Origin of the sequence: Solitalea agri (genome assembly GCF_023914155.1) — a bacterium.
Lineage (GTDB): Bacteria > Bacteroidota > Bacteroidia > Sphingobacteriales > Sphingobacteriaceae > Solitalea > Solitalea agri.
The window spans coordinates 1-57,671 of record NZ_JAMWYS010000061.1; the positions used below are offsets into that span (position 1 = coordinate 1).

The window sequence follows — 57,671 nt, forward strand, 5'->3', positions numbered from 1 at the left end:
TGCGCTATTCTCATCTCTTCAAAGAACTTTTTGACTAACCCGTTGGTTAATCCTTCGTGGATACTTCAGGAGTCGAACCTGTTTGCCTTTCGGCGTCCTCTTTATCCGGCTTTCTTTTTTCGATTTAGACCTTCCGTCTCAGCGGGGCTGCAAAGGTAAGCTTCTTTTTTGTTTTCGCAAGAATTATTTTTTATTTTTTTCTCGCCTTTCTGCTTTCTCCTTATCGCTATGCCAGTTTTTCAATCTCTTCGTCTCGATGACTTACTCATCCAAACCCCGTCGTTTCGGGAGTGCAAAGGTGAAAACTTTTTTCGCTTTTGCCAAATTTATTTTAAAATAAATTTCAGCTCCGTTTCAACCTTTTCTTTACCGGCTGCTGCTGCTCTTTTCCCCTGCTCCTGCCTGTAAACCACCCTTTCAAACCTTTCCGCCCTCCTTCCGATTGCGGAGTGCAAAGGTAGAAACTTTCCATCCCCCGCCAAACTCTTTTTACTTTTTTATGCAATACGATCCTTAAACAGCTGATGGTCTGGGAGAAAAAGTTTAAAGAAGTGTAATAATATGTAATAACACTATATCTATCAGATAGGAAAACCGCCTCATCGTATATATTTATAGTAAATTCTAAAAGAAGGATATGGATCTATTAACAGACTATTGATAGTTGAAAGCCTTTTCCTTGTTTATCATCATACATAAACGGCCAGTACTATATAGATAAGGGCAGATACAGTTTTACTGAGCAGTACCTCCGCCTATTAAAAGGATTACAGGTTTATCATCACAATTAAGAAAGAGACAATACTATTATATATAAGGTATAAGCAAGCACCTGTGTATATCAACTTTGAGAATCAAATAGGCTCGTATATATTATAATAAATAAATTAGCTGGAGGATATAAGAAAGCAATACTCTATTCGTTTATGTAATGCTATCTAAACACTAAATAATTACCATTAGTAACTTACTTTAATCAATTGATATAAATAAAATTAAATCTATCTTTGCAGGATGTTTAAAACTGAGTCAATAAAGCGCATTTATATATTTGGAGCTATCTCTATTGCTGTTCTTTCGGGTTGTAAGAGTGGTTACGAAAAGTTAAAGGAGAGCGGCGACAATTTACAGAAGTACGAAAAGGCTGTTGAATACTTTAATAAAGGTCGTGATGCTATAAAAAATAAAAAAGGCGGAAGCTTTTCAAATTTTCAGAAAGCCCATGATTTATATGAGTCGTTATTAATACCTTATAAAGGAACTGCTAAGGCAGAAGATGTTTCTTATGGAATGGCTTACAGTACCTATTACTTAGGTGCCGATCTTATGGAAGCTCGATTTCAGTTTAAAACATTAGCCGATGAATACCCAAATGGAAAGTATGCTGAAGAGGCCCGCTTCATGGCTGCTAAATGTCTATATGAAGAATCACCTACAACCTATTCATTAGATCAGGCTAATACCTACAAAGCATTAGAAGCAATTCAATTATTTGTTGAGTTATATCCTGAAAGCAAGAAACTTTCGGAATGTAACCGAATGATTGACGCACTGAGAAATAAGCTTGAAAACAAATCATTTCAAAATGCTAAATTATATTTAACCATCGGTGAATATAAATCGGCGGTGATTGCATTCAGAAACTCATTAAGAGATTTCCCTGATACTCCTTATCGCGAAGAGATTGAGTTCTTAATTATAAAGAGTAACTATCTGTATGCAAAAAACAGTATTGAAGTTCGCCAGGAAGAGCGCTATACCATTACTGTAGACTCATATAATTCATTTGCAGAAACATTTCCTGAGAGCAAGTTCTTAAAAGAAGCAAAACAATATTATAATGCTGCCTCAAAAGAGTTAGAAGCCATCAATAAAGTGCAGCAGGCTTCAGAGAATAAACAAGTAAATAATCAATAATTCAGAATATACGCATATGTCAAATTTAAAGAGCAATGTTCCAAATTCGACCGTTACACGTGACGTGAGAATGCTTGATAAAGACACTGAAAACATTTATGAAAGTGTAGTTGTCATTTCGAAAAGAGCCAACCAGATTGCTTCTTCACTAAAGGAAGAACTTGGCAGTAAACTGTCGGAATTTGCAACATCAAGCGACAATTTGGAAGAAGTGTTTGAAAACAGAGAGCAAATAGAAATCTCTAAATACTACGAACGTCTTCCAAAGCCTACTTTGATTGCAACACAAGAGTTTTTGGAAGACAAGGTTTACTTCCGAAATCCAACTAAAGAATAATGATTTAGAGGCAATATTAACTATTGCCTCTTTTCATTTCTCCCTATCCTATCTTCCTGCAAATATTCTTATTTCTATTCCTTTGTATTAATGCATTTTTCACGCATTTTTGATAAATGCTAACATCGAAAAAAATAGCAATCGGTATTTGTGGAAGTATTGCATCTTATAAATCGGCTGAGCTTGTTCGTTTATTTATTAAAGCCGGAGCCGAGGTTAAGGTAATCATGTCCCAAAGCGCTACCGATTTTATAACTCCACTAACACTATCAACCCTTTCAAAAAATCCGGTTAATATCGACTTTGTTAAGAACAACATGGGCGAATGGACCAACCACGTTGAACTTGGTTTATGGGCAGATGCTTTTATTATAGCACCTGCTAGTGCAAATACGATTGCAAAGTTTGCTAATGGTATTTGCGACAATCTGTTAACTGCTGTTTATTTATCAGCAAAATGTCCGGTTTATTTTGCACCTGCCATGGACTTGGACATGTGGAGACACCCTGCTACCCAGAAGAACATCGGTAAATTAACTGCTTACGGAAACACGCTGATTAAACCTGCACATGGAGAATTGGCAAGTGGATTAATTGGAGAAGGCAGGATGGCTGAACCGCAAGATATATTCGACTTTATTCAATCTGAACTTTCAACTGATAAACCACTGCACCAGAAAAAAGTGTTGGTAAGCGCGGGCCCTACTTTTGAAGCAATTGACCCTGTCCGGTTTATCGGTAACCATTCGAGTGGAAAGATGGGTTATGCTATTGCTGAAGAACTAGCCATGCAAGGTGCTAATGTCACCTTGGTAAGCGGGCCTACTCATTTGCAAACTCAGCATAAAAACATTAGAACAATAAGGGTAACCTCAGCGAAAGAAATGCTTGACGAATGTTCAAGTATTTTCCCCGTAATTGACATCGCCGTAATGAGCGCTGCTGTAGCCGACTATACCCCTATTGAAGTTGCCAGTCAGAAAATAAAAAAGACTGAAAGCGAATTCTCTATTGCACTCACTAAAACCAAAGATGTTTTAGGAGAATTAGGTAAACAGAAGAAACCTAATCAGCTCTTAGTGGGTTTCGCCCTAGAAACAAATAACGAATTAGATAATGCCAAAGCTAAACTTGAGAAAAAGAACCTTGACTTCATCGTACTAAATTCGTTAAATGACAAGGGAGCCGGTTTTCAGAAGGACACCAATAAAATCAGCATCTTAGATAAAAAGGGAGCCATTGAATCATTTGATTTGAAGCCCAAAACGGAAGTAGCAAAAGATATTGTTAATAAAATTGTTTCTTTACTGCATGCTTAAACAAATTCTCATACCATTTTTAGGAGCTGTATTATTATCGGTAAACAGTTTTGCACAAGACTTGAATTGCAGAGTTTCTGTAGTTTTTGCCAAAGTTTCCACACAAGACACGCGAATTTTCCAAACATTGGAAACCCAGATAACCAATTTTATAAACGGTAAGAAATGGGCGAATGATAATATTCAGCCGCAAGAGAAAATTGAAGCAAGCATTATTATTACTGTGAATAATTGGGACGGTAGTTCTCAGTTCGATGCCAGTGCACAAATTCAATCATCGCGCCCTGTTTTTGGGACCTCTTATAATACCCCTGTTTTAAACATTCAGGATCGCGACTGGAAATTTACCTACTCGGAGCTTGAAGCATTGGAATACAATGAAAACTCGCCTAACAACAGCAACCTTGCCATGCTGCTTGCATTTTATGCAAATATAATTGTGGGTATGGATTATGATACATTTTCGTTAGACGGTGGAACTCCCTATTTTGCAAAGGCACAAAATGTAATTAACCAAGCTCAGAACTCTCCATATGCTGGGTGGAAAGCATTTGAAAATAACACAAACAGATATTGGCTTTCTGAAAACCTATTAAACAGTATTTTCAAACCGGTTAGAGATGCGAGCTATTTTTATCACCGTAAAGGACTGGATATTTTCAACGGGAATATTGATAAAGGTAGAGTTGATCTGTTGAATTCCCTTTTGCTTTTGGAACGGCCTTACAGAGATAAACCTACGGCCTTTATATTTCTGGTTTTCTTTACTGCCAAAAATGAAGAGATAGCCCAAATACTCCAAAAAGCCGATCAAACGCAAAAAAACAAGATACTCGCACTGCTAAAAACAGTCGATCCATCAAATTATAGCAAATACGAGCAAGGCACTAAAAATTAAACGTTCAATTTTTATACCTTAGCGGGTCAAATTTTAGTGCTGCTTTTATTGTGATAAACCGGATTTCCATACGTAATTACGCCATTATTGATCAACTCGATATCGAGTTTTCAAATCACCTTTCCATTATCACCGGTGAAACCGGCGCCGGAAAATCAATAATTCTGGGTGCATTAGGATTAATTTTGGGTGAACGGGCCGATTCAAAGTCCTTATTTAAAGATGACACCAAGTGTGTTATCGAAGGTGCATTTAATATAGAAAAATACAACCTACACGAATTTTTTGCTGAAAATGATATTGATTACGAATCGAACACTATCATCCGCAGAGAGATAACGGCCGATGGACGTTCAAGAGCCTTTGTTAATGATACGCCGGTAAACCTTTCCCAACTTAGGGATCTTGGAGAGCAGTTGATCGATATTCACTCGCAACATCAAACATTGCAAATTAACTCATCAGCTTTTCAGCTGCAGGTGGTTGATGGCTTTGCCCAACACAAACCCGAAGTTGAGGCCTTTAAAAGCTGCTTTAAAGCATACAAAAAGAATCAACAGAAACTAGAAGCTTTAATAAATCAAAGTACTGATGGAAAAGCCGAGATCGACTATTTACAGTTTCAGTTTAATGAACTAGAAGCCGTTAAGCTTGTTGAGGGAGAACAGGAGCAACTTGAACAAGAGCAACAATTGCTTTCCCACGCTTCAGAAATAAAAACCAATCTGTCTAATACCTTCTACTTACTTGACGAAAGTGAGACTCCAATAATTGGCCAGGTAAAAGAAGCGATTCATCATATTTCATCACTTGAAAAATACAATCCTCATATTGCCGACTTAACTGAGCGTTTGCGAGGTGTTCAAATTGAATTAAAAGATATCAGTACCGAAGTTGAAGCACTTTCTGAACGAACTTTAATAGATCCGGAGCGTCTGGATTTTGTAAACGAGCGTTTAGACCTTATTTATAGATTACAACAAAAGCATCGTTTATCATCTGTAAAAGATCTACTAGACTTGCAGCATACGCTAAATGAGAAGATAAACAGCTTTAATAATGCTGATGAAGAAATTGAAAAACTAAAAAAACAACTGGAGCAAGAGTTTGATAAACTAATTGTTCAGGCAAAGAAAATAGCCAGCCAACGTAGCCTGGCAATGAAAGATGTAGAGACGCAAGTATCGGCTTTACTAAAAGAGCTTGGCTTGGTAAATGCAGTTTTCAGAATTGAGAATACATTAGTTGAAGACCATCAGTTATCAGTTAATGGGCTTGATCAAATCAAATTCTTATTCTCGGCTAACCAAGGTTTTCAACCCCAAGAATTAAATAAAGTTGCATCAGGCGGTGAGCTTTCACGATTAATGTTAGCTATTAAAGGACTATCAGCAAAATACAATGCCTTGCCTACTATTGTTTTCGATGAAATTGACACAGGGGTTTCTGGCGAGGTTGCAAAAAAAGTGGGAAATGTGATGCATAAGTATGCCGAAAACATGCAGGTAATAACCATTACCCATTTACCACAAATTGCAAGCAAGGGTCAAACTCATTTCTTTGTTTATAAAGAAAGTAAGAATGGACTAACCTCAACCGGAATACGCAAACTCAACCAGGATGAACGCATAAAAGAAATTGCCGTAATGCTTAGTGGAGAAAATCCGGGAGAAAACGCATTATTAAACGCGAAGGAATTATTAACTCAAACCAATTAATTTGGAATGCACCATTGCTTTCCTCTAACTAATAAAACATACACAAAACATGATAATTGAACCTAAAATGCGTGGATTTATTTGTTTGACTGCACATCCAAAAGGTTGTGAGCAAAACATAATAAACCAGATTAACTATGTAAAATCAAAAGGCCAGATTGAAGGCGCAAAAAAAGTATTAGTAATTGGCGCTTCAACCGGATTTGGATTAGCGTCGAGAATTACCGCTGCCTTTGGTTCTGGGGCTGCTACTATTGGTGTATATTTCGAAAAACCACCACAAGAAGGAAAAACAGCTTCACCAGGCTGGTACAATACTGCAGCATTTGAAGAGCAGGCTCACAATGCTGGGTTATATGCGAAAAGCATTAACGGCGATGCCTTTTCAAACGAGATAAAACAAAAAACAATCGATTTAATTAAAGCTGATTTAGGACAAGTAGACTTAATTATTTACAGTCTGGCGTCACCTGTTCGTACTAATCCAAAAACAGGTGTTACTCATCGCTCAGTATTAAAACCAATTGGGCAGCCTTACAGCAATAAAACTGTTGATTTTCATACAGGAATTGTAACTGAAATTACGATTCAGCCTTGTTCTGATGAGGACATCGAAAATACTGTAGCAGTAATGGGAGGTGAAGATTGGGAAATGTGGATCGATGACTTAAAAGCAGCCGGCGCACTTGCACCAGGTGCTACGACTGTTGCCTATTCGTACATTGGCCCATCATTAACAGAGCCTGTATACCGCAAAGGTACTATCGGCCGTGCAAAAGATCATTTGGAAGCAACTGCATTCGGCATTTCTGATAAATTGAAAGACCTGAACGGTAAGGCATATGTATCGGTTAACAAAGCATTAGTAACGCAGGCAAGTTCTGCAATCCCTGTTATTCCGTTGTACATTTCATTGCTTTATAAAGTAATGAAAGAAAAGAACATCCACGAAGGTTGTATTGAGCAGATCCAGCGTTTGTTTGAGCAGCGTTTATTCAACGGCAGTGCTGTTCCAACTGACGAAAAAGGAAGAATCCGTATTGATGACTGGGAAATGCGCGATGATGTACAGGCACAGGTTGCTGCGCTGTGGGAACAAGCTACAACAGAAAACCTTCCTGCAATTGGCGACTTACCAGGTTATAAAACTGATTTCTTAAACCTATTCGGGTTTGATGTACCTAAGGTTGACTACTTAGCGGATGTTAACGAAGTGGTTGAAATTTCGGGATTAGTTTAAAGCTATTAACATAATCAAAAACGGCTCGTGTTTATATACTCGAGCCGTTTTTGATTTAAAAAAATTAAATATTATCAAACTACATTCCTTCGATCTTAATCGCCATAGTACCTTTTGCAACTACAGTAGCAACAATGGCATTTTGCGTCAGATAAGTTTTATCAGGACTCAAATCCGATATTTTGCCTTTCACAAATACACCTTTTGAGATCTGATAATTATTAAGGTACGATTGGGCTTTATTCATCGACTCTTTCACCTGTTCGGCTATTGAAAATTTAGCCTGATTTTCTATCATTTTGGTGAATGTTCCGTGTGCGAGCCAATTTGCAGTCTTAATCAGCTTACTCTTAGTATCCAGTTCAAAATCTACCTGCTGTAAACTTATCTGCTGTGTTTTCGGATCATAAAACGGAACTCCTGTTAAATAAACAGTAGCATTATATGAACCCGAAAGCGTTAAAGCTGTAATCAGCTTACCATTATTACCCCACAGGTCGATCTGATCTATTTTCACCTTTTTCTTTCCATCCTCAAACTCGAAAACTTTTCCTCCCATCGATTGCTGTAGCAAACGGGCTGCATTATCGTACCTTACAAATGAAACTATGTTAATATTAAAATCATCATTGATCTTTGGAACGTTCAACATTTCAGGTTCAAACTTAGTGGTAGTAACTACAGGTTTCTGACCAATAGCTGTTTCAATATAAGTCTTTAAGCCCAAACCCAATTTCAATTGCTTATTTACCACGGTAGGCTGAGTGGCATAAAACGATTGTGGTTCGAAATTGATCCAGGTGTTATATTCTTTCGAAACCTCCATTGGTGTGGTAAGTTTCTTAAGTGCATCAACAATTTGCGGTTTAAAATCGATGTTTTTTTCTACCTGCTCATCAACCATTTTAGCAATACGGGTTTTAAACATGCTAATGGCCGAATTTGCAAGATAAGTTACCGGAATATTCTTACCCAACACTTTAACTGTAGGAGACTCCAACCAATCAATTGAATTGATGGTAGTTGCACTATTCATCTTCCAGTTATTCACACTTAATTTAGAAGTCAGGTTAATTTTAGCGGCAAACTGTACTTCCCTGAAATCAGAAAGCTTAACTCCAAACTTTTCTACTTCCCAACCAACATTGGCCCAAATCTTAATAGGCAAAACAATATTAAATTCATTCCCGGTTCCATCAACCACAATATCGCCCACTTTCCATACCTTAAGCATCACATTGTCCTTGTTGTTGTTCTCAAAAGAATTATCCTCATACAGTAAGCCCGTTAACTGTTTATTTATTTGAGTTTGAATTTCATTGAGTGACATTTCAACCGGCAGTTGAATCGTTGAAAGTTCCTTGGTATAAATAACCTTGGTTTTGGAATAGTCAGCGGCCGGCTTTACCGGTTTTACCGCAGTAGCACATGAGTTTAAAATAAAGGCAGCCGAAAAAAGAATGATGCTGCAACGAAAGTGACGAATCATAGACGATTTATTAAATTTTGAGCGATTATTTAACAGGTGTTAAAACTTGGCGCAAACTTAAAACAAATCGATTGGCTAATAAAATAAATAGTGAATTCCATTAACAATGTTAGCTCAGTAAGCCTTTACGAATATGATTTGTTATGGAAATAGATTAAATTAAAAACGCTCTTCTTAACCTTATCAATAAACTAAATGTCATTAATGACAAAAAGCATTATGAATAAAATCTTTATTGCATTGCTGGCTATATCGACCTGTATCGCCTGTAAGCAATCGGCACAAACTAAAAGCACAAACCTAACAGAGAGTGATACCGTCGCCTCCAATACTCTTTCTGATGAGAATATTGCGGATGCATGGACCTATTTATACGGTCGCTACCTGGTGATTCAACAAGAGAGTATTGATATCAATAAAGAGAAAGTTGGCTACAATAGAATAAAATACACCCCGCTTGGTTCGACTACTTTTGCAATTCCTAACCTCGATGTAGCCAATTTAGAAGCATGGATAGCCGTAGATTCATCGCACGCCGTAATACTAAATGTACCACAGGTGAAAGGACGTTACTATACGGTGCAGCTGCTGAATGGTTGGGGCGAGGTAATTACCAACATCAACGAGCATAATTACCCAAAACATCCTTATGGCAAATTTGCCTTGACCATTATAGGGACAAATCCAACCATTCCTTCTGATGCAGTACGTATTTATCTGCCGGCAGCTAAAATAAAAATGTTGGCCAATGTTGAATTAAAAAACAGTCCAGCAGAAGCGGTAAATCTTCAAAGGCGATTTACCCTTACTGTGCCGGAAGGCATACAGATAGATCCACCGCTTGCAATTCCTATTTTCACACATGCCAACCCCATTGGTGGAGAAATATTTGATAAGGCGGAAGCAATAATCGCTTCCTACCCTGATGCAATGCTTAACGCTTCACAAATGCAGGAAATAGTAAAAAAAGTCACGACTTATAGAAAATCCAGCCTGAAAGCCAGTAAACATATCGATTCGGTGGTGTTGGCTAAAGCCATTCCCGTTTTTCTTTCAAGTACAAAAGGTTTTGACATACCAAATGGTGGATGGTCGGTTTCATACGCTGCCGGTCATTTTGGTAATAATGTAATAGCCAGAGCTATTACTAATTATAGTGACTTATGGGCAAACCAGATTAAGGAGCTAATTTATTTTGTGGGACTAACCGACAGTAATAACGACCCACTAAATGGAAGCAATACCTATGAGCTAAAATTTCAGTCAACACAGTTACCAGATTCGATGGTAAATGCGTTTTGGTCGGTTACATTATACAACCTGCCTGATTATCGCGTAATGGAAAATTCGTTAAAGCGATATGGGCGAAGCAATGTTTCAGGCATGAAAATGAATACCGACGGTTCATTATCTATTGTCTTAGCCCCTACTATGCCCAAGAATGTTCCTGAAGTCAACTGGCTGCCAACACCCAAAGGAAAGGGTTTTGCATTAATCTTTCGTCTGTATGCTGCTAAACCAGATGTACTGAGCGGTAATTGGTTTCCGGCCCCAATAGAAAAGAAGTAAGCTTATTCGATGAGAAAATAGCTATTCACTTAGATAACCTATACAAATACGCTTTATACTCCTTTCAGATAATGCAAAACTCCTTTATAACCGTAAATTGAATAATAAAGTTACTTTTGCGCCTCAAACTATATCTAATTTATACTAATGGCTTACAATTTATTAAAAGGTAAACGAGGTATTATTACCGGTGCTTTAGATCAAAATTCTATTGCTTGGAAAGTTGCAGAAAAGGCCCATGAAGAAGGAGCTACTTTTGTTTTAACTAATGCCCCAATTGCTATGCGCATGGGTGAAATAAACGCTTTGGCCGAAAAAACCAATTCAAAAGTTATTCCTGCCGATGCCACCAATGTTGATGAACTAACTAATCTTTTTACTCAATCACAGGAAGTTTTGGGTGGAAAGATTGACTTTGTGTTACACTCTATAGGCATGAGTGTGAACATTCGCAAAAACATACCTTATACCGAATCGAATTACGACTTCTATATGAAAGGCATTGATGTATCGGCAATGTCGTTACATAAAATGTTGAGCGTGGCGAAAAAACTAGATGCAATTAATGAATGGGGAAGTGTGGTTGCATTAACCTATATGGCTGCACAACGTACTTATCCGTTTTACACTGACATGGCTGATATTAAGGCTATGCTTGAGTCAATTGCACGAAGCTTTGGCTACCATTATGGAATTGAAAAGAAAGTCAGAATCAATACTGTTTCGCAATCACCGACTAAAACAACTGCAGGTTCAGGTATTAAAGGTTTTGGCGATTTCTATGACTTTGCCGATTCAATTGCTCCTTTAGGTAACGCTGATGCTGAATCATGTGCTGACTATTGTATAACCTTATTCTCTGATTTAACACGCATGGTAACCATGCAAAATTTATTTCACGACGGTGGCTATTCATCAACTGGAGTGAGTACAGAAATTATGACCAAATTAGGGATTCAATAATAATTCTTATTCTTATAAAATAAAACGAGGCTGCCTAAAAAGGGTAGCCTCGCTTTTTTTGTATTATCTGATATCACAAGTCAAAATCTGAAGACAATCAGAAATAAAGGATTGCTGCGCCAACCGCGTTTAACCTTTCATCACTTACAAACCCTTAAAAATTGAATTGTTTAGATACACCCGATAATCTTTAACCATACCGTTTTTGCTTTTATCCGAACGAGGTAAATATCTGAAACCAGATATTTCCACAGCTCCTCCTAAATCTATTACTATTTGGTGCGGTTGTTTAGCGGTTTGTGAACCTCCTATGTATTGAGTATGCCAAAAAGTTGATTCCTGATTATCAAAGACTTTATCTGCAGAATTATTGGCAGCCGTTACTTCCTCACTATCAGCATAAATCACTTTCCATTTTTGGGTTGAAATAGGTTTTCCATCTTTTCCTAGCAATTGAAGCTCTGCTATAGAAGTATTATTATCATTAGTACCTTGGGCGCTTAATGCCTCAAAGCAGAAGTATCTGCCATTCGCTCTATTGGTAAAGTGAACTTCTTTCCATCCTTCAGCTGCGTCAAAACTTCCTTCATACACTGGCTTCTCATTCTCCAAAACCAGGTTTTGCCCTTCTCTCCTATTTAACAATGAAGCGTCGGGTTTGATCTTATCCAAGATGGGCTCAGTTAAGCCTTGAATAGCCGCTTCCTTCGGCCCCTCCAAATCAAGAATAATAATTTCGTTCTCCCCCTTTTTCAGCCATGCACCCGGCATAAATAAAGTTTGTTGCGGACCAATTTTCCAGAAGCGGCCGATATTATAGCCATTTATCCAAATCATCCCTTTTCCCCAGGTACTCAAATCGATATAGGTATCGCCCGTTTGATCAAGAGTAAACTTAGTTCTGTACCATGCGGGACCATTCCCTTTTTGCTTTGAAAACTTCATATTGGACTGGAACCGGTACTCAACCGGAAAATTATAAACTGTCCAATCTTTCAGTTCTTTAGTAGTACTTCCATCCGAAATTTCAACCTTTTCGGTAATACCTTTTCTATCAATAACCGCTTCGCCAAAGTTCACACGGCCTGTTGCTTCGACTAAAATATCAAGAACTGCATTGGCGCGTGTTTTAGGAATTTCTATAATACTATCTGCTCTTCTACGATCAAGTTTGCCAATAAGTCTTCCATCTATAAATACCTGGGCCCAATCGTGCGCTTCGGTAATGATTAATTTTCTTGGAATTGAAGACTCCGTTAGTTTTGTTCGGTAATTGATTCTGCCCCAGCCCTGATCAAACATTTCCATTGGCTTAATGCTTTCAGAATTTTTCCCATGTGGCAAATTATCAAACAAAGAAGCCCTTTCTTCAAAGGTTATTTTAGGTATTGAAATTAACGGAATTGGAGCAGGAATTTCACCTAATTGCTCACCGGGATTTAAGTAGTTTTTGAGCAAATCACGAACGGCAAAAAACTTATCGGTTGTTGTTCCTTGTTCTCCAATTGGAGCGTTATAATCATAAGAAGTAACCATTGCCGAATATGGAGGTGAATTAGCGCCACCCCACTGCCCAAAACTTGTTCCTCCATGAGCCATATACAAGCTGAAAGATATTTTCCTGTCCATCATATCTTTCAAACTCCCTATAAAACTACTGATGGAACGGGTCTCATGTGGCCGCCCCCAATGATCGAACCACCCAGTCCAATACTCACTACACATTAACGGCGCATTGGGATATGCATCCTGAAACCGTTTAAATTGTTTATCTACATCTGAGCCCGCACCAAAATTGAGCGTAATAGCAACCTCTGGGTCGGTTTTGTAGGAGTCAAAGGTAGAGGACCAATCGCAGCGCATTAGTTGAACTTTATCAAACCCTGCAGCTCTAAGATTTTTTCGAGTTGCCTCCATATATTCAGAGCTATTACCAAATCCACTATACTCATTTTCAACTTGTACCATTATAATATTACCTCCATTTTGGATTTGTAACGGAGCCAATTGCTTTCCAACTTCCCTTAAGAACTTGGCTGAGCGCTCCACAAAATAACGATCATCCAAGGTCCTTACCTTTAAATCAGCTTTTTTCAGTAACCACCATGGCAATCCACCCATATCCCACTCAGCACATACGTATGGACCAGGTCGCACAATACAGTACATGCCATTTGCCTGCACAAGCTTAACAAATGCAGCTACATCCTTTTGCCCGTTAAAATCAAACTGATCAGGATTTTGCTCATGAAAATTCCAAAAAAGGTAAATACAAATGGTATTCATTCCCATTGCTTTACACAACTTAATACGATGATCCCAGTATTCACGGGGTATCCGAGGAAAATGAAGTTCTCCTGCTCTTATTAAAAATGGTTTTCCATTTAGTAAAAACTCCTTTTGCCCTAAAGTAAGCGCACCACTGGTTTTGGGAAGTAAATCATCAGTCTGTTTAGTTGCATTTTGGGCAAACACAAGTTGCCCGTATGCCAATAAGCACACCAACAGTATTCTTTTCATAAAGTGATTTAAGTTGATATAAAAAAGATTTCACACCTAAAATAAACTATTAAGATCGGTGTTTCTATTTGTTACATACGTCCTACAGGATGATAATTACCAATCTAGCTAAGCAATAATACCAGTGAATAGTTACCAAATAGTTGACAAACCCTTTGGAGACTAATGCCATCCATCGTAAACAAAATTAATCAGTTAACAATGTCAGATCTCTATCAGGTTTAGCAAGTTGTAAATCACTAATGGCCTTATAGGCTTCGTCAGTTAGAGTTTGAGAAGAAAGCCTTAATCCCCATTTTTTGAAGAAATCACTTAAATCTCTATCCGTTATTTTACAAGCCCTGGTCATAAAATACTTCATCTTGTCGTCATCGTTGTTAATTACCGGAGGGTATGAACGAGTGTATTTATGCAATGAAATATAAAACTGATCGCCAAAAGCAATTTGCAATTGCTGAAACATGCACAAGCGAACAAATACATCGGTTACTGGAGACTTATATCGATAAATATCATGACCGGCAGCGTCCTTCCCATCAGTAGATCCATTAAAATCCTTATCCTCATCAGGTAATTTTAAATAAGTTACTGCAGCATCCCAACTCTTTTCATCTCTTAGTCGATTAGCCGTTGGAGTAAAAGAGCGTTGAACAGCTAAACTATATATATTAACAGTCACTTCTCCCAATGCACCCCAGGTCCAGGCGCTTTGCTGATGCATGTGTCCGAACTCATGCCATGGTCCCCATCCGTTAGTTCCAATTCCTTTAAGTGTTAATATTTTATCCATCTCACTTTTGGTGTATGCTGTTCTAAAGTACCAGGCATACATAAAAGCGTTGGGATCATCATGCTCTGTCATCATTATACGCAACGAACTTTCCTGATGCTCATAAGAGGAATTATCAAGCCCGGAAATCACATTCTCCTGATGTGCCATTTCATCAATTTTATTCAGCACAGCATCCTGATCTTCATCTTTATATTGCAATGCCTTAGTAAACGATGAAACGATAAACACTTTGTCGCCAACTAACTGAACATCGGGCACATCATTAAGCTGTGCCAACATACTTAACCATTCCGATTTTTTCGTTTTCCCTTTTACATAGAATGGGACAGGCTTAAAACCGCTAATGAATGAAACCTTTGCTTTGGCACTAGGGCTGTAGTTAGCATACCTGAAATACAGTAAACCACCCTGACCTTTCGTGTCTTTAATCGTATTCTCTCCAGCAACCAGCTGAATCTCTGGAACTCCCGTAGTTGCACCTGTATTTAGAGACAAATACCTTGAGTAGGTACCAATCATTAATTTAGGTAAGCGATTTCCTGCAACCTGTTCAACCTTTATCTTTAATGTTCCATTAGCAGGAAGGTAAAAACCTGTAGGTTCAAAATCTGTATGTGGGAAGGTAATGCCCAAGCGAACGCGCTCTTTTTCAGCTGAAACTATTTCGGAGACTGTTAAAACCGAGTCGACCTTAAAACCTACAAAGGTTACGTTTGACCCTGGATCAGGATTGGGTTTAACCGTGGGATCATTAGGCTTTATCTCATTGTCAGAACAAGACGAAACTGATAATATTAAAAGAAAGGCTAAATAGCCAAAAGTATGTTTAAAAGACATGTTGATTTCCAACTTAAGTTGTTTTAATAAATAAAGGAGAGGGGATACTATTGTATCCCTCCCTCCTTTTCATTTTATAATTTTAAAAACAATTGACTTAAAATTGATAAACAATAAACTCCGACAAATTGGTTGCGCCCATTTTGCCTTCGAGCATTGTAAGTTTTAAGAAGCGTATTTCTGTAGGCGTAATAGGATACTCTTGGGCAGCATCCCCATCTTCATTCTTAGTAGGATCAAATGTTAGATTATTTCCTAATGTAATCCATGTTGCTCCATCTAAACTGCCTTCAATCTTAAATTTGGTGAATCCTCTTTCATCCCACATACGTGGAAACATTGCGATTTTGGTCACAGTTCTTACTGTTTTCATATCAAACTGTAACCAGTGAGGAAACTCCGGCGACTCTGGAGCCCACTGTGAATGCCAATACGTTTCCGGATCCCCGTCTAATACTGCCGAGGCTAAACCTGTATTTTCCCAATAAGTTTGTTCACTTGAGGCCGTTGCAATCCAACCTGCAGTATTGGCTCGCTTTTCAGCTATCCTTGCTACAACAAAAGCAGTACTTTTCTCCCGAGTTACAGCATATCCTCCTGCTTGCTGAAGTGTGATTGGCATTAAGTATTGTTTCTTAGGATCAAATTTACTCGCAATATATTTCAGAGTTAACATGTTTGAAGTGAGCTCGCCCGCAGGAATAGTGGCTTCAGTACCTGAAAGGGTATAGGCATCAGCAGGAAATTTCTCATACAAAGGAAATCCCTCTGCCTGGCGAACTGTATTAACACTATCAAATGCTCTGTCATTAATTATAAACTTAACAGGTATATCATTTTTGGGATAGCCTAATGAGCCAAAAGTTGCACTGAACGTAAACGTACGTTCTTCATTAGTAAACGGAAGTAGCGTTAACTCGTTAACTGACGATTTTACCTGGCCTATATACACGAAAGCACCTTCTTTAGAATTTGTTAGTTCATTATAGGGCTCCGAAGCTTGCTCACAAGCACTTAGTGCTATACTTGCAAGTAAAAATGCCGGAGCTAATATTTTTGCTATGTTCATTATAAATCATTTAGAATTAGTGAATGAATTACTTTAAGATCATTTTTAGATTAATAAATCATGAAAGGCATTATGCCAAGATTTAATAACCAGGAAACTGTACCAATTGCTTATTACGGTCCATTTCATTTTGTCCCATCGGCATGAAATAGAATTTACGTTGCCATGGTGCTCTAGTGTATGCAACAGTACGAGTGTGGAAAGCAGGATCACTCAAATAGGTTCCTTTTTCCATGCTCATTCCATAGAATTCACCACCTTGGTTAGAACCCGGTTTATCTGCAATTTTCCAACGGCGAACATCGAAATAACGATGCCCGGCTTCAAAGCATAGTTCAATACGTCTTTCTAAGCGAATCTCTTTACGCAGTTGATCCTGACTTAACCCTGCTGTTAAAGCAGGTAAACCTGCACGAGTGCGAACCTTATTAAGGTATTTTAGGATATCTGAACTACTTGGATTTGCTTCGTTCAATGCTTCCGCATAGTTTAGATATAACTCAGCCAAGCGAATTATCATGGCAGGACGATACGTCGACGTGAACGAAAGCATACTAAATGCAGGATTAAGATTTTTGCGAATAGTATAGCCTGTTTTAGGAAAATCTCTTGGAGCGCCGGCCTTACCAGAATTACCTGTATTGAAAAACTCTACGCGTGAGTTGTTAGTTGAACCAGTACTAGCCTTCGCAACGCAAGGATTTACAGCACCATTAAAGGTAACGTAAGCGTAAAAACGAGGTTCACGGTTAGTATACATGGTATTTGTTCCGGTAGCGTAATATTGGTTTCCCGCAGCTGCATACGTATTTTCATTATATGAAGAATTGCCTGCTATTGATGAACCATCCTTCATTCTGAAATCATCAACCAAACTTTGAACAACAGAAAGGCCATTCCATCCGGTACCTTCGGTTGAACGAGGAGCTACGTGTGCTTCGTACAAATCCATACTAGTTTGTGGTCTCAACCAAATTCCTTCTGTTTTAACTCCATCCCAATACAGGTCACGACATGATAAAAAGGCTGCTCTAAATGGATCTGAATCAGCTTTTTGGTATAAGCTTTTGCCAGCAGCCTCAGCTGCATCAATTGCAGCTTTAGCAGCTTCGGCTGCCTGCGCCCAACGTGAAGCATCATACGTTTGATTAAATAATTGCTTTCCGTCCAGGTTTTTAAAATCAGCTAGTTCCGTATTTCCGTTATATAATGGACTTGCATGATATAATTTAATCTGCGACTCAACGGCCAATGCTATTAATTTATTGATCCGGCCTGTTTTTGTAGGATCAATTGTATTGCTACCATAGCTATAATTAAGCAATGGCAGATCTTGTTTAGCCAAGGCAATTTCTGATAGTACAAAGTTTACGCACTCATCCCATGAACTTCTTGGAATTTGATAATTGTTATCAGGCTTAGCTGATTGCAATGGCGCTATAGGCACCGGGCCTTGCTCTTTCATCATCAACCAGTAATTATAAGCTCTTAAAAATCGAGCTTCAGCTTTATATTGTCTGATGATTCCATCACCATTAGCAGCAGATGTAATTTCCTGGTTTTTATCAATGTTCTCGATAAAAATAGTTGCCAAACGGATTTTTTCGTAATACCCCATGAAACCTGCTGTTGAGTTACCGGGACTAATAGCTCCACTATTGATTGCAGGATTAATCCAGTTACTTGCATCCGATTCATCACTCATTAATGGGTAAAGGTAAGTGTAGCGTATATCCCAAATATCAGGCACAGTGCTGTAAATTCCGGCAAGCCATCTTTCCGATTGTTCACGGTTAGAAAAAATTTCGTCAACCTTAACAATATCATCAGGAACTGAATCAAAAAAATCTTTTCTGCATCCGGTAGTAGTTAATGCCGCGCATAAGGCAAAAACAAAACTTACTTTTATTAATATATTTTTCATATGAAGTCAATTATTGAAAGTTTGCACGAACACCTACGTTATATGTTGAAATGTTTGGATACGCAGTACCTCTTCCATCTCCTAATTCTGGATCCCAGAATTTCCATTTTGAGAAGGTTAATAAATTGGTTCCGTTTACAAATAAGCGCAAGCGTTTTATCGCAATTTTATTCAAAGAGTGTCCATCAAAGTTATAGCCTAACTCTGCGCTTTTTAAGCGTAGATAATCGGCACGACGAATCCACCAGGTGCTTGAATAATAGTTAGTAGTTACAGTCTGATTGGTTGATAAACGTGGATAGAAGGCATTAGGATTAGGATTTTCAGGCGTCCATCTATCAAGAACTTCTGAATACATGTTGCCCATAGTTGCTCCTTCCGAGAAAGGCTGAGTAGCATAACCGGCTGAATAACTAAAGTCCATCATACCTGCACCCTGGAAAAATAGACTAACATCAAACCCTTTGAAGCCCCCGCCAATATTTAAGCCATAGATAATGCGTGGTATATTACCCAGGCCGATAGCCGTTACATCATCATCATTGATTTTCCCATCACCGTTCAAATCTTTATACCTGATATCACCCGGCCTTACATCTCCGCTTTGTTGAGCTGCATTATCAATCTCATTTTGATCCTTAAACAATCCTAGCGCTACATAGCCAAAACGTTGGCCGATTGCGTGACCAGTTTGATTTTGATATGCATATCTCCAAGGAGGCAAGCCATCATAAACGGCTAAGTTTTTATTCATATTGAAGGTACCTCTGAACGTAATGAAGTTCTTCGGAGACCAGTTACGGGTATAATTTAAGGTAACATCAATACCTCTATTTTTCGTTTTACCAACATTGCCATATGGAATACTTCCATAAGTATAACCAGAGTTATATGGGAGCGTATAATCTTTCATTAAAATACCATCCCTTTTTTCGTTGAACAATTCCACGATCAATTCAAGGTCATTTCTGAAAAGATTCATTTCAAAACCCAAGTTTTGACGATAAGCAGTTTCCCAACGAACATTGCTACCTACCAAACCTTCTTTGTAACCATTGATATAACCTCCTCCAGTTTCGCCAAATGAATATCCGTCACCATCTTGTATCCTTGTAATATACATGAAGCGGCCGTCAGGATCGTTAAGAACATTCAAACTTGAGTTTCCGGAAGTACCATAGGAATAGCGCAGTTTTAAATGAGGAATGTATTCGCTTATTGATTTAAAGAACTTCTCATTCGACACTACCCAACCAGCACCAATTGATGGAAATAATCCAAAACGATTAGCGGGCGCAAAGTTTTCGGAACCGGTATAACCGAAATTCGCTTCGGCATAATATTTATCCTTAAAACCATAATTAGCTCTTCCCACCAAGCCTCTTTGACGATAAGGGATTGCTAATAACCATTTATTTACATGATCTGTTGCATCGCTATAATCAGACTGATTAACCAATATCATTGCTGAAACATCATGTACACCAAACTTATTTGCATAGTTTAAAGCAGCTTCGGTATAGAATCGTCTGTCGCCGAAGCGTTTTAGATCAAATGACAAATATTTTTCACCTGGATGAGTAATGCTGGTAACCAAACTACCATCAGGTCCCCTGCCATCAACCGCATTCGCATAATAAGTGGGCAATGTTCTAGTCCTGATTAAATTATTAGTTGCATTAACGTCAACTGCAAACATTGCAGAAGTTGATAAGCCCTTAATAATTTCACTCAGGTCCTGGTTAACCTTAATATTTGATCGTATCTGATTTTTATAGGTATTGGTAAACCCTGATTGCGTTAAATACATATACGGGCTGGCTACTGTTCCTGATAGTTGCGGCCACTGCCCGTTTGAATATTGCTTCGGAATAATATGGGGTGCCGTATTAGTTGCAACATCAAAAATTGATTCAGGATTTCCAGAATCATAACCTGGTGCATTAATATTAGAAATATAACCATTAATACCTAGGTCTAACTTGGTAGTTTTGGTAACATTAACCCCCACATTACTGGTAAAGTTAAAACGATCTAGTTTTAAATCAGAGTTATATGACTGAATGGCATCGCTTTTAAATTGTCCAACTTCTCCAAAATAACCAGCAGATATATAGTAGTTCGCATTTTCTGAACCTCCGTTTACATTAAGGGTAAATCTATTATTATGACCATAATTATTAAACAGCTCTTTATACCAGTTAACGTTTGGATAGATATCTGGGTCAACACCACTTGCATGTTTTTCTATTTCTTCTGCTGTATAAAGAGGCGATTGTCCACGCGTTACCAAGCCTTCATTGTAAAGGGTCATAAACTGGGGTGCATTCAGAAACTTTGGCAATGAAGTAAACTGTGAAAAAGCCTGGTTAAACTCCGCATTAATTTGAGGCTTCCCAATTTTACCTTTTTTGGTATGTATTAAAATTACGCCATTGGCACCACGGGTACCATAAACAGCCGTTGCTGAAGCATCTTTTAAAACCGTAAAGCTTTCAACATCTTCCGGATCAATATTATTAATAGATCGATCAGGCACTCCGTCAACTACCAATAATGGCGATTGTGGGCTGCTTGCGAAAGTAGCTACACCGCGAATAAAAATCTCTGAACCATCAGCACCTGGCGCACCGCTTCTTTGAGTCGCCACAATACCGGCCAATCGGCCTGCAAGGGCTGTTGTAAGGTCTCTTACCGGAACTTTTAATTCGGATGGTTTAATTGTAGCTTGCGAACCAACAACGCTAATTTTCTTTTGTTTACCATAAGCAACAACAGCTACAGCTTCCAACTCCTTTTCCTCAGGCACTAATTTTACGTTAATGTCTGCTGTACCGGAACGAACAGTAATTGTCTGTTTTTTGTAACCAATGAACGAAAACTCAATGGTACTACCCACTTCGGCCTGAATTGAATATTTACCATTAACGTTTGTTACAGTAGCTGTACTGGTGCCTTTGATACTAACCGTTACACCAGGTAAAGGTTGGCCAGTTTCATCTTGTACAATTCCGGAAACTTTCACCAAAGCAACCTCCGTTACAGGCGCAACTACATCCTTAACTGCTTTAGGCTGTACAATAACTGTATTTTTAACGATAGTATAAGCTAAAGGCTGATTCTTAAAAATTTGATTTAAGGCATAATCAACACTTACATTATTAACCTGCACCGAAACAGGTTTTGCTTCTTTAAGCACTTCTGTATCATAAAGAAAATTATAGCCCGTAGATTTATGTAAGCGTTTGAATAGTTTTTCTAATGAAATATTTTTTTCAGATATACTAACCTCTTGCCCACTCGCAAAACTTACCTGCAGAAAGGTGGTAATCATCATAATAAGGGTAAGTTTCATAACCAGTAGGAATTTGAAAATTTTACCATTTGTTTTAAATAACTTTTCAGTATAAAAAATCATACATTTGATAGTTAGGGTTTAAGTAAATAGATTCTTAGTAGGATAAGCATTTAATGAACAACCCCTTTATAATCAGGGGCATGGCAGTGCTCCTGATTTCTCATTGTTGTCCATGTAATCATGTAGAAATCATGGCATAACAATAACCCTCCTTCCTTCTATTTTAAAGTGAACTGAACCGGTTAACTCAAGCATACTCAAAACATCTTTTACATTTTTAAATCGAGAGATTGAGCCACCGAATGTTTTATTTATTTTATTTCCGTTGTAATCAATGTCTATATTATACCATCTGGCTATCTTGTTCATTACGGTTTCCAAACTTTCATTATTAAACATGAAATAGCCGTTTTTCCAGGCAATTGCTTCTTCAGTATCTACCTCTATTACACTGATTTTTTGTTGATTAACAATCATTTGCTCCCCAGGCTTTAATGTTTTTGAGTCACTTGAATTGATTAAGCCTGCTTTCACACTGCCTTCAAGAAGAGTCGTTTTTGTATTCCCATTATCATTATATGCATCGATGTTAAAATGGGTTCCAAGTACTTCAACCTGTTGATTTTGAGTAATTACTTTAAATGGATGAGTTTTATCTTTGGCAATTTCAAAATAACCTTCCCCAGTAAGCTCCACCTTTCTTTCAGTGCCCTTAAACACTGTTGGATACTTTAAAGATGAAGCTGCATTGAGCCAAACCTTTGACCCATCAGGTAAATTTATTTGGTATTGCCCTCCTCTTGGAGTTTCAATAGAGTTATATGATTCTGTTTGAATGCCATCATTATCATTGTTAGCAGCAATAGTATAGACCAATTGCCCATCCTTGGTTTTAGTTATCTTAATATTACCTTGTTGAGCTATTTCACCGATATTAACAGCATTTAACAAAACCTTTGAGCCATCCTGAAGTGTAAGTGTAGCCTCATTTCCTCCAGGTTTAATGACTTGGCTTGAAACCACTTTGTTTCCCAGTATGTCATTATTATTTCTAAAATAAACCACTAATGAACAGGCAATTAACAAGCAGGATGCAATAGCTATTTTAGCCCAATGGCGGTTAAATAAATTCTTTTCTTTCTTATCAATTTCACTCCTAATGCGCTCATAAATAGATGTCCGAACTTCTTCGTATTCACCGTGTTCACTATCATCCCAATCCTGCCCATTCTTTTGGAATGCGTCGTACTGCTTAAATAACAGCTCTTGTTCCTTAGGATTTGCCTTTCCCTTTAAGAACTTATCGATTATTTCGAAAAACAGCTTTTTATCCATATTTGATTGTATCTATATGTATGTACCAATAAACAGCAGTACCCCCCAATGAAAATGAAAGAAAATGTTAATTTTTTATTAACAAAAAGATATAATGTTGATTATCAGTAAAATAGTTCAACCTTAATTAAACCTTGGAAAAACGGAATTAAATAAAGACAGGGGTATGGGAAGATTCAGAAAGATATTAATTGATACTCAGGGAATTATTTCCAATTATTAAGGAGGAAAAGGGCTGAAAAGAATAAAACATCGCCCATAGATGAACGTACCCTACGCAAGGCTATTGTTAGGTGATTTTCAACAGTTTTGGGTGATATGCCTAATCGTTCCGAAATTTCTATGTTTGACAATTGTTCTTTTCGGCTTAAAACGAATACCTGTTGACATTTCTCGGGCAATGTTTTAATTGCTTGATCTAACCTGTTATGTATATCCAGAGCTATTATCCTATTCTCTGAATTGTTTTCATTAAACATCCTCTCAACCTCTTCAAATAACTCTTCATGGGCTTTACCGTCGCGAATAGCTTTGAATACTTGAAAACGAACCGCGGTGTGTAGATAAGATTTTAAATTTTGAATTTCCTGAACATGACGTTTAAGCCATAATTGCACAAAAATTTCTTGCACAATATCCTCTGCCTCATGTTTGTTTCTCAAAAGGTTGTAAGCAGAAAGGTATAAACCGCTCCAATATTTATTATAGATTTTCTCAAATGCAGACCGATCATCGTTTTGCATAAACGACAATAGCTCATGATCTGGCCATATTTCTATATTTTCAATACCCACGGTTTATTTTAGAGGAAAACTTCAAAAAGGAGCGGCAATATATCGAAATTTTTACACCTTCAAAGTATTTCTAAAAAACCTTAGTAAAAAAGATAAACCTTTCAAAAACAACTAATCCTTAATTCCATCCAACCATGCCTTCACCTGTCGCTCCCAGCGTTCTTGTTCCGATTCAATTAACCCATGCCTTGTTTCATTGTCGTATTTTTCTTGTAAGCGGTTCATTTCTCTATAAGCTTGTATATACTGATATTGAATGATACTATCATAATCGGCATCTAAATCAGTTTCCAGTAAACGTTGTTTGAAACGCTCAGTAATCAGGTAGGTAATATCAAAGTGTCGTTGCTCATGAGCCAAGGCGTAATTGTTTTTTGAATTTTCATGTACCCATGAAAAAGGTTTAATGAAATATACTTCGAGTCTGATAGCTATAATTGCGGTATCGTTACTGTATCTTATTTTGCCTGTATAACCAAATCCGGTAAAAGCAGCGGCCGAATAAGAGCTGGTTGCTCTGGGTGCAGCTTTAAAATCAGACCAAACTAGAAGTCTTTGTGGATTGTAAAATAAAGTGTCAGTTAAATCACCGGTTCTGTTTTCAAAAGAAAGCTTATAGTACGAAACACTCCGTTCTTTTTTAGTGTTTACAGTTTGTGAAAGCGCTATAAATGAAGTACATAGAAGTAATAAAAAACCTACAACTGCACCCAATAGTATTCTTAAACTACTTTCAATCAACCGTGTTTCTTCATTAAAAAAGCTATAAATGTAGTTTCGCATAATCTCGGCAAACTATTTGTTGATGCTTGCAAAATTTTTACCACAAAATGAACTTGCTCTCTAAGGTATTTAAGATCTTATTTCCGCTATTTATAATTATTGCCTGTAGTGCAGCTGTATATCTTTCAAACTACTTAAAATATATCGACTCAAACGATATCAAATTTATCAACCCGAAACAAAAACTAGCTTCATTTAAAGAAATTACCGAACTGCCACAATTCAAAAACAAAGTGGTAGTAATTGATATCTGGTCGGTAAGCTGTGGTCCGTGTTTAAAACAGTTAAAAACCGCTTATGATTTTAAGAGAAAAGTAGCGAGTAAGGATGTGGTGTTTCTTTATATTTCTTACAACAATCGGTTTAGGCTCGATCGCCAATTGAAGTGGAAACAAATTATTGGTGAAAATAAATTATTTGGTTACCATTTAGAGGTTGATTCAAAGCTATACGATAAACTTTGGACAGAAATTAATTCCCCAACCGTTACTTCAATTGCGGTTCCACGATATTTGATCTTAAATAAGCAGGGACAATTAGTGAATAATAATGCTGCCGGACTAGATTCTCCTCAACAGTTTCTGCAACAGATTCAGTCAGCACTCGATACGACTGCTGTGCTTGCAGTACGATAAATTTATTCTTCTATCTTCGCATGCATTATGCGAGCAGTAATTCAACGAGTTTCAGAAGCATCAGTTAAAATTAATGGCAGAATTAATGGTTCTATAGATACAGGACTTTTAGTTTTATTAGGTATTGAAGATGTCGACACGCAAGAAGACATTCAATGGTTAGCACCAAAGATTGCCAACATGCGCATTTTTAGTGATGAAAATGGCTTGATGAACAGATCACTGGCCGATGTGGATGGTAATATTTTACTGATCAGTCAGTTTACATTGTTTGCCTCTACTAAAAAGGGAAACCGCCCAGGTTTTACCCGCTCTGCCAAACCTGCACATGCCATTCCCCTGTATGAAGCCTTTATTAAAGCTCTGGAAACCTTAACGAATAGAAAGATTGAGACCGGAGAGTTTGGTGCAGATATGAAGGTTAGTTTGGTAAATGACGGACCTGTTACCATTATATTGGATACGAAGAATAAGGAGTAAAGCTCAAATTATTTCAAATTAGTCGAATTGCACGAATTAAGGTATAGTGATTAAACAATCCATTAAAAAATAACACGTTGAAACTCTAAAGAAGGGGTGCCAAAATTGATGATTATACCTAATTTCAGGTTTGAAGCTTTCTAATAGTTTACGGTCTGCAAAATAAAAGAATCTATAATCAATGAGGCTGTTTTGATCTCCAGGATTATTGAATTATTCACAACAAAATCAGCATAATACTTATGTTTTAAAACTACATCCTTATAGGTTATTGAATATTCCTTTTCCCTTTCAAAGTGAATCTTCTTTTTATTCAATTCATATTCTAAAGCATCCTTATAAACAATTTCTTTAAATCCGTGCCCTAAAGTACGGTGAATATCCATGCAAGTACCAATAAGGTCATAGGACTCCTTTTTAAATAAGATTTCAGTCATGACAAACCATAGATGTTAACTTAATTTAACTGTTTATCAGGAAAGCTCAAATTAATTCATCGAATAGAAATTATTAAAAATTAGTGTAATTCGTTTAATTCACAATAAATTCGTGTTCTAAAAAATTATGGAGATCAAAGAAGCCCAGGAACTAATCGATAAATGGATCAAAACTACCGGCGTTAGGTATTTCAGTGAGTTGACCAATATGGCTATTTTAACTGAAGAAGTTGGAGAGGTTGCGCGATTAATGAGCCGTATGTATGGTGATCAGTCCTTTAAAGAAAGTGATAAACACAAAGAGTTAGCGGATGAACTGGCAGATGTGTTATGGGTTTTAATTTGTATTGCCAACCAGACTAACGTTGATCTGACAACTGCCCTTGAAAAGAATTTAGAGAAAAAAAATATTCGTGATGCCGAGCGCCACAAGAATAATGAGAAGCTGAAATAAGGTCGATTAAGATAGTCCATTGTCCATTGAAAAGGCTTAATAATTCGCCTATGGTCTATGGACCATTAACTATTCGCTCTTTACAATCCTGCCATCCTTAATAACAGGTAGAGAATGCAAAACGTCAATATTCAGGCAAAATTCAACATCTTTCTCGATACCTAATTTCTTAAGCCGTTCGCTATGGGAGGTTTTTTTCATGTATTCATGCAGATTTCCCTTAGCACATAAGAAAAGATCTTCCGCCAAAACAGATGAATCGCACCAGGTATCAAATTGTTCCTTGAGCTGATGCACAACTGCACCGGCAAAAAGAGTGTCCTCAAGGTTCACTTTGTTTTTCCAGCCTGAACAAAGCAAAAACACGTTTTTATTTTGCTTAACCAGGTAATCACAAACGGCGGTTAAGTTTAAAAATGAGCCTATTACAATTTCATCTGCATTTTTTGATTCATTAATAGCATGGGTACCATTGGTAGTGGTTACTACTAATGTTTTACCTTCCACCTTTTCTTTGGTATAACTAAAAGGTGAGTTCCCAAAGTCGAAACCATTTACCACCTCTCCGTTACGCTCGGCACCTAGCAAAAAACCATTTCCCTGATACGACAAACATTCCTCAACGCTGGCTACAGGAATAATTGCTGCAGCTCCGTTATCAATTCCGTATGAAATGGATGATGTGGCTCTGAAAATATCAATCACAACAACTATGCTTCCTTGCAGATCGTAAAGAGGTAATAATGCTGGTGTTAAACAAACTTCGAGGTGTTTCATTTTTTGTGAGAAGTGAGATGCGAGATATGGGATTTGAGACTTTTCTCAAATCTCAAATCTCACATCTCATATCTTAAAATTATAAGAATGGATATTTCACCACTTTCGCTTTTACTTTATTATCGCGGATACCGATAAAAATATCCGAATCAACAGCAGCATTTTCAAGAGTTACATAACCTAAGCCAATTGCCTTTTGCAAACTAGGCGATTGAGTGCCCGACGTTACTCGTCCGATTTTATTACCGGCAGCATCAAAAATTTCGTAATCGTGACGAGGAATACCACGCTCGATCATTTCGAAACCTACCAATTTATTCTTCAATCCGGCTTCTTTCTCAGCTTTTAAGGCTGCTGAGTTGGTAAACTCTTTAGTAAACTTAGTGATCCAGCCTAAACCTGCTTCTAACGGAGATGTATTATCATCAATATCATTACCGTAAAGCGCAAAGCCTTTTTCTAAACGCAAGGTATCACGTGCACCTAAACCAATTGGCTTAATACCGAATTCAGCACCAGCTTCAAATATTGCAGTCCAGATTTTTTCAGCATGCTCGTTTTCGAAATAGATCTCAAAGCCACCTGCTCCGGTATAACCAGTTGCTGACACAACAACGTTATCTACTCCCGCAAACTTGCCTTTTTTAAAGCTGTAATACTCCATTGCAGCCAAATCAAAGTCAGTCAGTTTTTGCAGAGCTGCTGTTGCTTTAGGTCCTTGAACCGCCAGCAAACTTGTTTTTTCTGAAATATTATGCATTTCAACACCGTTAGTGTTACGATCAGAAATCCATTTCCAGTCTTTTTCAATGTTAGAGGCATTTACCACCAACATATAGGTTTTTTCATCAATACGGTAAACCAGCAAATCGTCAACAATACCTCCGTTTTCGTTTGGCAAACAAGAATACTGCACCTTGCCATCCACCAATTTAGAAGCATCGTTTGATGTAACCCGTTGAATCAATTCCAAGGCATTCTCTCCTTTAAGAATAAATTCGCCCATGTGAGAAACATCGAATACACCTACGCCGTTACGGACAGTAGCGTGCTCATCATTAATTCCCGAATATTGAACGGGCATATTATAACCTGCGAAAGGCACCATTTTGGCTCCTAAAGCAATATGTACATTAGTTAAAGCTGTAGATTTCATGAAGATTTTTGATTGTGCGCAAAGGTAACATTCAATGAGCAATTTGAACGTGGAATTTTGAAATTCAGCTATTCAAATCAGTTAAATAGCTTTTATCCTTCCAGTTTTCCTTTTAATTTGCCTAATGCATCAGCAAGAGTTGTTGAAGGGATACTACTTTCAATTAACGAGTTAATCTCTTTCTCATTCTCCTTAAGCATTTTTACCACATCTTCAATTCTCAAATTAAGGCGTTTCAAGTCTTTAAAATTGACCATTATCCCTTCTTGCTCGCCTTTAGCATTTGTTATATACGAGAAACTTTGCATTCCTATTTTCGGTTTAAAACTCAAAGGTAACTAGAATATCATTCAATTATGTTTTAACTTAACTTTGATAAAAAACAGTTTCATGAAAAAACTTTTGATCGTCTGCTTTACACTTATCTCTTTTAGAACTGCAGCCCAACAAACTGAATATTCCTTACATCTGGGTTCAGGGCTATTTTCTTTCGGAGGCGAATCTGCCCAAAACACTTCATTTATTAATCAAAATTATACCAATAACCCTTATGGCACCAAAAGTGGCTTTTCTTACAGCATTTGTGCACAGATTCAAAGGGCGACAAAGTGGAACTTCATTTATGGCTTACAAGCGGGATATGAATCATTGTCGAGCAAAATAATGATTAACGATGTCTATCTGGATGACATGATATTCAGCGTTAATGAACAAACCATACTTACAAATCAGTTCATCAACATTAACCCATTTTTAGGCTATCGCTTTAAACTCGGAATCCCCTTAGATTTAACAGCTGGAGCAGATTACGGTCTAGGTATAAGTAGTAAGGAAAGAGCCGAGACCTTTTCACCTGATGTAACTGTTGATAATGAAAGAAAAATCCCCGGCCTTGATTTCAGACTTCGATTCGGACTGGCAACTTATTATAAAAAAGTTGGGTTCAATGTTGGCTATTCTTATGGATTAACCAATTACACTGCCGAGATGATTGGTGCCAACCGTGAAAATTACTCCAGATTTATACGATTCGGAATCAGCTATAAAATCAATTAACAGTTAGTCTAGAAGTCAAGCTCTAATTGAGAAGGCAACAATGTAAACGACATTCGGTGATATTTTGTTGGACCAAAATCTTTTATTCCGTTTCGATGCTTTTGTGTCGGATATCCTTTATTATTTAACCAATCGAAGTGAGGAAACTCCTGGTGTATTTTGTTCATAAAATCATCACGGTAGGTTTTAGCCAATATCGATGCAGCGGCAATCGAATAGTACTTTGCATCTCCTTTAACAATGCAATTATGTGGTAGGTCTTTATATTTTTTAAACCGATTACCATCTATAAGCAGGAATTCAGGAGCTGTTTTAAGCTGCTCCACTGCACGGTGCATGGCCAGAAATGATGCGTTTAAAATATTGATACTATCAATCTCCACGTTATCAACAACACCAACGGCCCACGCCAATGAATTTTGTTCTATAAAACTGCGCAGTTCATAACGCTTAACTTCTGTAAGTTTTTTTGAATCATTCAGCTCAGGATGCTCAAATTCTTTCGGCAAAACCACTGCTGCTGCAAATACTGGCCCTGCCAAACATCCACGACCAGCTTCATCACAACCGGCCTCAATAAGCTCTTGCTGATAAAAAGATTTCAACATGAATCAATAAACTTTAAAACTTAACAAAGTAATGTCGTCATCTTGTCGTTCACTACCAATCAGCCCATTTATTTTGTTCATCAGCGCTTTATTGATTAGTTCCGGGGTTAAACTCCGATGCTCAAACAAAAAGTTGATCAGGTCTTGTTCATTGAACAATTCGGCATGATCATGATCTAGTTCTACTAAACCGTCGGTATAATTAAATAGGAAAGAATCATTCTCCAGGATTTCATGACCAACATTTATGAAGGGCAAGTCATCAAAAACACCAATCATCGTGGTTCCTGTTTTCAATTCTTTAACATCTGTTTGAGAGATCAACAGTGAAGGATTATGACCTGCATTCACGTAAGTCAGTTCACGTGTTTGGAAGTTATATAACCCAAGAAAAAGGGTTATGTGCCGATCACCATTTGTAAGATTAAAAATTGCCTTATTAGCTGTAGAAAGCAATTGATCTAAAGGCATTTTCTGAAAAGCCAAAGCTCTTAAACTTGCCTGAAAATTTGCCATTAACAAAGCTGCACTCATACCTTTTCCAGAAACATCGGCTATGCAAAAAACAAATTCATCCTTATTCAGCTCCAAGAAATCATAATAATCGCCGCCTATATTTTGCTGGGGAACATAACGTGCTGATATACTTATTCGTTCGTTTTCAGGCAGTGTTCGAGGAAACAACATGCTTTGAACTTCTGCAGCAAGTTCCATATCACGCTGTAACCGTTCATTCTGGATTCGCTCTTCAAGCAATCGTCTATTTTCAGCAGCGACAATAATAATATTGATAACCGTTTGAATCAGCTTTACATCGATATTTACCTGATCAATTTCAGAAGTATCATAATCACCGATTAATACATAACCATAAATGAGTGAATTATACTCAACAGGGATTAATACTTTAAACTCTTCAAGTAATGGGGGATCAATTTTATTAATAAACGTCACCTGCTTGTATTCTGAAAGTACGTTTATAAATTCAGCTTCCAACTCAGGAGTTATCGGTTGCACTCCGAAAGAATTTGACTGGTGCCAAGTATTTGCCATTCCTCGAGAAAAAGCACGTAATTTTCCAACTCTGAGTTGATTTTTAAGAATCAATTCAATCATTTGAAAGAGCGTCTCCACAGGAAGATTATTATTTACAGCTCTTGTGATCTCAAGTAAAGAGTTTAACTCTACCTGGCGACGAATTAGTAGTTCTAAAATCTCTTGATTTGCTTCCTGATTCACTTAGTTATTTATAACAGAATTTTGGTCTAGCTAAAAACTAAAATACTAAAATATTATTATAATGAAACCCCTATGACGAAGTTTGCCCTTTAACATTAAAAGCATCTGTTAACCCAACCGACACCAGATTAAAGGCATACACCATCATCATAATTGCTAGCCCCGGTAAGATAGCCAGGTAAGCTGCCCCAATAATAATATAGCCGTAATGCTCTTTTATCATTCCACCCCAAGATGGAAATGGTGGCTGCACTCCAAAACCAAGAAAGCTCAAACCAGCTTCTAACAAAATAGCCGAAGCAAAGTTTGCTGACGCAACAACCAAAATTGGTCCTGATATATTAGGCAAGATATGGCGGACAATAATTCGTGCATCAGTGAACCCCATGGCTCTTCCGGCTTCTACATATTCAACTTCTCTGATTCCCATAATTTGCCCCCGAACCATACGAGCCACGTCAACCCATGTGGTTAAACCAATGGCAACAAACACCTGAAAGAACCCTTTGCCCAAGGCAAATGAAATGGCAATTACAATAAGTAATGAAGGTAAAGACCACACTACATTGATCAGCCAGGAAATGAACTGATCGATCCACCCACCGTAATAACCAGCCAATGCTCCCAAGGCAATACCAATGATCAATGAAATGAGTACCGACATAAAGCCTACTGATAAGGACACCCTCGAACCTAAGATCAATCGGCTTAGCATATCACGGCCATACAAATCAGTTCCCAGCCAATACTTACGAGTTATAATATTTTCCGCTGCAACTTTCTTTTGCAAATCAGTTAAAGTCACTGATTCAGTTTGACCATATATATCTTTGAATGTATACATACTGTCATTAACAGCAATTTTCTCTCCTTCGGAGAGTGGGAAAGCAACATCTACTAACGAAAACGAGTGCATTAACTTTTCATCATCACTACCCCCTGTATATTCGTCAACTACTATACTATCGACTTTAAACTGATAGGAGTTAATCGGAACAAAGTCAAAAAAGTCGGGTTGCCCATAAAATATTTTCGTAAAGAAACCCACTGTATCAATCTGTTGATTTTTCCGGATGGCTAAAAACTGAACAGAAGTACCCGGGTGCTTAGTACTTAATTGAACAGCCATACGATTGGCCATTGGTGTATCATCTGGCATAATAAGATAGCCTAGAAGAGAAACCAAAATAAATATTAAAATGATTGCCAGTCCGAAAACCGATAATTTATTACGAAGAAAGCGCTTTTTGGTGCGCTGCCATGGAGTTTCAGGAGAATTTACTGAAGACATAGCCTCAAATATATAGGAATTACGTGTAAAGGCTAAAATGCTCCCTTTAAAACTTTTTACTTCATCCATCAATGGTATTATTTCACCATTCTGCCTTTCCACTCATATTGTTTACTCTGACCCGCCACTCCTATATAAACTAAATAAAACAAGTGAACGAACACTAATACTGGCATGAACTTCATTAACTTAACTTTATTCATAAAATGGGCTACGGGTATAACCCAAAAGAAATCCATGATACACTTAAATAAATAAGCGGCTATAAAAACATAAACAAAATGAGTGTTAAAGAACGCCATGAGGAGGGATATAAGCATCATTACGTAAAAACCAAAAACAGAGAGTCCCATCCATACCATATTCTTATTTTGGTATTTTGTACTTTTTGACGCCCATCGTTTACGTTGTGCTATAAACTCTTTTAATGTTGGTTTAGCATGAGTATAAACAATAGCTTCTTCTGATTTTAAGAAACTGACTTTGTCTTCGTAAGTTGAAAGCATCTTATGGAGTAATAGCTCATCATCTCCCGAGGCAATTTGATCGATCCCCGAAAATCCACCAACCTCCATGAATGCCTTTTTCTCGTATGCCAAATTGGCCCCATTACAACTACCTGCAATCTTATTAGCTATTGATGCAGCACCAAGGCTTATCAAACCCATAAATTCAAGTCCTTGCAGTTCTTCCAAAAAAGAGCTTTCTTCAAAATAGGCAACCGGAGCTGAAAGCATTTTATTGCCGGTTGATTCATATTCATTTACAATCGACCGAATCCAGTTTCGCCCCATTCTACAATCTCCATCAGTCGTTATAATCAAATCTCCTGAGGCAACGCTAATTGCATCGGCAATTGCTTTCTTCTTATAAGAATTTAATGCTGGGTTGGCCTGAAGCTTTATTAATTTAAGGTTGGAGTAATTAATTGATTGAACAACCTCTGCAGTTCGGTCAGTAGAATGATCATCAATCACAATGATTTCTAGTAGGTCGTTTGGATAATTTTGAGCGGCGATATCCCTAACACAATGCCCAATCATCTTCTCTTCGTTTCTTGCCGGAACAATAACGGTAACTCTGGTAGAATGTGGAGTTTGGTCTGCTAAGGGTTTTCTTATTTTCTTCCAGCCAATAATAAAACTTCCAATAATAAGAAAATATAAGAATCCGAATAAAATAAGTAAAATATCAATCAATAGTAACACCCAGAAAATTAGCTTTTAAAACAAAATAAACACCTAGCAATGAAGGGATGATCAGGTTCAGCAACCAAACGCCAAAAGCCGCAGCCAATACATTTACAGCTTCTGAATCACCCACCCAAAAACCAAAGAAATAGGTGGCAGCAGCCCCCCTTACACCAATATCAAAGAATGCGAAGGTAGGTAAAATAGATTGAACCATGTAGATCACACTTATCAACACCATGCTAAGTGGATAAGTTACCTGAGGAATAAACAGGTTAATTAACAAATAATATTGCATAGAAAACACCAGATACCTTAAAAGGCTCAACCCAAAAACATTAAAAAGTTCTCTTTTATTGTACCGGAGTAATACCCTGAAGTTTTTTTTGAACTTATGAAGAAAAGCAAACGAATCGAGGATAATGTAAAACCACCTGATATTTAGCATTAACAATAAAAAACCGGAAGAAACTAAAATTGCCGCAACGGCCATGGCCACTATAACCACCGGACTTACCGGCACAAACATGCCAATAAAAAACACTAAACCAATTGATCCGGCAACATTGGTTACTATCATTTGACTGAAAGAACCTACTCCCATCGCCAAAACACCCTTCACCCTATTTTCAGGAGACAGGTATAAAACCCTACCTCCAAATTCACCAATACGACTAGGTGTAAATACTGCAAGTGTTAATCCTGCCAAAATCGATTGAATTGTTCGTTTCCATGAAATTTCTTCAACCTTCCGCACCAGGTAACGCCATTTCAATGTTTCCACCAAAAGATTAATGTAGGCTAAGTATATAACAATGATGAAATAGGAAATTACCCGTGGTGAAAATTTCGTTTTAGTAAACGCTTCAATCTTTTGAATGGAATCTGCTTGTGTTAGTTTGTTATAAACAAACCAACAGGTTAAAAACAAGATCAATATTTTAACAGAGATCACAAGGATCTTTTTGGAAACAGGCATGTGTATTGGTTAAAGGCTGTCAGCCCGGTAATGAACTGTTGATAAAACTGCGAATATCTCTATAATTTTTAATTAAATAGTTATTGGCTTTGAGTCTAACGAAAATTTCAGGTAATTCGTGTTTTCAAATAAGCAAGAGTGTCGGAAAAGAAAGAACGTATTATTTTAGGAATTGACCCGGGAACTGCCATTTTGGGCTATGGATTAGTGTTGGAAACCCGGAATAAACTGCAACTCCTTACTTTAGGTGTAATTCACCTGAAAAAATATGATAATCATGCATTAAAACTTCGCCGTATTTTCGAGCGAACCTCAATGCTGATTGAAGAATATAAACCTGATTGCATGGCCTTGGAAGATCCTTTTTACGGCAAAAATGTTCAGGTAATGTTAAAACTTGGACGCGCCCAGGGTGTTGCTATGGCGGCAGCGTTAAGCCGTGACCTTCCGATTTTTGAATATTCTCCCAAAAAAATAAAGCAATCCATTACCGGAAACGGTAACGCTACCAAAGAACAGGTAGCGGGTATGCTAAAACAATTACTCAACTTTAGCGAAACTCCAGAGTTTTTAGATGCGACCGATGGTTTAGCGGTGGCGGTATGTCATTCTTTCCAAAAAATTGGATTGGATGGAACGTCAAAGAAGACCTATTCGGGTTGGGAATCGTTTGTAAAAGACAATGAGAAAAGAATTAAATAAACCCGCCTGAATTGCATTCACTAAAGATAATGAAAGTAGCTAGCGGGATATTGATGGTCATTAGAAAATAAATTACTTTCAAAAAAATGCCAAAAATTATTGGGCAAGTATCTTATCTAACGTAGCTTTTAGCTTATCCATTGACGGAGGCGTCGGTTTCTTACTGAAATTCATGTCTCCAATAGCGTTAATTGGAATAAGATGGATGTGTGCATGAGGAACCTCCAATCCTATTACAGTAACACCTATTCTTAAGCAAGGGATCGCTTTTTCAATTTTTTTTGCAACGGCTTTCGAAAAAATCATCATACGGCCCAACAGTTCATCGTCAACATCAAAAAGATAATCAACTTCTTTTTTAGGAATTACCAATGTATGTCCTTCCGCCAAAGGTTCAATATCCAAGAAAGCTAAAAACTCTTCATTTTCAGCTACTTTAAAGGCTGGAATCTCTCCAGCGACGATCTTTGAAAAAATAGATGCCATTATAAAGTTTGATTTAAAAATTTAGAAGTACAAAATACGAGTTCGGGGTTTTCGACACAAGTTTGTTAGTTGCTAAAATTTAAAAAAGGAAAGGGTTACAAGTCTTAAGGTTAATTTAACCTCTAACTTGTAACCCTCCATAAATAATTTTATAGACAGATTATCTGCTGATCTCTAAGATCTCAAACTGCATGGTACCATTTGGAACGGTTACATCAGCTATATCACCAACTGATTTACCTAATAGCCCTTTTGCTATAGGTGATTGAACTGACAATTTACCGGTTTTCAAGTCAGCTTCCTTTTCCGCTACTAACTGGTAATTCATTACCGAACCGTTTTTAACGTTTTTGATTTTCACTTTTGAAAGCACCAATACTTTCGACGTATCCAACTTTGACTCGTCAATGATGCGAGAGTTAGATAGAACCTCTTCTAATTTAGATATCTTCAGTTCATGCAAGCCTTGCGCCTCTTTAGCGGCATCATATTCAGCATTTTCAGAAAGATCACCTTTATCACGAGCCTCCGCAATTTGCCTTGAGATTTCTGCTCTGCCTTGAGTTTTAAGATAGGTTAACTCTTGCTTAAGTTTCTCTAATCCCTCCGGAGTTAAGTATGTTATCTCTGCCATAACGCAACAATTATTATTATTAACTGATATATAAAAAAGAAACAAGACTACCCGCCGCTTACGACGCATAGTCTTGTTTATACAATGCTACAAAATTAAAATTTATTTTCCGAATTTTCTACTAACTATTTATAAACAACTGATTAACAATGATAAACACTATTTGTTCAATATAATTTTAAATAGTAGTTGAACCCTAAAACCCGACAATTTCCTATTGATAATGTTCTAAGATCTTTTCGACCAGCACGTCCGAAATTTTACGATAAGATTCAACACTCCAACCTCCAACATGAGGGGTTAGCAACACATTTTCGCGAGTGGTCAAATCATCAAACCAAACCTTATCACTCTCACCTAGCGGGAACTTCTCTTTCTGCAAAACATCCAAACCGGCACCTTTTACTTTACCGCTATCAAGCACTCTTAGCAATCCCTGAATATCTACAATTTCGCCTCTGGCAGTATTAACAAACCAAATATCTTTTTTGAATTTTTTAAAGAAAGCCTCATTAACCATAAAACGGGTTTCATCGGTTAGCGGAATGTGCAAGCTCAAAACATCTACCTGCTCAAAGATTTCATCTAACGAACTTTCAGTTACCCATTCAGTTCCAAACAGTGTTTTGTATTTATCATAAGCAAGAACCTTTACATCAAATCCTCTCAATTTTTTAGCGAATGCCGGACCCATGAATCCATAGCCAATAATACCAACTGTTAATCCATCTAGTTCCCATCCCCGATTGCCTTCACGATCCCAGATGCTTTCTCGAACTTCCATGTTGCCTTTTGGAAACTTATTCATTACCGCCAGCAGCATCCCTAAGGTATGTTCACCAACAGCATTGGCATTTCCTTCAGGGGCATTAAACAATTGAACACCTTTTTTTTCAGCATACTCAACATCAATGTTATCCATGCCGGCTCCGGCTCTACCAATAAATTTAAGTTTCGAAGCTTTGTCGAACAGTTCCTTTTCTACCCTGAATTTTGTGCGCACCACCATACCATCGTAAAGATGAATGCAACCGAGTACTTGTGGGTAAGTTATTTGAGGTTGATAATCGCATATAAAGCCCTTTTCAGTAAGGCGCTCCATTAAAACAGAATGAGTCTCGTCGACAATAAGAATATGCATCAATAACTGATTAGTGTTGGCTTTGATCTAATAAATAAGCTTAATCTTTTTTTTCCAATAGCTTTGTAAGATGAATAAAATCTTCTACCGACAATTTCTCTGCTCTTAATTCCAGTGTAGTTTCATCGATCTTACCTTTAGGCTGAAACTGGCTCAACGCATTTCTCAACTGTTTACGACGTTGATTAAAAGCTGCCTTAACAACCTGAAAAAAGAGTTTTTCATTACAACCCAAGTCCGTATTTTCCTTACGAGTTAACCTGATAACGCCTGAATTAACCTTTGGAGGCGGATTGAACACACCTGGCTTAACTGTAAACAGGTATTCAATTTTATAATAAGCCTGCGTGAGCACACTCAAAATTCCATACTCTTTACCTCCTGGTTTTGCAGCTACGCGCTCTCCTACTTCCTTTTGAAACATGCCTACCATTTCTGGCACCAGGTTACGGTTTTCTATAATCTTAAAGATAATCTGTGAAGAAATATTGTAAGGAAAGTTACCGATAATGGCAAACTGGCTATTAAAGACCTTTGAAAAATCCATCGCTAAAAAATCACCATGAATGATTCTGGCTTGTAATTCGGGGTATTTTTTATGAAGGTACTCTATCGATTCACCATCAATATCAATTAAGTGTGTTTTATAAGCTTCTTTCTTAACCAAAAAATCGGTTAAAACTCCCATACCTGGACCAACTTCCAAAACATCGCTATAGCCTAGGTCTGGACGCAACCCTTCCACTATTTTTTGGGCTATATTTTTATCGGTTAAAAAATGTTGACCTAGGTGTTTTTTGGCTCGTACTAGCGACATATGTTAAGAAATTTTACGGCTTTGGATAATAGTTGTTATTTTTCAGGTAAGAATGTGACACATTGCTAAATTCAAAACCCAATACTACTAACAGATTACATTTATCTTATACCTTTGTAGTTATTAAAATTCAAAAATCGTAATAAATGTCGAACGTACCGCAGAAAAAAATAAAAGTCGGTATCTCTATCGGTGACATCAATGGAATTGGCATCGAAGTGATACTGAAAGCTCTTTTAGACAACCGTATTTTAGAGCTCTGTACACCAATTGTTTACGGATCTGTTAAAATCACATCTTTCCACCGAAAAGCTTTAAACATTCAGGATTTCAGCTTTAATATCATTCAAAATTCTGATCAGGCAAATCCGAAAAGAGCCAACCTGATTAATTGCTGGGAGGAAGAAGTTAAAATCGACATGGGTCAGCAAACTGAAAATGGTGGAAAATATGCATTTAAATCACTAGAGGCGGCAACAGCTGATTTACTTGCCGGTAAAATAGACGCTTTGGTAACTGCACCTATTAATAAACACAATATCCAACAGCCAGGCTTCGACTTTCCCGGTCATACAGAATATTTACAGGAAAAAGCTGGAAGCGGCGAATCGTTAATGTTTTTAGTGAGTGAAGATTTGCGTGTTGGCGTAGTTACCGGCCATATACCTATTAAAGAGGTTGCAGACTCTATCTCAGTTGAGAAGATTTTAGCGAAGCTCCGTTTAATGAACATAAGCTTAAAAAAAGATTTCTGGGTAGAAAAACCCAAGATTGCAGTTTTAGGACTTAATCCTCATGCAAGTGATAATGGATTAATTGGCGATGAAGAAACCAATATAATAATGCCGGCTATTGAAGAAGCCAGAAAAGAAAAAATATTTGCCTTTGGGCCGTACCCCGCCGATGGCTTTTTTGGGAAGGGATTACAAAATCAATTTGATGCCGTTTTAGCAATGTATCACGATCAAGGCTTAGTTGCATTTAAAGCGCTTTCATTTGGAACCGGAGTGAATTTTACTGCTGGCTTGCCAGTTGTTCGTACTTCACCCGACCATGGAACCGGCTACGATATTGCAGGTAAAAACCAAGCCAATGAAGCTTCATTCAGAAGAGCTATTTATATGGCTGTTGATGTGGTTCGAAAACGTTGGGAAACAGCTGAATTACTTGAAAATCCATTAAAAGTTGGACAGTTAAAAATGAAAGTCACTCATGAAGATAGCGAGGAATAATCTATCTTCTTTAGGTTAACATTAAAACTTCCTTTGGCAAAACAGGGGAAGTTTTTATTTTAAGACATGGGTAAATTAGAAAACGAGTTTATGCTTGAAGCCATCCGACTGTCGAAAGAAGGACTAATGAATAACGAGGGTGGGCCTTTTGGCTGTGTGATTGTCAAGGATGGAAAAATTATAGGCAAGGGAAACAATCAGGTATTAGCCACGAATGATCCTACTGCTCATGCCGAAGTGGTTGCAATCCGGGAAGCCTGTAAAACTCTTGGCTCGTTTCAACTTGAGGGCTGTGAACTTTATACATCATGCGAGCCATGTCCTATGTGCTTGGGGGCCATTTACTGGGCCCGTCCTCAAAAAGTGTATTATGCCAATACCCGAGAAGATGCAGCTAAAATTGGATTTGACGATGATTTTATCTATCAGGAAATACCATTAAGTTTAAGTGAACGCCATATACCCATGTTACCAATGGGAAGGGAACAAGCTTTAGAAGTGTTTAAATTTTGGGCTGAAAAGGGCAACAAATCACTTTATTGATTTTTTTGGAAACATGATGAATATCATATTGTTTCCTCTTTCATTGGATTACATTTGCATTGCAACAGAAAAGCCAATATCAGTTTGGTTCATAAATTTTAAGTATCGACAGAAAAGGTACTGCTTTGGGAGAGCGGTGCCTTTTATTTTTGCTGGCAATACCAAATAAATTTCCAGGACTGCTTATCCCTTTCAAAAAACATATACATAAAACAGCATCTATTCCTCTTATTTACTATAGTTTTGGATTGATATAAAAAATCATAAAAATTAACGGCCTTTTTTTATATCCCTATTGATAAATCATTTTATAGAATTCGCAAAACCTGATAAGAATCATTTTATTAGCTTTTTGCCTGGAGTACATTTGCATTGCAACAGAAAAGCCAACATCAGTTTGGTTCATAAATTTTAAGTATCGACAGAAAGGTACTGCTTCGGGAGAGCGGTGCCTTTTATTTTTGTTGATAACTCCCAAATAGTTTAATTGCCTTATCGGGATAATCAGTAATAATTCCATCTACCCTCATCAATGCAACTTTTTGAAGTACTTGAGCCTCATTTATAGTCCAAGGGATCAGCTGCATTTGTTTTGCGTGGACAGCTTTCACTAAATGTTCATCCACTAACTCATAATCCGGGCTGTAAATAGTTGGAATAAAACCCAGTATTTTAAGGTTTTCCTCAAAGCTTAACCTATTTTCTACTAAAAGCGCCGTTTTAAACTCTGGATATTTTTGATAAATAATCTGCAAGGTTCTTACATCAAATGATTGAATAATAACCCTGTTTTGAACTCCTTTCAACCGAATAACCTCAACTAATAATTGAACGAATTCGGCTGGCTTTGGATGAAAAACATCGTCCCCTTCAGGGGTTAGTTTGGTTTCTATGTTATAAAACAGTGGTTTTAATTTATTCTGATTGACGTACATCTCAACACTATCAATTAACGTCGATAGTAAGGGTTTTTCAACTTTAAGCTTTTCCTGATCCGGAAATCTTGGATGTGGCTTTAAGCCTACATCAAATTTCCTGATACTATCATAATCCATCTGATAGATGTTAAACGATTTTTCTGTTTTTTCATCAATCAATTCTCCCCCCGGTTGGAGAGCAAATTCATGTGACATGTAATTGTCATGAGAAACAACAACCTTTTTATCCTTAGATATAACGCAATCCATTTCAAGCGTTTGCACACCTAAAGCAATTGCATGTATCATTGCAGGAATTGTATTCTCGGGCTTTAAGCCTCTACAACCCCTATGGCCTTGTATATCCACTTTGACTGTATTTTGAGCGTTAACAATTGTGCTTAGCAATGTAAAAGATATCAAGAAAAAAAATTGCCTCATAATTGAATTTAATTATGAGGCAAAATAATCTTAACAATGTTAAGCAACTATTAAATTATAGTAGGATAAACAATTTGTTTAATCAACCTGAACATATTTCACAGTAGTACCTAAAGCTTTTTCAACTGCTTTGTAATCTTTCAGATTTACTCCTTTTTCTTTTAGTAAAGAAATATCTTCTGCATCAATTAAAACTACTTTAACCTGCATAAACCCTGGTTTGCTCATCGTTCTTACAGGTACAGTTTGTACGTCAATCCTAATTGCACCTGGGCTGGTAGAGTAACTATAGGCAAAACCATCGTAGGTCATTGGTAAAGCTTCATAAACATTAGAAGCACGGGATATATAAACCAAAACACCTCCAATATCATTAAAGGCTGAACTTAGTTCAGGAACGTCCAAAGCTGCATTACAGGCAGTATTGTTATCATATGCTGTCCATCTACTGGTATTCAAATCAAAAATGATAGTACGAGCTGGAGTAGTATAAACTTCGGTTACTTCAGTAACATGTTCTTGGCATGAGGTAGTTGCTCCTAGAATCATCAATAGGGAACAAATAGTGAGAGTAATTCTTTTCATATAAAATAAGATTTAATATAGAGCGCTTTCTAAATTTTAGCTATGGCTCTTTAATTAGAAGATGCTAAGACGTACAGCTCAGTTGCATGAGGTTTTGCAACAAAATAGTAGCCATTGATTTTCAGACAGATAAATTCAAACCTAAACGATGATGGATAAAAAAAGCGCCCCATTTAGGGGCGCTACTATTAACTTAGGTTATCTTCTTCTTTTTTCTTGCGCTTTCGCGCTTCCTTTAAAACATTGACCTTAATTTCATTGGTTTCTTTGTCAACACCCACTTCCATTATATCACCATCCTGAATTTCTCCTTTAAGAATTTCTTCAGCAATAGGATCTTCAAGATGTTTTTGTATAGCTCGATTTAGCGGACGAGCCCCAAAGTTAGGGTCAAAACCACGTTCTGCGATCAATTCTTTAGCGTCATCTGTTAGCTGAACAGTATATCCTAAACTTTGAATACGTCCAATTAATGACTTAAGTTCAATATCAATGATTTTGAAGATATCTTCTTTATTCAATGAATTAAACACTACCACATCGTCAACACGGTTTAAAAATTCCGGAGCAAATGCACGTTTTAAAGCAGTTTCAATCACTCCACGAGAATGACTTTCTGCACCCGCAACTTTGGTTGAAGTAGAGAAACCTACTCCCTGACCGAAATCTTTTAACTGTCGGGCACCGATGTTAGAGGTCATGATAATAACCGTATTTCGGAAATCAACTTTACGACCTAAGCTATCAGTTAACACACCTTCGTCTAATACTTGTAACAAGATATTAAATACATCAGGATGAGCTTTTTCAATCTCATCTAAAAGCACTACGGAATAAGGTTTACGACGTACTTTTTCTGTTAATTGACCACCTTCTTCATAACCAACATATCCCGGAGGAGCACCAACTAAACGAGAAACCGCAAATTTTTCCATGTACTCACTCATGTCGATTTGAATCAATGAATCATCAGTATCAAACATGAAGCGAGCAAGAGCCTTTGCTAATTCAGTTTTACCAACACCTGTAGGACCTAAGAAAATAAACGAGCCGATTGGCTTTTTAGGATCTTTTAAACCTGCGCGTGTACGTTGAATAGCTTTCGTCAGTTTTTTAATTGCTTCATCCTGACCAATGATCTTGTCTTTCAACTCATCGGCCATATTAAGTAATTTCTGGCTATCAGCTTGTCCAACACGTTGAACAGGAATACCTGTCATCATTGCAACCACTTCGGCAACGTTGTCTTCTGAAACTATATAACGTTTTGTTTTGGTTTCAGCTTCCCACTCCGCTTTCGCACGTTCCAATTCTTCCAACAGGTGCTTTTCTGTATCGCGTAACTTGGCAGCTTCTTCGTATTTCTGACTGCGTACAACACGATTTTTTTCCACTTTAATATCTTCAATACGTTGCTCTATATCAATGATATTCTGAGGAACATGAATATTGGTTAAGTGAACACGTGAACCGGCCTCATCTAAAGCATCAATCGCCTTATCTGGTAAGAAACGGTCTGTGATATAACGATTGGTTAAATTAACACAAGCGTTAATAGCTTCTGGAGTATAGTTTACACCATGGTGTTCTTCGTATTTCTCCTTAATGCGATTCAATATCTCAATTGTTTCATCAACAGTAGCTGGTTCAACCATTACCTTTTGGAAACGACGATCCAAAGCACCATCTTTTTCAATATACTGACGATACTCATCTAAGGTTGTAGCTCCAATACATTGAATTTCTCCACGTGCCAAAGCAGGTTTGAACATGTTTGATGCATCCAGTGAACCAGAAGCTCCACCAGCACCAACTATGGTATGAATCTCGTCGATGAATAAAATCACATCAGGTGATTTTTCCAACTCATTCATTACCGCTTTCATGCGTTCTTCAAATTGACCACGATATTTGGTACCAGCCACTAATGAAGCAAGATCCAAGGTAACCACACGTTTATTGAACAATACACGCGACACTTTACGCTGAACAATTCGCAAGGCCAATCCTTCGGCAATTGCTGATTTACCAACACCTGGCTCACCAATAAGGATTGGGTTATTTTTCTTACGGCGAGAAAGAATTTGAGAAACACGCTCAATTTCTTTTTCACGTCCAACAATTGGATCCAGTTTCCCGTCTTCGGCAGCCTTTGTTAAATCGCGGCCAAAATTATCCAAAACAGGAGTTTTAGATTTTGAATCACTGGTTTTCTTAGAGCTACCAAAGTTTTCTTCTTCTCTATAGTTTTCTTCGTCAGAAGAGCTTTGCGGTGCTTCACTACGAATTCCACTTACGTTGGCTTCTAATTCGGCTTTAAATACTTCGTAATTAACGTTAAACTGATTTAATACTTGAGAAGCAATATTATCCTCATCGCGGAGTAATGAAAGGAGCAAATGCTCTGTACCAATTACTTCACTTTTAAAAATCTTTGCTTCCAGGTAAGTGATTTTAAGCACTTTCTCGGCCTGTTTTGTCAATGGAATATTTCCAAGATTAACAGTTGTACCTGAAGTACCTTTCACTGCGTCTTCAATGGTTTTACGCAACTTATAGGTGTCAATACCCATTCCTTTCAGCAACTTGATGGCAATACCATCTCCCTCACGGATCAGTCCCAAAAGCAAATGTTCTGTCCCTATATAGTCGTGCCCTAATCGTAAAGCCTCCTCTCGGCTGTACGAAATGACGTCTTTAACTCTCGGTGAAAATTTTGCTTCCATATAGTAAGGAATATAGTTATTTATTACTTAAAACGCTTAAATGTATTAAATTGTTTATACAAGTCAAGAGCTATTTGAAATTGCAACTTGCGGAACGATGAATGGCCTTTAAGAGCCTGTGACCAATGTATGAACTATCTTATTAAATCGAAGCGATTTTTTATTAAGTTATCAACAATTACGCCAAATGCCAAGCTATATATAAAATACGAGAAAACATACAATAAGATTGCCTAAGCGATTATTTTTTTGAGGGCAACAGGCTAATACCGATATTTGCCAGCCTAAGTAAACAAGCAATAATGTCAGACGAAAAGATTATATTTTCAATGGCAGGTGTAAACAAGATTTACCCGCCACAAAAACAAGTTCTGAAGAACATTTACCTATCATTTTTCTATGGTGCGAAAATCGGAGTAATTGGTCTTAACGGTTCAGGAAAATCATCCCTGTTAAAAATAATTGCAGGTTTAGATAAATCATACCAGGGTGAAGTGGTTTTTTCTCCAGGTTATACCGTGGGTTATTTAGCCCAGGAACCGGAATTAGACCCTAATAAAACCGTTAAAGAAGTGGTTCAGGAGGGCGCTCAGCACATCATCGATATTTTAAAAGAATACGAAGAGATCAATGAACGCTTTGGCTTACCTGAAGTGTATGAGAATCCGGATGCGATGGATAAATTGATGAGTCGTCAGGGTGAATTGCAAGATAAAATTGATGCGGTAGGAGCATGGGAGCTGGACAATAAATTAGAGCGTGCAATGGACGCATTACGTTGCCCAGAGCCAGACACCAAAATTGCCGTTTTGTCAGGTGGAGAACGTCGCCGGGTGGCATTATGTCGCTTATTGATTCAGGAGCCAGATGTTCTATTGCTCGATGAGCCTACCAACCACTTGGATGCCGAATCAATTGATTGGTTAGAAATGCACTTGCAACAATATAAAGGAACTGTAATAGCCGTTACCCACGACCGTTACTTCCTTGATAATGTTGCCGGATGGATTTTAGAATTAGACCGAGGTGAGGGTATTCCGTGGAAAGGTAACTATTCTTCATGGTTGGATCAAAAAGCCAAACGTTTAGCACAAGAAGAGAAAACAGAAACTAAACGTCAGAAAACTTTAGAGCGTGAGCTGGAATGGGTTCGTATGGCACCTAAAGCTCGTCATGCTAAATCAAAAGCACGTTTATCTGCTTATGATAAATTAGCCAGTGAAGAAACTAACGAACGTGAAGCTAAATTAGAGTTGTTTATTCCTCCTGGCCCTCGATTGGGAAATGTGGTTATTGAAGCTCATGGAGTATCAAAATCTTACGGCGATCGTATCTTATTTGAAAACCTTGAATTTAGTCTACCTCCAGCGGGCATCGTGGGCATCATCGGACCAAATGGTGCTGGAAAGACCACTTTGTTTAAGCTAATAACCGGACAAGTTCAAGCTGATTCAGGTTCGTTTAAAGTTGGCGAAACTGTAAAATTAGGTTATGTGGACCAAACCCATAATGATCTGGACCCTGAGAAAACGGTTTTTGAAAACATAACTGGCGGAACAGAAAACATTATGTTGGGTAATAAGTCGATGAATGGCCGTGCGTATGTTTCTAAATTCAACTTTAATGGTGCAGATCAACAGAAGAAAGTTGGTGTACTTTCGGGAGGAGAACGAAACAGAGCTCACCTTGCCATTACTTTAAAAGAAGGTGCCAATGTGCTGTTGCTCGATGAGCCTACCAATGACATTGACGTGAATACACTTCGCTCATTAGAAGAAGCATTGGAGAACTTTGGGGGTTGTGCGGTAATCATCTCCCACGACCGTTGGTTCCTGGATCGTATCTGTACGCATATTTTAGCTTTTGAAGGTAACTCGCAGGTATATTTCTTCGAAGGTAATTATAGCGAGTATGAAGAAAATCGTAAAAAGCGCTTAGGTAATGACACTCCACATCGGATTAAGTATAAGAATTTAGTATAAAACAAAAACCTCCGGAAATATTTCCGGAGGTTTTTTTTCATATTGTAATTGGATAACAACATCACTTACTAGAAAGAGCAAAACTAAAGAAGCTCCCTTCACTTAATTGACTTTCAATTAACAGTTCACTGGCGTGCTGGTTGATAAATTCTTTACAAAGCAGAAGTCCCAATCCAGATCCGGCTTCATCACCTGTTCCTCTTGTTGTAAAAGATTCCATTCGTTTTAGCTTCTCAATGGCAGTACGATCCATACCAACGCCATTATCTTTCACAGAAACCAAAACTTTACCATTGTCTTCCTTTACGGCAATAGAAACCTGATTACCTGCAGAACAAAACTTAACGGCATTACTTAACAAGTTTCTTAATACCAAACGGATCATTTGGGGATCGGCATATACGAATACATTTTCACTTATGGCATCATGAATAGTTACCCCTTTGTCATTTGCTCTTGGAATAAAATACTTCAGCTCCTGATTTATCAATAATTTAACATCAAACGACTCGAGGTTTACCCTACTGCCCTTCAACTGACTACGTGACCAGCAAAGTAAGTTTTCAAGCAGATCATGTGAATATTTTATTCCTCCAGAAAGCTGATGAAGCATTTTTTCGAATTCCTCCTTGGTAAGCATTTTATTTTCGATCAACCTGAGTACATCCATTAAATTCACTAGTGGAGTTCTCAAATCGTGCGAAATGATGGAGAACAATTTATCCTTTATGCTGTTCAACTCCTGCAACTCATCCGATTGTTGCTTTAACTTCAAGGCATATTGTTTTTGGACTGTTACATCTTTAAAAAGCAAAACTATTCCGCTATATTTTTCAGCTTTATCCGTTATTGGAGCTCCCTCAACGGTTATTAGTCGTGTATCATTATTTAAATTCAAACTGAGCTCTGTGCATCCGGGTTTTTCGGCATTAACAAATTCAATAAAATCAGGCCCTACTTTGAGCAGCTCGGAAAAGTGAGTACCGATAATAGAAAAGTGATTCTTTTCAAAGTAATCCTTCATTTTATGATTAAAATCCACTATTCGATGCTCACGATCAAGAACCAAAACCCCGTCAGTCATTAACTCTACAATTTTCTCTCTGGCAACTGGAACAATGTTAAATAAGCGAAAATTAATTAACCCAAAACCGACAATAATACCTGTTGCTATAAATGCATAGGGTGTTAAATCAAGGTACTTATATGGACGGTATCCCATCAAATATAAAACGTTGAAAACCCAGGGAATAAGAGAGGCAAACAATAGTGTTTGATTTTGTTTGCGATAAATAGCATCAGCATTTTTAAATTTTTTAATCATTAAAAAGGAGCCATATATCAGTAAGATATAGAAGTACCCCATAAATACTTTATACCATACCCCTCCGTGAAGTGCCATTATCGGGAACGGAGCCGAGTGAGAATCGAGATACAGAGATTTATAATAAAAATGATGGTATTGATTAGTCCAAACCAGAAAAATTGTAATAAGGGGAACAAAAAAAATCAGTACCAGATTTCGCTTTGTAAGCAAATGATCTTTGCCGATAAACAAGAGTACAAAGACGAACCAAACTCCAGGCAAAGGGGCAATGCCTATGTATTCGACCTTCAAGCATAACAGCATTTGCTCAAACATCTGACTCGACAGTTCAAAACTATAAGTAATTGTCCAAACGGCTGTTAACAGCATCATGAATGAGAACCATCGAACTACTGGTGCCGGTCGTGAAAAGGTTAATACAGCCATTATGACCGACACTAACCCAGATATAAACAGGATTATGGAGTAGGAATTGGTTATTAGATTCATGCGCTTATTGATAAGTTGGAGAAAGCGCCTACGAAAATAACAATATTCTTTAGGAGAAAAACAATTACCCTACATTAAATAAACATTAAAATCAATTTATTGTCAAACAAATATGGATCACTCGTCGCAGTTTTAAAGAGGGAATTGGATAGTATTAATCATAGCATATTTCACCAACACATGTTAATAAAACTTTAACATAACTTATTGGTTTATAATAGATAAATTGGTATATCTTTATAAGACCTCTCGCCACTCAGGCATCACAGGTCCGTACTTAAAACTTAAAAAGTTATGGCTTGGAGAAAATTTAACGGAGAAATTATTCATTTTCCAATTTTAGAAGAAGTAGAAAAAGCCATTGAGCGTGAATCAGCTCAGGGCTACAAATTAAAGGTGTGTGTGGGCACCGACTCACAGGTAAAAGCTGAAGCAACTGACTTTGCAACGGTAATTGTATTTCTGAGGGAACATCATGGAGGTTTTATGTATATTCATCAGGAAAAGTCGACCAAGAAAATGGGAATCCGCGAGCGAATGCTTTCAGAAGTACAAAAATCAATTGATATTGCCTATGCACTCTGTCCTTTACTAGAACTTTACGACGTTGATATGGAAGTTCATGCCGATATTAACACTAATCCTCATTTTAAATCAAATATAGCATTACATGAAGCTATGGGCTATATTTTAAGCATGGGCTTTGTGTTCAAAGCTAAACCTGAGGCATTTGCCAGCAGCAACTGCGCGAATAAAGTGGTGCAATAAGCTAATTCAAACATTACATCTTTCGTCTGCCATTAACGATTATCCATCGTAAGAAAATTTACGTCCTCTCCTTTCCTGTTAAACTATTATGATTTTTTTATTCATAATATTTCTTTGCTTGTCTTTTAGTTTATTAATTGCCCCATCCTATATTTGTTCTTCAAACAATAGCTGCTATGAAAAAAACATTTTTGCCAATTTCAGTGCTTCAAATCATGCTTTTCTCTTCTTGTTCAATGACCAAGTACTTTCCTACACCGGTACAAACTCCATTATTATCTGAGAAAAATGAATTAAAAATAACTGCATCTATTCCTGGGGATGTGTCAGTTGCTTATGCACCGGGCAAAAACATTGGTGTATTTAGTACTGTAAGTTTTTACAATGAATGGAAAGAATCATCAACAACAATCAACAGTGCCCAGGAGGAAAATGAAAAAAATGGAAACCATTTGGTATTTGAAGCAGGTGCAGGATATTTTAAGAAAAGTGACAAAAATCTCCTTTTAGAGATATATGGAGGCTTTGGATTAGGAAAGTTTGACATTGATTCAAAATACAATAATGACCCTATAAATTATGAATACAAAATCCCTACCTCTAAATTTTTTATTAACCCCAGTTTTGGAATCAAAAAGGAACTAGTAGAACTTGCCTTTAGTATGCGATTTACTGCTCTAAGCTTTGGTAAAAGAACAACCAATTTTAATAGCGAGATGATCGATAATGAAGAACTTGAAAATTTGGACACACGAACATACTTTTTCTACGAACCTTCATTTACCATTCGGGCTGGTTTTAAACCTCTTAAATTTCATTACCAGTTAGGATATTCACATAAATTTGGCCGTTCATATTTAAATTACATGCCTCTTTTCAGTACTTTAGGAGTAACTATCGACATTACTCCAAATCTTTTTAAAACAACAAAGGCAACTAATAAATAGCTGCCTTTGGATTTATAATTTTAAACTTAATTAATCAACCAATTCAATAGAACGCTGGATAAAACCGGTTAAGGCTTCACCTTTCAACATTCCCTGAGCAAGTAAGGCCAAATCATAAGCCTGTCGAGCTAATTGTGATTGCTTTTCGGCATCGGCTGACAATAATTTTAGAATAAGGGCGTGGTTTCCGTTGACCATTACTTTTTCGGCTCCAAAACCATTGAACCCAAACATTCCACCGTTTCCACCTGATAATTCCTGCATTTCCATCATACGACGCATAAACTCTGGTCGAACAATTGTAACCGGCATTTCATCACCGCTCATAGCAGCTACTTCCAAATCGAGTTTATCATTTCCGGTAGCTTTTTTGAAGATTGCATCTACCTCTTTTTTCTGATCTTCAGTTAAAGCAACATCGAGTTGGGTATCCGTTTCAATTAATTTATCAACAGTATCAGCATCCACACGCTTCATACGAACTTTATCAAGTTTATACTCCACATTACTGATAAAATGATTGTCAATTAATGCATCCATTTTCAATACATCGAAACCACGGTTCTTTGCTGCACGGATAAAGATATCCTGTAGTGCCGGTTTGGATGTATAGATAAGGGTATAATTGCCGTTTTTATCAACCTGATTATCTTTGATTTTCTCTTTGTATTCCTCAAGCGTTGATAGTTTTCCATCCAAGCTTTCATACAAGCAGAACTTTTGTGCTTTTTCAAAAAACTTTTCTTCGGTAACCATTCCGTATTTCACAAACAGGCCAACACTTTCCCATTTTTGCTCAAATAAAACGCGATCGGTTTTAAACAGTTCTTCTAATCGATCAGCTACTTTACGGGTAATGTAACTGCTGATCTTCTTCACATTGGCATCCGACTGCAAGTATGAACGTGAAACGTTAAGTGGAATATCCGGTGAATCGATAACACCATGCATTAAGCGTAAAAACTCCGGAACAATATTCTCTACATTATCAGTAATGAATACCTGACGTGAATAAAGTTGAATTTTATCTTTATGCAGGGTAATATCATTTTTAACCTTAGGGAAGTACAAAATACCGGTCAGATTAAACGGATAATCAACGTTTAGATGAATCCAGAATAAAGGCTCTTCGGCCATTGGATAAAGCTCACGATAGAAATTAAGATAATCCTCATCTTTCAACGATTGTGGATCGCGTGTATATAAAGGCTGAACCGCATTAATCACATGATCCTTTTCAATCGTTTTCTCTTCATCTCCTTCTTTAACCGTTTCAGTGTCTTTACCAAACACAATTTTAATAGGCATGAAACGGCAATAGCGGTTCAATATTTCTTGAATTTTGTGTTCTTCAATGAACTCTTCCGAGTCGCTATTCAGATAAAGAATAATATCGGTTCCTCTATCCGCTTTCTCAACTTCTTCAATGCTGAATTCTGTAGATCCATCGCAAGTCCATTTTACCGCAGGGGCATCTTTATATGATTTAGTAATCAGTTCAACTTTTTCAGCAACCATAAACGCCGAGTAAAAGCCTAAACCGAATTTTCCTATGATAGAAGTGGTATCTATATCTTTAAACTTCTCAACAAACTCTGTAGCGCCAGAAAAAGCCACTTGATTGATGTATTTCATCACCTCCTCTTCCGACATACCAATACCTCGGTCAGAAATTGTCAGTGTTTTATTTTCTTTATCGACACTAATATGGATTGACAAATCACCCAACTCGCCTTTAAAATCACCTATACCGCTAAGTTTTTGGAGTTTTTGAGTTGCGTCAGTCGCATTTGCTACTAACTCACGTAAGAAAATATCATGATCAGAATAGAGAAACTTTTTAATGATTGGAAAGATGTTCTCGGTGTTTACTGAAATTGATCCTTTTTGTGCCATATTATGAGTATTAATAATTTATAAATTGTTAACACCCCCTCAAACAAGGAGCATACCATTAAAAAAAATGTGAAATTTTGTCAGCCATTAACCTAATTTATGGTTAAAAAACTGATTTAAATCATGTTTTATTTTGCCATTATTCCGTCACTTAGCACTAAAATTTTCAAAAATGGGGAAGAAATCATTTCATTCATTTCATATTCCAGTAATGGGTTTGGCTTATACTATCGATAGTCCGGTCAAAGTAGCCCGTTATGGCATTTCATCAGTTGTATCGGTTGTAGAAGACCGATTAATTGAAATGATGCGTGGTTATTATTATTCAGAGTTAAAAGAAAAATATACTCCGATTACTGATAAAGAGCCTGATTATCGGGCAAAAAGAATAAAAGATTACCTTAATCTTTTAAACCGAATTGTTAAAAATCAATTTGAAGAACTAAAAAAATCGGCATTCGAAAAAGGATCAGAACTGGTTCGTTATTTCGAATTACTGCCTGAAAACCATAGTCTAAAAGTACTTTACACCAAAATGCAATCTGCTTGTAGTGAGCTTGAAAAAATGGAACTTCAAACTACACTACGCAAGTTAATAACTCCTGGAAGCATCGATGTAAACATCATGACAAAGGTAGATAAAAACAATTACGACAAAGCAGGGAATATTATTGAGAACGGATCAGATGCACTTACCGCACTGAAGGCTTACGCTGAAAGTGACCTTGAAAATTCCTCTATCATTTTTTCTGCGGGACTAAATCCTCGTTTGTTCAATTACCTTGACCAGTTTGAAGATTTTAAAGCTTCAGCAGATGGATCTTTCCGGAAAAAAATTGTGGTTAAGGTGAGCGATTATCGTTCAGCATTAATCCAGGGAAAATATTTAGCTAAAAAAGGTATTTGGGTTAGTGAGTTTAGAATCGAGTCGGGTTTAAACTGCGGTGGGCATGCTTTTGCCACCGACGGGTTTCTAATCGGACCTATACTTCATGAGTTTAAGTCGAAAAGAGAAGAACTTACTCAAGAGCTTTTTAGTGTTTACCAAAAATCCTTCGAACAAAAAGAAGCAAGTATTCCGAATGAGGTTCCACAACTAAAAATCACCTATCAGGGCGGTGTAGGAACAGCCAATGAGCATGATTTTTTATCAACCTATTATCAACTAGATTCTATAGGTTGGGGAACACCTTTTCTGCTGGTTCCTGAAGCTACCACTGTTGACAAAAGCACATTGGATTTACTAGCTCGGTCAGGAGAAGAGGATGTTATTTTAAGCAATAACTCTCCGCTTGGTGTTCGATTTAATTATTTAAGAAGAAGTTCGGGCGAAATTGAGAAATTGCAACGTGTTGCCTGTAACAAACCGGGCAGCCCATGTACCGAAAAATACCTTCAGAACAATACCGAATTTACCGAAAAACCTATTTGTACTGCATCAATAGAGTATCAGAAACTTAAAATTGATTCGATTAATAAGCAAGATATTTCTGCTAAAGAAAAAGAAAAGCAAATAGAAACGGTATTAAGTAAAGAATGTTTGTGTATTGGATTAAGCAATTCGGCATCGATAGCTTATAAAACTCCTTTTCTTAAGAATCTAACCGCTGTAACCGTTTGTCCGGGGCCAAACATTTCTTATTTCAATAAAATTGCTTCGTTAAAAGAGATGGTGAATCACATTTATGGTCGCGAAAACTTATTAAGCAGTGTTGCCCGCCCGGATGTGTTTACAAAAGAGCTTCAACTTTACATCAGCTATTTAAAAGAACAAGTTGATGAGTTAGCTGAAAGCTTCAACCAGAAAAAAGAAAAATATGTGCTCGACTTTAAGGCTAATCTGGAAGATGGTATTAATTACTATCGACGAATAGCGAATAATCTTTCGGAATACAAAGTGGGAGCCAGATTTGAAGATGGTCTGAAAAATCTTGAACAAGAAATTCAGCAACTATTTAACAATAAACTACACACAGTGTAAGTGATTAGTATAATTGTCTATTAAAGCAAAGCGGTAAACCGAAAGGTTACCGCTTTTTTTGTGGTATTTTTTTAGGACCAATTCTTTACCGGTTCATATTTACTTCCCTGCACCACTCCTTTTTTCTCCAAATAGTTCTCGAAATAGGTTTGAATGCCTGATTTGTTCATGCCCCAGTCTGGTGCAATTAAAAACTGACGATCAGAAATACCGAACAAACGTTGGATAACAATATCGGGGCGTAATAGAGGAATTAGCTCACAAAGAAACTCAGCATACTCCTCCATTGTAAAAAGTTTAAAAGGCTCGCGTTTGTATTTAACTCCCATAATCGAACCTTCGACAATGTATAAGTGATGTAGTTTCACAAAATTGATTCGTGGATGACGATTGATTTCATCCGCATATGCCAGCATCATTTCTTTGGTTTCGCCAGGTAAGCCGAAGATCGAATGCACACAAACATCCAGCTTGGAATTTGTTAGCATTCCCAACACATTCACCAACTCGGCATGTGTACATCCTCTATTTAATTGAGCAAGCGTATCTTCATAAATCGACTCCATGCCCATTTCAAGGTCAACATCAAACCGGTCGGTATAACTTTCTAACAAAGCAATCTTTTCTGCATCAATGCAATCGGCACGTGTACCAACTGATAAGCCTACTATATCATTTGTGTTTACTGATAAGGCTGCATCATACATTTCTTTCAGGTAGTGAGCAGGCGCATAGGTGTTGGTATTAGGCTGAAAATAAACAATGAATTTATCTGCTCTATACATTTGACGGGCTCGTTCCATCCCAAGCGACAGCTGGTCGCGCATATCGGGTAATGAACGGGTAAGCTCAGGAGTAAACGAATCGACATTACAATAAGTGCAGCCCCCGTACCCCTTGTTTCCATCTCTGTTCGGACACGTAAACCCTCCATCTACAATTACCTTAAACACACGCTGTCCGTCATACTTCTCACGAAGCCAGGCGCCGTAGTTATTATATGTTGTTATTCCTGAAACCGTTGACATGGCGCAAAGGTAAAGAAAAAAAGTAAGCCCCCTTAAATTTGCGTTTGTATCTGCAAATCAGGAGGCATTTGGAAATATTCAAACAGATTGTGTAAAGAACTTGATCAATGCTTTTCGTTAAGCAAAGCGTTCTCCTTCTTTTGGCATGGGGCGCGAAGAGGTTTTCCGGAATAAACGCATGGTATTTAACAATAACCTATTCATAAAACCATTTACAGCAACAGTTTTTCCCTCAATCATCGAGTGAAAACCAAACTCTGCCACTTCCCAATCTTTAGGTAATTTTCGAGTTTTAAGAAGTTTGTTCACCTCCACTTCAGCCAAATGTTGTAACCCTGACTGTTTAGGATCAGGACAAAGAGCCGTTACTGTTATTCCACTATTTTTAAGCTCATTAGCAATTGCTTCGGAGAAAGATAGCACAAACGCTTTTGTAGCATGATAAACCGCCATATTAGGTCCAGGCTGAAACGCCGCCGTTGAGGCAACATTCAGCACCCTTCCCTTACCGCGTTTTACCATATCATTTAAAATTAGCTTGGTGAGCTGTACTAAACTGACTACATTTAAATTGATCATCTCTCGTTCCTTTTCCCAATCAATCTCATAAAAGTTGCCTCCATCGCCAACACCTGCATTGTTAATTAAGTAATCAATGCTAAAACCGTCCTTAATAATATCATTGTATACAACAAAAGGAGCATTTGTTTTACTAAGATCGAAAGGGATGAATTTAACCCGAACACCATAGCGTTGGTATAGATCGAGGGCAAGGTCGAGCAATTGGTCTTCGTTTTTATCAATTAAGACCAAGTCAACCTTATTACGGGCCATTATACGCGAGAAATAATAACCTATTCCTTGTGTAGCCCCGGTTATAAGGGCTGTCCGTTTATTCATAAAGAGAGAGTTAGATTTATTGAAGTTACAAAAAATCAGTCGCATTGTAACATTCTGATTATAAACAAAAAAGAAACCAACTCTTAAAAAACAAACTTACGAACGGGTAACCATTTGAATTTCTGATGGTTTTAATTATCAGAGAGAAATTGCGTTAATTTTTCGGTGTATTTCAAGGCTCTTCTCTCAGCAATTTGATCAAACACGAATAAAATCAAGGCTTGTAATAAAAGTCCCAGACCTATCCCCAACCAAAAATTCTGTTTTGAATAATTTGGCCAAATTAAACCAACACTAAGAAGCAATAAGCCAATTTCAACATACATGATCACTTTAAAATTGCTGTTAACTTTTTGAATACGCGGCAGCTCTTTATTTTTCAGATAATCAGGATTCATATCAAAGCTATAGATCACATCACTGGTCTGTTTATCTGTTCGGGTATAGACCGAATAACCTACTGCTATTTCAATAATTCCAAAAACCAGCAATGGAAAAGCGGCACCTAAAAACATCTTCGATTTTAAAAAAAAGAAAACCACGGCTGTTAATACCGCTATTCCTCCAATAATCAGAATAATTAATGTGGCTGATTTTTCAGCTTCAAAATAAGAACGGATATCCTGATGATTCATAGATGGTTTTTAATTTGAAGATACTAATTCCCCAACATTGATTCTATCCTTAATTATAGGTTGAAATGTATAAATTTGACCCATCAATAACCTGATGATGGAAACTGTAGAAGTTTATAAACCTAAGAACAAAGTACGATTTGTTACGGCCGCCTCCCTTTTCGACGGGCACGATGCATCTATAAATATCATGCGTCGTATCCTTCAGTCGTCAGGAGCGGAAGTAATTCACCTTGGCCATAACCGCTCTGTTGAAGAAGTGGTGAACTGTGCCATTCAGGAAGATGTGCAGGGAATTGCCATGACAAGTTATCAGGGCGGACACGTAG

General features: G+C 37.4%; 50 protein-coding genes (1 of these 50 running past the window's edge). 20 read left to right on the forward strand and 30 right to left on the reverse strand.

Going from position 1 to position 57,671, the window contains the following annotated elements; genetic code table 11:
• The first annotated feature begins 1,014 nt into the window (after positions 1-1,014).
• The 6 genes from NF867_RS17820 to fabV all read left to right on the forward strand — a co-directional run bounded on the left by NF867_RS17820 (position 1,015) and on the right by fabV (position 7,429).
• Positions 1,015-1,917, forward strand: coding sequence for an outer membrane protein assembly factor BamD (locus NF867_RS17820; RefSeq protein WP_252589756.1), 903 nt, complete (start codon positions 1,015-1,017; stop codon positions 1,915-1,917).
• Between the two features lie 16 nt (positions 1,918-1,933).
• Complete coding sequence (locus NF867_RS17825) at positions 1,934-2,254, forward strand: DNA-directed RNA polymerase subunit omega (protein ID WP_252589757.1); 321 nt, start codon at positions 1,934-1,936, stop codon at positions 2,252-2,254.
• Between the two features lie 116 nt (positions 2,255-2,370).
• On the forward strand, positions 2,371-3,573 hold the full coding sequence (coaBC, locus tag NF867_RS17830) for a bifunctional phosphopantothenoylcysteine decarboxylase/phosphopantothenate--cysteine ligase CoaBC (RefSeq protein WP_252589758.1): 1,203 nt from the start codon (positions 2,371-2,373) through the stop codon (positions 3,571-3,573).
• The gene (gene porD / locus NF867_RS17835; protein ID WP_252589759.1) at positions 3,566-4,471 is read left to right on the forward strand and encodes a type IX secretion system protein PorD; all 906 of its coding nucleotides are present in this window, start codon (positions 3,566-3,568) and stop codon (positions 4,469-4,471) included. The genes coaBC and porD overlap by 8 nt, the downstream gene beginning before the upstream one ends.
• Before the next feature lie 50 nt (positions 4,472-4,521).
• Positions 4,522-6,189, forward strand: coding sequence for a DNA repair protein RecN (gene recN / locus NF867_RS17840; protein WP_252589760.1), 1,668 nt, complete (start codon positions 4,522-4,524; stop codon positions 6,187-6,189).
• Positions 6,190-6,238: 49 nt separating this feature from the next.
• The gene (gene fabV / locus NF867_RS17845; protein ID WP_252589761.1) at positions 6,239-7,429 is read left to right on the forward strand and encodes an enoyl-ACP reductase FabV; all 1,191 of its coding nucleotides are present in this window, start codon (positions 6,239-6,241) and stop codon (positions 7,427-7,429) included.
• A 79-nt stretch (positions 7,430-7,508) separates the two neighbouring features.
• Here the strand turns inward: fabV and NF867_RS17850 are convergent, their stop codons facing one another.
• Entirely contained in the window at positions 7,509-8,918 is a 1,410-nt protein-coding gene (locus NF867_RS17850) for a DUF4403 family protein (RefSeq protein ID WP_252589762.1), read from the reverse strand.
• A gap of 219 nt (positions 8,919-9,137) precedes the next feature.
• On the opposite strand from NF867_RS17850, the gene NF867_RS17855 reads away from it, so the two are divergent.
• Entirely contained in the window at positions 9,138-10,487 is a 1,350-nt protein-coding gene (locus tag NF867_RS17855) for a DUF1214 domain-containing protein (RefSeq protein ID WP_252589763.1), read from the forward strand.
• A gap of 147 nt (positions 10,488-10,634) precedes the next feature.
• Positions 10,635-11,450 (forward strand): enoyl-ACP reductase FabI, encoded by an 816-nt coding sequence (locus NF867_RS17860; protein WP_252589764.1) that lies wholly within the window; start codon positions 10,635-10,637, stop codon positions 11,448-11,450.
• 144 nt (positions 11,451-11,594) lie between these two features.
• Here the strand turns inward: NF867_RS17860 and NF867_RS17865 are convergent, their stop codons facing one another.
• The 8 genes from NF867_RS17865 to NF867_RS17900 all read right to left on the reverse strand — a co-directional run bounded on the left by NF867_RS17865 (position 11,595) and on the right by NF867_RS17900 (position 24,863).
• Entirely contained in the window at positions 11,595-13,970 is a 2,376-nt protein-coding gene (locus NF867_RS17865) for a beta-galactosidase (RefSeq protein ID WP_252589765.1), read from the reverse strand.
• Positions 13,971-14,157: 187 nt separating this feature from the next.
• Complete coding sequence (locus NF867_RS17870) at positions 14,158-15,600, reverse strand: M60 family metallopeptidase (RefSeq protein ID WP_252589766.1); 1,443 nt, start codon at positions 15,598-15,600, stop codon at positions 14,158-14,160.
• Between the two features lie 97 nt (positions 15,601-15,697).
• A complete protein-coding gene (locus tag NF867_RS17875; RefSeq protein WP_252589767.1) occupies positions 15,698-16,669 on the reverse strand; it encodes a discoidin domain-containing protein in 972 nt (323 codons plus the stop codon).
• A gap of 82 nt (positions 16,670-16,751) precedes the next feature.
• Positions 16,752-18,593: a RagB/SusD family nutrient uptake outer membrane protein gene (locus NF867_RS17880; RefSeq protein ID WP_252589768.1), complete on the reverse strand. Its 1,842-nt coding sequence runs from the start codon at positions 18,591-18,593 to the stop codon at positions 16,752-16,754.
• Between the two features lie 10 nt (positions 18,594-18,603).
• Complete coding sequence (locus tag NF867_RS17885; protein WP_252589769.1) at positions 18,604-21,948, reverse strand: SusC/RagA family TonB-linked outer membrane protein; 3,345 nt, start codon at positions 21,946-21,948, stop codon at positions 18,604-18,606.
• 192 nt (positions 21,949-22,140) lie between these two features.
• Complete coding sequence (locus tag NF867_RS17890; RefSeq protein ID WP_252589770.1) at positions 22,141-23,286, reverse strand: FecR family protein; 1,146 nt, start codon at positions 23,284-23,286, stop codon at positions 22,141-22,143.
• A gap of 206 nt (positions 23,287-23,492) precedes the next feature.
• Complete coding sequence (locus NF867_RS17895) at positions 23,493-24,080, reverse strand: RNA polymerase sigma factor (RefSeq protein ID WP_252589771.1); 588 nt, start codon at positions 24,078-24,080, stop codon at positions 23,493-23,495.
• Positions 24,081-24,191: 111 nt separating this feature from the next.
• Positions 24,192-24,863, reverse strand: a complete 672-nt coding sequence (locus NF867_RS17900) for a hypothetical protein (protein WP_252589772.1) — start codon at positions 24,861-24,863, stop codon at positions 24,192-24,194.
• A 47-nt stretch (positions 24,864-24,910) separates the two neighbouring features.
• On the opposite strand from NF867_RS17900, the gene NF867_RS17905 reads away from it, so the two are divergent.
• The gene (locus NF867_RS17905) at positions 24,911-25,498 is read left to right on the forward strand and encodes a TlpA family protein disulfide reductase (RefSeq protein WP_252589773.1); all 588 of its coding nucleotides are present in this window, start codon (positions 24,911-24,913) and stop codon (positions 25,496-25,498) included.
• 27 nt (positions 25,499-25,525) lie between these two features.
• Positions 25,526-25,978, forward strand: a complete 453-nt coding sequence (dtd, locus tag NF867_RS17910; RefSeq protein ID WP_252589774.1) for a D-aminoacyl-tRNA deacylase — start codon at positions 25,526-25,528, stop codon at positions 25,976-25,978.
• Between the two features lie 140 nt (positions 25,979-26,118).
• Here dtd and NF867_RS17915 read toward each other — a convergent pair whose 3' ends face one another.
• Positions 26,119-26,415: a GxxExxY protein gene (locus NF867_RS17915; protein ID WP_252589775.1), complete on the reverse strand. Its 297-nt coding sequence runs from the start codon at positions 26,413-26,415 to the stop codon at positions 26,119-26,121.
• 127 nt (positions 26,416-26,542) lie between these two features.
• Between NF867_RS17915 and NF867_RS17920 the strand changes: the two genes are divergently transcribed.
• Complete coding sequence (locus NF867_RS17920; protein WP_252589776.1) at positions 26,543-26,869, forward strand: nucleotide pyrophosphohydrolase; 327 nt, start codon at positions 26,543-26,545, stop codon at positions 26,867-26,869.
• Between the two features lie 69 nt (positions 26,870-26,938).
• Here NF867_RS17920 and NF867_RS17925 read toward each other — a convergent pair whose 3' ends face one another.
• The 3 genes from NF867_RS17925 to NF867_RS17935 all read right to left on the reverse strand — a co-directional run bounded on the left by NF867_RS17925 (position 26,939) and on the right by NF867_RS17935 (position 29,110).
• Positions 26,939-27,646, reverse strand: a complete 708-nt coding sequence (locus NF867_RS17925; protein WP_252589777.1) for a 2-phosphosulfolactate phosphatase — start codon at positions 27,644-27,646, stop codon at positions 26,939-26,941.
• A 79-nt stretch (positions 27,647-27,725) separates the two neighbouring features.
• A complete protein-coding gene (gene gcvT, locus NF867_RS17930; protein ID WP_252589778.1) occupies positions 27,726-28,802 on the reverse strand; it encodes a glycine cleavage system aminomethyltransferase GcvT in 1,077 nt (358 codons plus the stop codon).
• Positions 28,803-28,894: 92 nt separating this feature from the next.
• Positions 28,895-29,110, reverse strand: a complete 216-nt coding sequence (locus tag NF867_RS17935; RefSeq protein ID WP_252589779.1) for a hypothetical protein — start codon at positions 29,108-29,110, stop codon at positions 28,895-28,897.
• Between the two features lie 82 nt (positions 29,111-29,192).
• Between NF867_RS17935 and NF867_RS17940 the strand changes: the two genes are divergently transcribed.
• Positions 29,193-29,858: an outer membrane beta-barrel protein gene (locus NF867_RS17940; protein ID WP_252589780.1), complete on the forward strand. Its 666-nt coding sequence runs from the start codon at positions 29,193-29,195 to the stop codon at positions 29,856-29,858.
• A gap of 8 nt (positions 29,859-29,866) precedes the next feature.
• Here the strand turns inward: NF867_RS17940 and NF867_RS17945 are convergent, their stop codons facing one another.
• From NF867_RS17945 to NF867_RS17965, 5 genes are all read right to left on the reverse strand, one after another.
• Positions 29,867-30,466: a ribonuclease HII gene (locus NF867_RS17945; RefSeq protein WP_252589781.1), complete on the reverse strand. Its 600-nt coding sequence runs from the start codon at positions 30,464-30,466 to the stop codon at positions 29,867-29,869.
• A 3-nt stretch (positions 30,467-30,469) separates the two neighbouring features.
• A complete protein-coding gene (locus tag NF867_RS18430; protein ID WP_252589782.1) occupies positions 30,470-31,705 on the reverse strand; it encodes a PP2C family protein-serine/threonine phosphatase in 1,236 nt (411 codons plus the stop codon).
• Positions 31,706-31,775: 70 nt separating this feature from the next.
• The gene (locus NF867_RS17955; RefSeq protein ID WP_341870060.1) at positions 31,776-33,065 is read right to left on the reverse strand and encodes an ABC transporter permease; all 1,290 of its coding nucleotides are present in this window, start codon (positions 33,063-33,065) and stop codon (positions 31,776-31,778) included.
• Between the two features lie 8 nt (positions 33,066-33,073).
• Positions 33,074-34,204: a glycosyltransferase gene (locus NF867_RS17960; RefSeq protein WP_252589783.1), complete on the reverse strand. Its 1,131-nt coding sequence runs from the start codon at positions 34,202-34,204 to the stop codon at positions 33,074-33,076.
• Positions 34,188-35,165 carry a lysylphosphatidylglycerol synthase domain-containing protein gene (locus tag NF867_RS17965; RefSeq protein ID WP_252589784.1) on the reverse strand — a complete coding sequence of 326 codons (978 nt, stop codon included), beginning with the start codon at positions 35,163-35,165 and terminating at the stop codon, positions 34,188-34,190. Before NF867_RS17965 ends, NF867_RS17960 begins: the two co-directional genes overlap by 17 nt.
• A 138-nt stretch (positions 35,166-35,303) precedes the next feature.
• Here NF867_RS17965 and ruvC point away from each other — a divergent pair, with 138 nt between their 5' ends.
• The gene (ruvC, locus tag NF867_RS17970) at positions 35,304-35,867 is read left to right on the forward strand and encodes a crossover junction endodeoxyribonuclease RuvC (RefSeq protein ID WP_252589785.1); all 564 of its coding nucleotides are present in this window, start codon (positions 35,304-35,306) and stop codon (positions 35,865-35,867) included.
• Positions 35,868-35,963: 96 nt separating this feature from the next.
• On the opposite strand, the gene NF867_RS17975 is transcribed toward ruvC, so the two are convergent.
• The 4 genes from NF867_RS17975 to rsmA form a co-directional block, all read right to left on the reverse strand.
• Positions 35,964-36,353, reverse strand: a complete 390-nt coding sequence (locus tag NF867_RS17975) for an HIT family protein (RefSeq protein ID WP_252589786.1) — start codon at positions 36,351-36,353, stop codon at positions 35,964-35,966.
• 160 nt (positions 36,354-36,513) lie between these two features.
• Positions 36,514-36,987, reverse strand: a complete 474-nt coding sequence (gene greA, locus NF867_RS17980) for a transcription elongation factor GreA (RefSeq protein ID WP_252589787.1) — start codon at positions 36,985-36,987, stop codon at positions 36,514-36,516.
• A gap of 214 nt (positions 36,988-37,201) precedes the next feature.
• Positions 37,202-38,128 carry an NAD(P)-dependent oxidoreductase gene (locus NF867_RS17985; protein WP_252589788.1) on the reverse strand — a complete coding sequence of 309 codons (927 nt, stop codon included), beginning with the start codon at positions 38,126-38,128 and terminating at the stop codon, positions 37,202-37,204.
• Between the two features lie 40 nt (positions 38,129-38,168).
• Positions 38,169-38,945 carry a 16S rRNA (adenine(1518)-N(6)/adenine(1519)-N(6))-dimethyltransferase RsmA gene (rsmA, locus tag NF867_RS17990; protein ID WP_252589789.1) on the reverse strand — a complete coding sequence of 259 codons (777 nt, stop codon included), beginning with the start codon at positions 38,943-38,945 and terminating at the stop codon, positions 38,169-38,171.
• A gap of 146 nt (positions 38,946-39,091) precedes the next feature.
• Between rsmA and pdxA the strand changes: the two genes are divergently transcribed.
• Positions 39,092-40,177 (forward strand): 4-hydroxythreonine-4-phosphate dehydrogenase PdxA, encoded by a 1,086-nt coding sequence (pdxA, locus tag NF867_RS17995; RefSeq protein ID WP_252589790.1) that lies wholly within the window; start codon positions 39,092-39,094, stop codon positions 40,175-40,177.
• A 66-nt stretch (positions 40,178-40,243) separates the two neighbouring features.
• Positions 40,244-40,720, forward strand: a complete 477-nt coding sequence (locus NF867_RS18000; RefSeq protein WP_252589791.1) for a nucleoside deaminase — start codon at positions 40,244-40,246, stop codon at positions 40,718-40,720.
• Positions 40,721-41,175: 455 nt separating this feature from the next.
• Here NF867_RS18000 and NF867_RS18005 read toward each other — a convergent pair whose 3' ends face one another.
• From NF867_RS18005 to NF867_RS18015, 3 genes are all read right to left on the reverse strand, one after another.
• A complete protein-coding gene (locus NF867_RS18005; RefSeq protein ID WP_252589792.1) occupies positions 41,176-42,006 on the reverse strand; it encodes a glycerophosphodiester phosphodiesterase family protein in 831 nt (276 codons plus the stop codon).
• A gap of 150 nt (positions 42,007-42,156) precedes the next feature.
• Complete coding sequence (locus NF867_RS18010; RefSeq protein WP_252589793.1) at positions 42,157-42,663, reverse strand: hypothetical protein; 507 nt, start codon at positions 42,661-42,663, stop codon at positions 42,157-42,159.
• Between the two features lie 188 nt (positions 42,664-42,851).
• A complete protein-coding gene (locus tag NF867_RS18015; protein ID WP_252589794.1) occupies positions 42,852-45,389 on the reverse strand; it encodes an ATP-dependent Clp protease ATP-binding subunit in 2,538 nt (845 codons plus the stop codon).
• A gap of 302 nt (positions 45,390-45,691) precedes the next feature.
• Here NF867_RS18015 and ettA point away from each other — a divergent pair, with 302 nt between their 5' ends.
• Positions 45,692-47,371 carry an energy-dependent translational throttle protein EttA gene (ettA, locus tag NF867_RS18020; RefSeq protein ID WP_252589795.1) on the forward strand — a complete coding sequence of 560 codons (1,680 nt, stop codon included), beginning with the start codon at positions 45,692-45,694 and terminating at the stop codon, positions 47,369-47,371.
• A gap of 61 nt (positions 47,372-47,432) precedes the next feature.
• Here ettA and NF867_RS18025 read toward each other — a convergent pair whose 3' ends face one another.
• A complete protein-coding gene (locus NF867_RS18025) occupies positions 47,433-49,187 on the reverse strand; it encodes a sensor histidine kinase (RefSeq protein ID WP_256471441.1) in 1,755 nt (584 codons plus the stop codon).
• A 294-nt stretch (positions 49,188-49,481) separates the two neighbouring features.
• On the opposite strand from NF867_RS18025, the gene NF867_RS18030 reads away from it, so the two are divergent.
• Entirely contained in the window at positions 49,482-49,955 is a 474-nt protein-coding gene (locus NF867_RS18030) for a ribonuclease H-like YkuK family protein (RefSeq protein ID WP_252589797.1), read from the forward strand.
• Between the two features lie 176 nt (positions 49,956-50,131).
• Entirely contained in the window at positions 50,132-50,902 is a 771-nt protein-coding gene (locus tag NF867_RS18035; RefSeq protein ID WP_252589798.1) for a hypothetical protein, read from the forward strand.
• A 30-nt stretch (positions 50,903-50,932) separates the two neighbouring features.
• Here the strand turns inward: NF867_RS18035 and htpG are convergent, their stop codons facing one another.
• Complete coding sequence (htpG, locus tag NF867_RS18040; protein ID WP_252589799.1) at positions 50,933-52,798, reverse strand: molecular chaperone HtpG; 1,866 nt, start codon at positions 52,796-52,798, stop codon at positions 50,933-50,935.
• Between the two features lie 172 nt (positions 52,799-52,970).
• Between htpG and NF867_RS18045 the strand changes: the two genes are divergently transcribed.
• Positions 52,971-54,779 (forward strand): hypothetical protein, encoded by a 1,809-nt coding sequence (locus tag NF867_RS18045; RefSeq protein WP_252589800.1) that lies wholly within the window; start codon positions 52,971-52,973, stop codon positions 54,777-54,779.
• Between the two features lie 71 nt (positions 54,780-54,850).
• Here the strand turns inward: NF867_RS18045 and mnmL are convergent, their stop codons facing one another.
• The 3 genes from mnmL to NF867_RS18060 all read right to left on the reverse strand — a co-directional run bounded on the left by mnmL (position 54,851) and on the right by NF867_RS18060 (position 57,342).
• Positions 54,851-55,807 (reverse strand): tRNA modification radical SAM protein MnmL/YtqA, encoded by a 957-nt coding sequence (gene mnmL / locus NF867_RS18050; protein WP_252589801.1) that lies wholly within the window; start codon positions 55,805-55,807, stop codon positions 54,851-54,853.
• 117 nt (positions 55,808-55,924) lie between these two features.
• A complete protein-coding gene (locus NF867_RS18055) occupies positions 55,925-56,707 on the reverse strand; it encodes an SDR family NAD(P)-dependent oxidoreductase (protein WP_252589802.1) in 783 nt (260 codons plus the stop codon).
• Between the two features lie 131 nt (positions 56,708-56,838).
• Positions 56,839-57,342, reverse strand: a complete 504-nt coding sequence (locus tag NF867_RS18060; protein ID WP_252589803.1) for a hypothetical protein — start codon at positions 57,340-57,342, stop codon at positions 56,839-56,841.
• Positions 57,343-57,436: 94 nt separating this feature from the next.
• Between NF867_RS18060 and NF867_RS18065 the strand changes: the two genes are divergently transcribed.
• Positions 57,437-57,671, forward strand: partial view of a methylmalonyl-CoA mutase family protein gene (locus NF867_RS18065; RefSeq protein ID WP_252589804.1) — the 5' portion only. 3,143 nt of this gene lie beyond the right edge of the window; 235 of the gene's 3,378 nt are visible here — the first part of the coding sequence; the start codon lies at positions 57,437-57,439; its stop codon lies beyond the right edge, outside the window.

Bases quoted from the DNA above. Each gene is read 5' to 3' on its own strand.
- NF867_RS17820 (WP_252589756.1), top strand. From the start codon at position 1,015: ATGTTTAAAACTGAGTCAATAAAGCGCATTTATATATTTGGAGCTATC.
- NF867_RS17825 (WP_252589757.1), top strand. From the start codon at position 1,934: ATGTCAAATTTAAAGAGCAATGTTCCAAATTCGACCGTTACACGTGAC.
- coaBC (WP_252589758.1), top strand. From the start codon at position 2,371: ATGCTAACATCGAAAAAAATAGCAATCGGTATTTGTGGAAGTATTGCA.
- porD (WP_252589759.1), top strand. From the start codon at position 3,566: ATGCTTAAACAAATTCTCATACCATTTTTAGGAGCTGTATTATTATCG.
- fabV (WP_252589761.1), top strand. From the start codon at position 6,239: ATGATAATTGAACCTAAAATGCGTGGATTTATTTGTTTGACTGCACAT.
- NF867_RS17850 (WP_252589762.1), bottom strand. From the start codon at position 8,918: ATGATTCGTCACTTTCGTTGCAGCATCATTCTTTTTTCGGCTGCCTTT.
- NF867_RS17855 (WP_252589763.1), top strand. From the start codon at position 9,138: ATGAATAAAATCTTTATTGCATTGCTGGCTATATCGACCTGTATCGCC.
- NF867_RS17860 (WP_252589764.1), top strand. From the start codon at position 10,635: ATGGCTTACAATTTATTAAAAGGTAAACGAGGTATTATTACCGGTGCT.
- NF867_RS17865 (WP_252589765.1), bottom strand. From the start codon at position 13,970: ATGAAAAGAATACTGTTGGTGTGCTTATTGGCATACGGGCAACTTGTG.
- NF867_RS17870 (WP_252589766.1), bottom strand. From the start codon at position 15,600: ATGTCTTTTAAACATACTTTTGGCTATTTAGCCTTTCTTTTAATATTA.
- NF867_RS17875 (WP_252589767.1), bottom strand. From the start codon at position 16,669: ATGAACATAGCAAAAATATTAGCTCCGGCATTTTTACTTGCAAGTATA.
- NF867_RS17880 (WP_252589768.1), bottom strand. From the start codon at position 18,593: ATGAAAAATATATTAATAAAAGTAAGTTTTGTTTTTGCCTTATGCGCG.
- NF867_RS17885 (WP_252589769.1), bottom strand. From the start codon at position 21,948: ATGAAACTTACCCTTATTATGATGATTACCACCTTTCTGCAGGTAAGT.
- NF867_RS17890 (WP_252589770.1), bottom strand. From the start codon at position 23,286: ATGGATAAAAAGCTGTTTTTCGAAATAATCGATAAGTTCTTAAAGGGA.
- NF867_RS17900 (WP_252589772.1), bottom strand. From the start codon at position 24,863: ATGCGAAACTACATTTATAGCTTTTTTAATGAAGAAACACGGTTGATT.
- NF867_RS17905 (WP_252589773.1), top strand. From the start codon at position 24,911: ATGAACTTGCTCTCTAAGGTATTTAAGATCTTATTTCCGCTATTTATA.
- dtd (WP_252589774.1), top strand. From the start codon at position 25,526: ATGCGAGCAGTAATTCAACGAGTTTCAGAAGCATCAGTTAAAATTAAT.
- NF867_RS17915 (WP_252589775.1), bottom strand. From the start codon at position 26,415: ATGACTGAAATCTTATTTAAAAAGGAGTCCTATGACCTTATTGGTACT.
- NF867_RS17920 (WP_252589776.1), top strand. From the start codon at position 26,543: ATGGAGATCAAAGAAGCCCAGGAACTAATCGATAAATGGATCAAAACT.
- NF867_RS17925 (WP_252589777.1), bottom strand. From the start codon at position 27,646: ATGAAACACCTCGAAGTTTGTTTAACACCAGCATTATTACCTCTTTAC.
- gcvT (WP_252589778.1), bottom strand. From the start codon at position 28,802: ATGAAATCTACAGCTTTAACTAATGTACATATTGCTTTAGGAGCCAAA.
- NF867_RS17935 (WP_252589779.1), bottom strand. From the start codon at position 29,110: ATGCAAAGTTTCTCGTATATAACAAATGCTAAAGGCGAGCAAGAAGGG.
- NF867_RS17940 (WP_252589780.1), top strand. From the start codon at position 29,193: ATGAAAAAACTTTTGATCGTCTGCTTTACACTTATCTCTTTTAGAACT.
- NF867_RS17945 (WP_252589781.1), bottom strand. From the start codon at position 30,466: ATGTTGAAATCTTTTTATCAGCAAGAGCTTATTGAGGCCGGTTGTGAT.
- NF867_RS17955 (WP_341870060.1), bottom strand. From the start codon at position 33,065: ATGGATGAAGTAAAAAGTTTTAAAGGGAGCATTTTAGCCTTTACACGT.
- NF867_RS17965 (WP_252589784.1), bottom strand. From the start codon at position 35,165: ATGCCTGTTTCCAAAAAGATCCTTGTGATCTCTGTTAAAATATTGATC.
- NF867_RS17975 (WP_252589786.1), bottom strand. From the start codon at position 36,353: ATGGCATCTATTTTTTCAAAGATCGTCGCTGGAGAGATTCCAGCCTTT.
- greA (WP_252589787.1), bottom strand. From the start codon at position 36,987: ATGGCAGAGATAACATACTTAACTCCGGAGGGATTAGAGAAACTTAAG.
- NF867_RS17985 (WP_252589788.1), bottom strand. From the start codon at position 38,128: ATGCATATTCTTATTGTCGACGAGACTCATTCTGTTTTAATGGAGCGC.
- rsmA (WP_252589789.1), bottom strand. From the start codon at position 38,945: ATGTCGCTAGTACGAGCCAAAAAACACCTAGGTCAACATTTTTTAACC.
- pdxA (WP_252589790.1), top strand. From the start codon at position 39,092: ATGTCGAACGTACCGCAGAAAAAAATAAAAGTCGGTATCTCTATCGGT.
- NF867_RS18000 (WP_252589791.1), top strand. From the start codon at position 40,244: ATGGGTAAATTAGAAAACGAGTTTATGCTTGAAGCCATCCGACTGTCG.
- NF867_RS18010 (WP_252589793.1), bottom strand. From the start codon at position 42,663: ATGAAAAGAATTACTCTCACTATTTGTTCCCTATTGATGATTCTAGGA.
- NF867_RS18015 (WP_252589794.1), bottom strand. From the start codon at position 45,389: ATGGAAGCAAAATTTTCACCGAGAGTTAAAGACGTCATTTCGTACAGC.
- ettA (WP_252589795.1), top strand. From the start codon at position 45,692: ATGTCAGACGAAAAGATTATATTTTCAATGGCAGGTGTAAACAAGATT.
- NF867_RS18025 (WP_256471441.1), bottom strand. From the start codon at position 49,187: ATGAATCTAATAACCAATTCCTACTCCATAATCCTGTTTATATCTGGG.
- NF867_RS18030 (WP_252589797.1), top strand. From the start codon at position 49,482: ATGGCTTGGAGAAAATTTAACGGAGAAATTATTCATTTTCCAATTTTA.
- NF867_RS18035 (WP_252589798.1), top strand. From the start codon at position 50,132: ATGAAAAAAACATTTTTGCCAATTTCAGTGCTTCAAATCATGCTTTTC.
- htpG (WP_252589799.1), bottom strand. From the start codon at position 52,798: ATGGCACAAAAAGGATCAATTTCAGTAAACACCGAGAACATCTTTCCA.
- NF867_RS18045 (WP_252589800.1), top strand. From the start codon at position 52,971: ATGGGGAAGAAATCATTTCATTCATTTCATATTCCAGTAATGGGTTTG.
- mnmL (WP_252589801.1), bottom strand. From the start codon at position 55,807: ATGTCAACGGTTTCAGGAATAACAACATATAATAACTACGGCGCCTGG.
- NF867_RS18055 (WP_252589802.1), bottom strand. From the start codon at position 56,707: ATGAATAAACGGACAGCCCTTATAACCGGGGCTACACAAGGAATAGGT.
- NF867_RS18060 (WP_252589803.1), bottom strand. From the start codon at position 57,342: ATGAATCATCAGGATATCCGTTCTTATTTTGAAGCTGAAAAATCAGCC.